The organism is Flagellimonas sp. (genome assembly GCF_965215805.1).
In the GTDB taxonomy this organism is placed as follows: domain Bacteria; phylum Bacteroidota; class Bacteroidia; order Flavobacteriales; family Flavobacteriaceae; genus Flagellimonas.
Genome location: NZ_OZ244124.1, coordinates 872,629 through 930,299, shown reverse-complemented (window position 1 = coordinate 930,299; position 57,671 = coordinate 872,629). Strand labels below are relative to the sequence as shown.

The window sequence follows — 57,671 nt, the reverse complement described above, 5'->3', positions numbered from 1 at the left end:
TGATAAAGGCTCCTGTATTGGCATCATACCAAGCGGCTACTTGGAATCCTTTGGAAAAGATGACCACATTTTTTATGTCCTGTCCTTCTTCATTGGTGTACACATTCTCCCAAGCTCCCAATAAACTTTGACAGTGGAGGGCATTAAAAAAGAGACAGCTAACAAATGCAAGCAGAATGGTTTTCATGTGTTAGAATATCTTAAGTGAACCACTAAATCCTTTCCAATAGAAAGTTTAGAAATACCAAACCGAATTCCCAATAATTGGGAACCGTTACCTATATCGATCTTGCGCCTAAAGTGTGCGCAAGTATTCCGCCAAATCCCGAGCCTGTTCCTCGGTCAGGTTTTGGTTGAGCATAATGGCATTGTTATATTCTTTCAACAAAGCCTTTGCAATGGGATCTTCCCGTAGCATAACATCAGGGTTGAGCATCATGTTCATGACCCACTCAGGGCTTCTGCGCTCGTAAACACCTTTCATGGCCGGGCCGATCATGCGCTGATCTACCATATGGCAAGCCACACAGATGGAATTGAAACTAGCCTCTCCACGAGCTGCCATTTCTTGATCAATCTCATCTGGGAAAGTAAGTTCTTTAATGGGGCCCACACCTTTGTTGTCCAAGTCCACGGGAACACCTTCGCTAGTATCCGCCTTTTTGTCCTCGGCTTTGGAACGACTTACTTCAAAACCGTCTTTCTTTTCTTCTTTCTTTCCACCACAGCTTGCTACGAAGGCAGCTAAACATAAAAACAGGAGTATTTTTTTCATTTCAGTAGATTGTGTTGTAGTTAGTTGAATTTGCAGCTACTAAGATATATAAATAGCGGAGAACTTTTTACCCCTTTATTTTGACGTCTATAACAACTATCCAGGTAGTTGCAGTTAGTATGAATTAAAAAACTCCAAGGCTCTGGCTTCGGTATAGGTAGTTCCGTTCTGAGCCCAAAAGCCGACATGTCCTCCATGTTTAGGAATTTCTAAATGGATGTTTTGGTTCTGTTCGGCTTCCGCATAAGGATAACATTTTGGGCCCAAGAAGGAGTCATCGGCAGCATTGATGATCAGGCTGGGAACTTGAATGGAAGTCAAAAATTGCAGGCAACTGCACTGGGTATAATAGTCCAGCGCATCTTTAAAATTATGCGCTTTGCTGGTGTAGATATCATCAAAATCCTTTAACGTCTTTATGGCCTTTATATCCGGATTGGAAATTAAATGGGGAAACATTTTTTGCTTTTGCCTGAGCTTGGCGATCAAATGTTTTTTGAATCTTTTGGCGTATAGAATATTTTCAAACGTCAACAACTTTTCGCAAGAACTTTGCAAACTACAGGGTACAGATACAGCAACGGCAGCGTGGACTTCCTTTGGAATCACATTGCCCTCTCCCAGATATTTGAGGGCTAGATTGCCGCCAAGACTAAAACCTTTTAGATAAATATTCTCATAGTTCTTGGTTGTTAATATATGATCAAGAACTTCCTTCAAATCTTCAGTGGCCCCGCTATGGTATGAGCGATATTTTGAATTGGGCTCCCCACTGCATCCCCGATAATTAACTGCACAAGCATCAAATCCTTTGGTGTTGAACAGCTTGGCGCTCCCCGTGATATAGGGCCGTTGCGCGTCGCCTTCCAAGCCATGCAACAAAACCACCAGTTTTTGGGAAGTATTTGGAGCATAGCTCCAGTCCAAATCCAAAAAATCCCCATCAGAAAGTGTAATTCGCTCCCTTTTTTGGGCAACGCCTTTCACTATTCTAAAAAGACCATTGTAGATAGTGGCCAAGTGCCCATTTCTAAAAAAAAGCGATGGCTTATAAGTGGAGGAAACCTGCGGCATTAATACAGAATATTGTGCATAGGTTGGATTTTTGGAGGCAGGTTTTCTTCATCCAACATATCCCTTAGGTCAATTTCGATAGTCCTGCATAAGGCAGTCATGGGAACATCATTGATACGGCCTTCAAAGGGATCCTCACTGTTACTGCCCACACTCTCCATGGTGGAGAAAATCCAGGAAATTAGAATGGAAAAAAAGATCATCAAAACAATATACCACCAATTGTTGCCTACCTCTAGTTCCCTGAGTTCCGTTGCAAATACGTTTAATAAACCAAAAGGGAGTAGCAGTAAAAATATCCAGGTGAAAACGGTACTGAAATAGGCATATTGTCTGGGAAATGGAGTGTTTTTGATTCGTTCGCACTTGCCCTGAAGGTTATACATTTCCTCCAGATTGCCATGAAAGATTTGTTTGTCGAATTCAGTGATTTTGCCCTCAGCCAACAACTTTTTTAGATGGAGCCCCTGTTTTTTCACAAGATGCGTGGCTACGTTTTTACGATTTTCAATGGAATCCACTTCTTGAGGCCCCAATAAATGATCCATTCCGCTGCAAACAGGATTTCTTTCGCCATGGCGATCAAACAATCGTTCCACAGCTCGATTTTCTTTTTTGGAAAAGCTGGTAGGCTGCCGTAATTGAATCCGCAAAGCGTTGATCCAAGCAATGTGCCTATGGATAAGAACAATTTGGGCATCGCGGTCATTTTCCACCAGACTCAAAACGTTGTTGGCCCATGTTCTTGAATAGTTTACGATACCGCCCCATATTTTTCGGGCTTCCCAAAAGCGATCATAGCTCTGGCTATTTTTAAAACCGATGTAAAACGCAACAGCAATACCTATTACTGAAATGGGCTCAAATGGAATATCGATATGGGTCCAGTTCAAAAAATAATAGAGATAAAATACAATGGAGGCGTAGACGGTAAAGAAAATCAACTTTCTCCAGGCAAACCTTAAGATAAGCGCCCAGCTTATGTTTCTTTTAATGTACATGTTTCTTCAGATGGTTTTAGGTCTACCCAAAATACAAAAGAAAAGTAAGAAATGCGCTTAGTACTTGGGGTAGCGCTCCAGCAATTGGGCCTGTTCCTCAATAGCGGTTTTAAACTCTGATTTTAAAGTTGATACAAGTTCCGAAACGGGGAGCACATTGTCTATGGTGGTAACCCCCTGCCCGGCAGACCAGATGGTCTTCCAAGCTTTGGCTTCGGTATCCAGTTCTTTCCCGAAATCAATTTTGTGGTCTTTTTTCAAATCTTCCTCAGAAATACCCGCGGCTTTTAAACTGGCTGCCAAAAAGTTGGCGTGTACGCCTGATATAGCTGCTGTGTAAACCACATCGCTTGCCCCCGCTTCAATGATCATCTTGCGGTATTCTTCCGGAGCCTTGCTTTCTTCCGTATTGATAAAACGCGTACCCATATAGGCCAAATCGGCCCCCATTTGCATGGCCGTGGCAATATCCTTGCCTGTACTGATGCAGCCAGAAAGGATGATGGTTTTATCGAACATTTTTTTCACTTCTGCCACCAGACTCATAGGGTTGATGTTTCCAGCATGTCCTCCAGCTCCTGCTGAGACCAAAATAAGACCGTCCACACCTGCTTCAGCTGCTTTTTCGGCATGCCGTTTTTTAATGATGTCATGAAATACCAGACCACCGTAGCTGTGAATGGCGTTGACTACCATGCTTACCGCACCAAGGGAGGTAATGACCAAGGGAACCTTGTGTTTCATGCAGAGTTTCACATCGGCCTCCAATCTAGGGTTGGTGGGATGCACAATTAGATTGACCCCAAAAGGAGCGGGCTTTTTACCCGTTTCCTCTTCAAATTTTTTGAGTTCCGATTTAATTTCGATGAGCCATTCCTCAAAACCTTCACTGGTTCTTTGGTTAAGAGCAGGGAAGGTACCCACAATCCCATTTTTACAACACTCGATTACCAAGCGAGGCCCGGAAATTAGAAACATGGGTGCCGCAATGGCAGGCAAACTTAAATCTTGGATAAATTCAGCTTTCTGACTCATGATAACTTTCTTGGAGTTTTAAATTTAAGGTTAATTGTGCCTTCAGATGGGACCCATTTCTGAAAAGTATGGTAATTTTACAAATATTATGCATGCATAACAAATAATCAGCTTATGTTTTTTAAGGAGTTCGAGGTACGATGGAACGATTTGGATGCCAACAGGCATTTGGCCAATTCGGCTTATATCAATTTTATGAGTCACACCCGAATGTCCTACATGACCAAAATTGGCTTTGGGCACAAGGAGTTTGTAAAATACAGCATTGGTCCAGTGGTGTTTTATGAGCATATCTACTATTTTAAGGAAGTCTTTCCCGGAAAACCCATTAAGGTTTCTTTGGAACTCAAGGGTATGAGCGAGGATGGCATGTTTGTGGAATTCCATCACAATTTCTACGACAGCAATGGAAAACACCTCTCGCATTGTGAGATGCTTTTTTCTTGGATCAATATGGAAACCCGAAAACTAACAGCACTCCCCAATGAAGTTTTGGAAGTTTTCAAAAGTCAGGAAAAAGCATCGGATTTTAGGGTATTGACCAAGGAGGATACCCGAAAGTATGCCAAAGTTCCTAAGGACTTGCCTTAGGTTTTCTACTGGCCAAATATACTCCCAAAAGCACCAAGACCGTCGCAAGAATTTTGACGGTTGTTAATTGATCCTTGCCAGAAAACAGCGCAAACAGGATACCGATAAGCGGCTGTAAATATACAAAGGCACCTACCGTTGAGGCTCTCAATTGAGTTAGGGCAAACACATTAAATAGATAGGTCATAAAGGTGGTACCGATAACCACAAAGGCTATTACCCCATATACCCACAGTGGTAAAGTAGCCCATTCAATTGCGGAATATTCTGGGTAGGTCACTGGAAAGGCAATTACAAACCCGATTGTGAAAAGCCATTTCATCAAGGTAAAGGGATGGTACTTTTCAAGCAGCTTTTTTACCAAGATCAAATAAGAACCATATACCGTTGCGTTCAGTACAAAAAGGATATTGCCCAAGGGAATATTGGGTGCATCTTGTCGGATTTCAGCCCCAAATAAAATCAGCCCCAAAGCCCCAACAAAACCAAGGAAGATTCCCAATCCCTTGTTCAAAGTCACTTTTTCCTTAATGAACAAGGCCGATAGCACCACCACAATAATGGGGGTGATGGTCACCAGCACCGAGCTGTTGATGGGAGTGGACAATTGTAATCCTTTGAAAAAGGCCAGCATATTAATGGCCATCCCTAAAAGGGAGCAAGCCAGAATGCGCAACCAGTCCTTTTTTTCAATACGCTGTTTGGGTCCCAAAAATGAAATGGCCCAAAAAAGGATGGAAGCACCCCCCAAGCGCAACATGATAAACCCATATGGGCCCACGTAGTCGGGCATGGCTCCCTTGGCTATGGTATGGTTAAGACCATAGATGGTGGTAGCCCCCAAGGCGGCCAATAAAGCTAGGGTACGTTTGTTCATGAATGTAGCGCTGCTTTGGCGGCTTCTACCACCTTTTTGGAATTTCCAACAAAAATTTGATCCTCCAAGAGCAATACCGGTCTTTTTAGAAAGGTGTAATGTTCCAAAATCAGATTTTTATAGTCTTCTTCCGTGAGTTTTTGTTCATGAAGCCCTCTTTGCCTGAACAACATGGCCCGTCTGCTGAAAAGCGCTTCGTAACTCCCAGCCAATTGTGCCATCTGTTCCACTTGCTCAGCGGTCATGGGTTCCGATTTTATCTCTTGCAGTACAACACCATCCAATGGTTCCAAATCTTTAAGGATACGTTGGCAGGTAGAGCAGCTTCCTAGGTGGTATATTTTTTTCATTTTTCAGAGTTGTGATTCCCAAGAACATAGGAATCTATAATTATCCAATAATTCAATCAAAGGTCGTGCATTTGAAATTAAGACAGCGCAAAATCCACTGCTTTCTGGGCGTGTATTTTAGTGGTATCAAAAGATGGAACCGCTATTTCTTCCGACGGGATAAGAATGGGCAATTCTGTGCAACCCAAAATTATGCCTTCCGCCCCTTGGCCAATTAATTTTGCAATGATTTCCAAGCACTGCTTTTTGGACGCTTCCGTAAAGACTCCCTTGACCAGTTCGTTATAAATAATGGATTGAAGGGTGTCCATTTCGGCATTGGTCGGAACCAGAATCTCCAAACCATATTTTTCCTTAAGGATTTTGGTATAGAAGTCTTTTTCCATGGTGAACCTAGTACCTAGGAGAGCCACTTTTTTCAAACCTTTTTTTTGGATTACCTCTCCAGTGGCGTCCGCAATGTGCAGAAAAGGAATGGAAACTGAATTGGTGATATGGTCACTCACCAAATGGATGGTGTTGGTGCAAAGTACCACCATATCGGCGCCGGCTCTTTCCAATTTTGCGGCCTCGTTTGCCATGGATTCGCCAATTTTATCCCAATCCCCTGAGAAGGAAAACTGCTCTATTTCATCAAAATCCACGGAAGTAAGGACGGTTTTGGCCGAATGGGAACCACCCAAGCCTTTCCTGACCATTTGATTGACATGCTGGTAATAAATTTTGGAGGATTCCCAACTCATTCCCCCAATCATCCCAATTGTTTTCATGCTAAATCTGCTTTATTTGATTTTTGACCTGTCCTCTGCACCATCCAGGGTAAAGGACGTAAGAAATTTTGTGATACGTTCATTTAATACTTGTCGGAACGATATCTTGACGGGTTGCTCTATGCAAGTACAGCTTAAACAGTTTTCCATACATTTCACATTTAGATATTCATAAATATCGATTTATAAAACAAAAAAATAATACCTTGCTATAAGTATTGTTTAACAAAGCTATGAAACATTTACATATTTATATTTATAGATATGTTAAAAATGAAACATTTCCCTTAAATGGAAAAACAATTTGACATCCTCCTTAAAAACCGGATCATCTTCAAACGCTTTTTGGACCAGACCCCGAAAGAAGATTTGTTTCGAATTCCAAATGGTTTTAAGAACAATATCTGGTGGAACATTGCCCATGCCATGGTTACACAACAATTGTTGATTTATAAGCTCAGTGGGGTGGGATTTGGTATTGAAGAAGAACTGATAGACAAGTACAGGAAGGGAACTGTACCTGAAGCTTTACCATCCGAATCGGAATTCAGTAAAGTCTCGGAATACCTTATTAGTACCGTGGAGCAGTTACAGAAAGACTATTCGGAAGGTTTGTTTACCAATTTTGAGCCCTATATGACCACTCCAAAAGTTGGTCTTGAAACCGTAGAGGATGCCATTTCATTTTTGACTTTTCACGATGGGATACATCTCGGGGCTATCTTGGCCCTTCAAAAGGCCTTAAGAGCATAAGCTCTATTTTTTTACCGGGCGTTTCAGGTATTTATTGGCTTCAGCGAAGGGTATGGTCAGGATTTTTGGGCCATCCGCATAAGAGGCAATCTCATACTGATTGTATATTAACTGTATGCCATCCTGGGTATAGCCCAGATTTTCAGAGAGATGAAAATGGTCGCCCTCAAACATAAATCCCGTGCCATTTATGTTTGTGTCTTGAGGGACATCTTCCTGGATTCGAAATTTGGTTTCCGCATAGTTCACAAAACCTTCTTCATCATCAAAAAGTTCCCACTGTTCCGTTTCTTGTCCCTTGATTTTATCAAAATTAAGGAAGGTTACGGCGCTATATCCGTGTGCACCTCCGGTAAAAGTGTATGCATTCATTACCAAAGTCAGAATAGACTTGTTCTCAAAAGCCACATCGCAATTGATCTTGGCTTCCCATCCCACAGTTTCATCAGGAAATTTGTTCTTAAGCTCCTTGAAACTCCCTGAAAAAGAATTGATGGCATCTTCCATTGTTTCAATTTCTTTATCCTCGTCCCAAGCGAGTATGGCTATAACTTCTTCCTCCAAGGCAGTATTAATGGCCTCTGCCAAAATGGTTTCATCCAAGGCCTTTGGCAAGGATATCTGAACCTCTGGGCAATCATCGCAGGATTCGCCTTCCAGCTGCTGGGTTTCAAAAGTAAGTTTATGGTCATTTTCGCAACCAAGGGAAAGCAATAAAAGCAGGAGTAGATAAATGGACTTGTTCATTATAAGGGGTTTATGGACTTCAAAAATAAGACTTCATTGATTACTCCAAAAGATAACAATACATTTGCAGCAGACTAATATACAATGAGCAAAAGAGAACTTAATTTCAATAGCAAAACGATTCACGGGGGACAGCAACCTGATAAGGCCTATGGGGCCGTAATGCCCCCAATTTACCAAACATCTACCTATGCCCAATCCACACCTGGTGGGCATATGGGGTATGAATATTCCAGAAGTGCAAACCCTACGAGAACAGCCTTGGAAAATGCACTGGCCAGTATTGAAAACGGCAACTATGGTTTGGCATTTGCAAGTGGACTTTCGGCCATGGATGCGGTGATCAAATTACTCAACCCAGGTGACGAGGTGGTATCCACCAATGATTTGTATGGAGGAAGTTATCGCTTGTTCAAGCAGGTGTTTGAGAAGTACGGGATTACCTTCCACTTTATAGGAATGCAAGACCCAGCGGCCATTGAGGCCAAAATCAATGAAAAGACCAAGTTGATTTGGGTAGAGACCCCTACCAACCCCATGATGAACGTCATAGACATTAAAGCAGTTTCCGAGTTGGCCAAAAAGCACAATTTGCTTTTGGCAGTGGACAACACTTTTGCCACTCCGTATTTGCAAAGACCATTGGATTTGGGAGCGGATATTGTAATGCACTCGGCCACCAAATACTTGGGAGGGCATAGCGACGTGGTTGTTGGGGCCTTGGTGGTTAAGGACAAAGCCTTGGCGGATCAGCTTTATTTTATTCAGAATGCAAGCGGAGCGGTATGTGGACCCATGGACAGTTTTTTGACTCTTCGTGGGATAAAGACCCTTCATGTGCGTATGCAGCGCCATTGCGAAAACGGACAGGCCATTGCTGAATTTTTGGTCAATCATCCAAAAATTGAAAAGGTGTACTGGCCTGGTTTTGAGAACCATCCCAATCATGACATTGCCAAATCACAAATGGACGGTTTTGGTGGCATGATATCCTTTATCACCAAAGGAAGCAGTTATGAGGATGCCATTAAAATTGTGGAAAAATTGGAAGTATTTACGCTGGCAGAATCTTTGGGTGGGGTTGAGAGTTTGGCGGGCCATCCGGCAAGCATGACCCATGCCAGTATTCCCAAAGAGGAACGCGAAAAAAGTGGAGTGGTGGATGCCCTGATCAGATTGAGCGTGGGTATTGAGGATGTAAACGATCTTATAGCGGACCTGGAACAGGCGATAGGATAGCCAATTTTGAAAAATTTTCAGAAAAAGGCTATTTGAATTATGTAAATAGTATAATTTTGCCCTCTAATTCCTAATTTGTTAAAATTCTCCGAAATCGAAATCGGGGAAATTAAACTTGAAATCCGTTATATGGAAGCAAAAATCAAAGCATTTATGGATGAGGTGATTGCCCGAAATGGACATGAACCTGAGTTTATCCAAGCGGTACAAGAGGTGGCCGAAACGGTTATCCCTTACATTGTCAAACACGATATTTACCATGGCAAAAATATCCTTTTGCGAATGGTGGAACCAGAGCGTTTGATATCCTTTCGAGTAGCCTGGGTTGACGATAGTGGAGAAATTCACGTAAACCGGGGATACCGAATTCAAATGAACTCGGCCATTGGCCCTTATAAGGGAGGACTTCGTTTCCACCCAACGGTGAATGCCAGTGTCCTAAAGTTCCTTGCTTTTGAACAAGTATTCAAGAACAGTTTGACCACACTTCCCATGGGAGGTGGTAAAGGAGGTTCGGATTTTGATCCGAAGGGGAAATCGGATGATGAGGTCATGCGTTTTTGCCATGCCTTTATGCTGGAATTGAACAGACATATTGGCCCCAACACAGATGTTCCCGCAGGGGATATTGGAGTGGGCGCCCGTGAAATTGGATTCCTATTTGGAATGTACAAAAAGATACGAAACGAGTTTACCGGGGTGTTGACCGGGAAAGGTCGTTCTTGGGGTGGATCCCTGATCAGACCGGAAGCAACCGGATATGGAACCGTATACTTTGCGGATAGCATGCTCAAGACCCAAAACCAGTCTTTTGAAGGAAAAAAGGTGGTGATTTCCGGCTCAGGGAACGTGGCCCAGTTTGCCGCTGAAAAAGTGATGCACTTGGGCGGAACGGTATTGACACTTTCAGATTCAGGAGGATATATCTACGATAAGGATGGTATTGATGAAGACAAATTGGCCTTCGTCATGGATTTGAAGAATAACCGAAGGGGAAGAATCTCTGAATATGTGGATAAGTACCCATCAGCAGAATACCACAAGGGCAAAACACCTTGGGAAGTAAGCTGCGATGTAGCTCTACCTTGTGCCACTCAAAATGAGCTGAATGGGGATGATGCGGCCACCTTGATCAAAAATGGTTGTATTGCTGTTGCCGAGGGGGCAAACATGCCTTCCACTCCAGAAGCTATTCATGCGTTTCATGATGCCAAAATCCTGTTTGCACCGGGTAAGGCGTCCAATGCCGGGGGTGTGGCCACCTCAGGTTTGGAAATGTCACAGAATTCTTTGCGAATCAGCTGGACTAGGGCAGAAGTGGACGAGCGTTTGAAGGGGATCATGGGCGACATTCACGATTCCTGTATTGAATTCGGAAAAGAAGAGGATGGCTATTGCAACTATGTAAAAGGAGCCAATATTGCTGGATTTGTGAAGGTAGCCGATGCCATGTTGGCCCAGGGGGTTATCTAAACACAGATTCCAATTCCATAAAATCAGAGTGGGCGGTTGTTGGTCAATCGCCCACTTTTTTTATATTGGACCAATCCCGTTGTTCAGATGCAGGTAACCACCAAGGCCATTGTACTTTCTTCCATAAAATATGGCGATACCAGTCTTATCGTTAAGGCCTTTACCGTGTCCGATGGTTTAAAATCCTATCTGCTCAAAGGAGTGCTCAGCTCGAAAAGGGGAAAATTGAAAGCCGCTTATTTCTTACCCTTGATGCAGTTGGAGATTGTGGCCAACCACAAAAACAAGGGCACTTTGGAAAGCATCAAAGAGGTAAAAGTAGCGGTGCCTTATAAGACACTTCATACCGATATCATCAAGAATAGTTTGGTGCTTTTTTTGGCTGAAATGTTGGGAAATAGCATTCAAGAACAAGAAGAGGACAAGGCGCTTTTCAATTACTTGGAGTACACCTTGCATTGGTTGGATGAAAATGCTCCCCCACCCAGTTTTCATCTTTTGTTTTTATTGAACCTCACTAAGTTTTTAGGGTTCTATCCCGATACTTCCTTTTTAAAGGCTTCCTACTTTGACTTATTGGAAGGGAGTTTTGTCAAAGCTCCTTCCCTTAACCCCACGATTCAGGGAGATGAAATTGTCCATTTCAAAACGCTCTTGGGCATAAATTTTGATGCACTTCAAGCGATACAAATGAACCGGCACCAAAGACAGGAATTGCTAAAAAAAGTTATTCTGTATTTTGAATTACATTTGCACGGATTTAGAAAACCGAAGTCTCTGGCCGTTTTAAATGCAGTTTTTGAGTAGTATGCGCAACATTGGTTTTGTCCTCCTTTTCCTTATGGCCTCCCTTTCTGGTTTTTCGCAAGAAATCACTGTTTTGGATGCTGATACAGGAAATCCCGTGGCCAATATTGCCATCTTTAATAAGGATAAATCCAAAACCTCCGTTTCCAATTTAAACGGGAAGGCCAACCTGGATATTTTCGATGCCAAGGAACGCATCACCTTTCGACATATCAGTTATGAGGAGCTGGTGACCACCCGTGCAAAAATTGGGAAAAAGGGGAATCGTGTGTATTTGGGTTTGAAACCTGAAGAATTGCAGGAAGTGGTCATGTCCGTATCCAAATGGGAGCAACAAAAAAAGGATATTCCCCAAAAGATTGAATCCATTGATGCCAGAACCATAGCTTTTACCAATCCGCAGACCTCTGCCGATTTGCTACAAAACAGTGGAAAGGTTTTTGTGCAGAAAAGTCAATTGGGTGGAGGGAGCCCCATGATAAGAGGTTTTGCCACCAACAGATTATTGCTTTCCGTGGATGGCGTACGGATGAATAACGCCATTTTTCGAGGCGGGAACGTACAGAATGTTATTTCGGTAGACCCTTTTACCATCAGAAATACGGAAGTGATTTTTGGTCCTGGATCGGTAATTTATGGAAGTGACGCCATGGGAGGGGTCATGAACTTTTTTACCAGAAATCCCAGATTTTCGTTTACGGACAGTCTTACCGTATCGGGCAACGCCACATATCGCTTTGCAACAGCCAATAACGAGAACACGGCACATGTGGATTTGAATCTTGGGCAACAACATTGGGCATCTTTCACCAGTATCACCTACAACAATTTTGATGACTTGGTTATGGGAGAAAGCGGGCCAGATTCCTATTTAAGGAACCAATTTGTGGTTCGGGAAAACGGGATGGACGTGCTTCGGGAAAATAACGATCCAAGAAAACAGGTGACATCAGGATATGATCAAATCAATTTACTGCAAAAATTCACCTATAAGCCCAATGCCACTTGGAACTACGATTTGGGACTTCATTACTCGGAAACCTCGGAGTTTTCCAGATATGACAGATTGATTAGACCCAATGATGCAGGTGATGGACTGCGTTCAGCTGAATGGCAATATGGCCCGCAAAAGTGGTTTATGGGCAATTTTCAAGTCACCAAACAGGGAAAGAACAAATTTTATGATGGGGTAAAGCTCACTACCGCCTACCAGTTTTTTGAAGAAAGCAGGATCAATCGGAATTTTCAAGCTGTAGACCGCTTTACCACCACGGAAAAGGTGGATGCCCTTACCGTTAGCCTGGACTTTGAAAACAAAAAAATTGGAGACCTCAGACTGTATTATGGGGCAGAATATATTTTCAACAAAGTACATTCCGAAGGACGCCAGACCAATATTACAACCGATGTGGTTTCGGCTGCGGCCTCCCGATATCCTGATGGGGCCACTTGGCAGACCTTTGCTGGCTACATTAACGGGGAGTATAAATTGATGCCCAATTTTACCCTGCTTTCCGGGGCACGGTATAGCCAAGTTTGGGTGGATGCCCAGTTTGATAAAACCTTTTATCCTTTTCCATTTGATGAGGCTGATTTGATTACGGGAGCGCTTACTGGCAGCGTGGGATTTAGCTGGTTTCCAAAGGCCGATTTACAGATTACCTTAAACGGCTCTACAGGATTTAGAGCGCCCAACATTGATGATATTGGAAAAGTCTTTGATTCTGAACCGGGGGCTGTAGTGGTTCCCAACCCTGAATTGGAACCCGAATATGCCTACAATATGGAATTGGGGATTCGGAAAAATGTCCAAGATAAAATAGTATTCAAAGGGGCCGCCTTTTACACCTATTTGGTTGATGCCTTGGTAAGACGGGATTTTACCTTCAACGGAGAAAGCGAGATTATCTACAATGGGGAATTAAGTACCGTGCAGGCCATTCAAAATGCTGCGAAAGCGTATGTGTATGGTGTGGAAGTGGGACTTGAGGCATTTTTAAATGAGAACTGGGCCATTGCCAGCAATTTGACCATTACGGAGGGGACAGAGGAAGACGATACTGGGGAGGAAAGTGCCGCTCGGCATGCCGCTCCCACCTTTGGCGATGTCCATTTGATTTGGCAAAACCAGAAATTGAAAGCCGACTTTTTCCTCAACTATAACGGCGAAATTGGGTATAACGATTTAGCCTTATCCGAACGGAGCAAGTCCTATATTTATGCTGTGGATGAAAATGGAAACCCGTATAGCCCATCCTGGTACACATTAAATTTTAGGTCACAGTATCAAATAACCAATGCCTTAAAAGCTACACTGAGCTTGGAGAATATGACCAACCAACGCTACCGAACCTATTCCTCAGGAATTGTTGCCCCAGGCACAAATTTTATCATGGGGTTGGGCTATAACTTCTAAAATAAAAAGCCCCGAATAATCGGGGCTGAGTATTTGGTTGGAGCTTGATTTTTTAATGATCCAAAGCCTCTTTGGTATCTTCCGCCGCCTTTTTCAGGTCATCGCCCATTTCTTTTGCTTTGTCCATGGTTTCCTCACCGGCTTTTTTAATGCTGTCCAAGGCTTGCTCACCAGCTTCCTTCACATCTTCACCAGCCTCCTTCACGGCATCCATGGCGTCATTGGCGGCATCTTTTAAGTTGTCACCAGCTTCTTCCAAGCTTTGTTCCGTTTCTTCAGCCGCTTCCTTAGCCTTGTCTGCGGCCTCTTTGCATGATACCAAAACGGACATGGACAGGGTCAAGGCCATGACCCCAATTACTACTTTTGTCATATTATAATGGTTTAGTGTTAAAGCTGTCAAGATATAAATTTTAAAAGAACTGGATCAGAGCAACATATCATATTTAGGTTAAGCAACTTAAAGCATTTAAAACCCTCATTTAAGCAACAGTTATTCCATCTAAATTTTTAATTTTGCAAACTTGGAATTCTAGAAGAAGTAGCAGTACATATGAAGTTTGCGGAATATAAGGGATTGGATTTACCTAAGGTGTCCGAAGAGGTTTTGGATTTTTGGAAAGCCAACGAAATATTTGAGAAAAGTGTTTCCACACGGGAAGGCAAGGAAAGCTACGTTTTTTACGAAGGCCCACCCTCTGCCAATGGGATGCCAGGAATCCACCATGTAATGGCCAGGACCATAAAGGATATTTTTCCCAGGTACAAGACCATGAAAGGTTACCAAGTGAAGCGTAAAGCCGGTTGGGATACCCATGGACTGCCCATTGAGATTGGCGTTGAAAAGGAATTGGGCATTACCAAAGAGGATATAGGCAAAAAAATCTCAGTTGAAGAGTATAATGCTGCTTGCAAGAAAGCGGTGATGCGCTATACCGACGTGTGGAATGAAATGACCGAGAAGGTAGGTTATTGGGTAGATATGGATGACCCCTATATCACCTATAAGTCCAAGTATATGGAATCCGTTTGGTGGTTGTTGAAGCAGATATATGACAAAGGCCTCCTTTATAAAGGGTACACCATACAGCCCTATTCGCCCAAGGCAGGTACCGGATTAAGTTCCCACGAGCTTAACCAACCGGGCACCTATCAAGATGTTACGGATACCACGGTTACGGCACAGTTCAAGGCCAAAAAAGAATCGCTTCCAGATTTCCTGAAAAATGTAGAGGGAGACATCCATTTCTTGGCTTGGACCACTACCCCATGGACCTTGCCATCCAATACGGCCTTGTCCGTTGGGCCAAAGATTGAGTATGTTCTGGTAAAGAGTTTTAACCAATACACTTTTGAGCCCATCAACGTAGTGCTTGCAAAAGCTTTGGTTGGAAAACAATTTGCAGGAAAGTTTTTTGAAGCCGAAAGCGAAGATGACTTTGCCAATTATAACCCAAGAGACAAAAAGATACCATATCAAGTAGGTCAAAGTTTTGTAGGGAAGGATTTAGTGGGAATTCAGTACGAGCAGTTGTTGGATTACACCCTACCTTATGAAAATCCTGAAAATGCCTTTAGGGTAATTAGCGGGGATTTTGTTACTACGGAAGATGGTACAGGAATAGTGCATACGGCTCCCACCTTTGGTGCGGACGATGCCCTGGTTGCCAAACAAGCTACCCCGCCTGTGCCGCCCATGTTGGTCTTGGATGAAAATAACAACCCGGTTCCATTGGTAGACCTTCAAGGAAGGTTTAGACCCGAGATGAAGGAATTGGGAGGCAAATACGTCAAGAACGAATACTATGACGATGGTGAGGCACCTGAAAAATCAGTGGATGTTGAGATTGCCATCAAACTAAAAGAAGAGAACAAGGCCTTTAAGGTTGAAAAATATCTGCACAGTTATCCCAATTGCTGGAGGACTGATAAACCGGTACTTTATTATCCTTTGGATTCGTGGTTTGTTAAGGTAACGGACATTAAAGACCGTATGTTTGAGCTGAACCAATCCATTAATTGGAAACCCAAGGCAACAGGTGAAGGTCGTTTTGGGAACTGGTTGGCCAATGCCAACGATTGGAACCTTTCCCGATCCCGATATTGGGGGATTCCGTTACCCATATGGCGAACAGACGATGGCCAAGAGGAAATGATTATTGGCTCTGTTGAAGAGCTAAAACAAGAAATGGCCAAGGCCATGGAAGCCGGGGTTTTGGAGAAAGACCTTTTTGAGGATTTTGTGGTAGGCGATATGAGTGAAGCCAACTACGAAAAGATAGACCTACACAAAAACATTGTAGATCAGATTACATTGGTGTCTCCTTCTGGGAAACCCATGAAACGGGAATCCGATTTGATTGATGTTTGGTTTGATAGTGGTTCCATGCCTTACGCACAATGGCACTATCCTTTCGAGAACAAGGAACTGGTGGATGACGGAGTCGCTTTTCCAGCTAATTTTATTGCAGAAGGAGTAGACCAGACTCGAGGATGGTTCTATACATTGCATGCCATAGCGACCATGGTTTTTGATACCGTTTCCTATAAAAATGTGGTATCCAACGGGCTTGTGCTGGACAAAGAGGGCAAAAAAATGTCCAAACGATTGGGCAATGCAGTGGACCCCTTTGAGGTATTGCCCAAGCATGGAGCAGATGCTACACGATGGTATATGATTTCCAATGCCAACCCTTGGGACAATCTTAAATTTGATATTGAGGGAATAGTTGAGGTGAAACGAAAATTCTTCGGAACACTTTACAACACCTATTCCTTTATGGCACTGTATGCCAATATAGACGGGTTTACCTATTCTGAAGCTGACATTCCGTTGGAAGAGCGGCCAGAAATCGATCAATGGATCCTGTCAGAGCTGCATTCGTTGATTGAAAAAGTGGATGAAGCTTATGCTGACTATGAGGCCACAAAGGCTACCCGAATGATTTCTGACTTTGTACAGGAGAACCTGAGTAACTGGTACGTACGTTTGAGCAGAAGACGTTTCTGGAAAGGGGATTACCAACAGGATAAAATTTCTGCTTATCAGACCTTGTATACCTGTTTGACCACTGTAGCAAAACTTTCTGCTCCTGTGGCCCCGTTTTATATGGAGCGTTTGTACAAGGATTTGGACAATAGTACCCAAAAAGAAGAGGTTGAAAGTGTGCATTTGGCAGATTTTCCTGTTTTTGACCCCAATATGGTCAACAAGAAACTGGAGCGGAAAATGCAATTGGCACAAAAGATATCTTCCTTGGTGCTGTCCATACGTCAGAAAGAGAAGATTAAGGTGCGTCAACCTTTGCAAAAGGTGATGATACCCGTTTTGGATGCTGACCAAAAAGAAAGTATTGAAGCGGTCTCTGACTTGATCAAGTCCGAAGTGAATGTCAAGGAGATTGAATTGTTGGATGATGCTTCGGGGATTTTGGTAAAGCAAATAAAGCCTAACTTTAAAGTTTTGGGCCCTCGGTTTGGCAAGGACATGAAGGCGATTGCGGCAGCTGTAAACCAGTTGGGACAGGAAGAAATCCAAAAAATTGAGCGAGAAGGCGAATTAATGCTTGCATTGGAAAATAAAAATATTATTTTACAGTTAACCGATGTAGAGATCAGTTCGCAAGATATTGAAGGTTGGTTGGTGGCAAGCTCAGGTGCTTTGACGGTTGCCTTGGACATTACCATAGACGAAAACCTTAAAAAAGAAGGTATTGCGAGGGAATTGGTCAATAGAATTCAGAATCTTAGAAAAGAATCTGGCTTTGAAGTGACCGATAAGATTGACATCAAAATATTAAAAGACGGTTTGGTGGAACAGGCGGTTTCCAGTAATGAGGAATACATCAAGACAGAAACGCTGACCGCCCAACTGAATTTTGAAGAGAATTTAGAGGAAGGCATAGCAATTGCCTTTGACGAAGTGAATACAAAATTGTTTATCCAAAAACACTAGAAATGGCGCAAGATTTAAAAGTAAGATATTCTGATAAAGACCTTGAGGAATTCAGAGCGTTGATCGAGGAAAAAATTGAAAAGGCGAAAAAGCATTTGGAGTTGCTGAAAAGCTCTTATATGAATGATGGCAATAATGGTACGGATGATACTTCCCCCACTTTCAAAGCCTTTGAAGAAGGCTCCGAGACCATGAGCAAGGAAGCCAATACCCAATTGGCCATTCGTCAAGAGAAGTTTATCCGCGATTTAAAAAACGCTTTGTTGCGTATAGAAAATAAAACCTATGGAATTTGCCGGGTCACTGGCAAATTGATCAATAAGGAACGACTAAAGCTTGTTCCACATGCCACGCTGAGCATAGAGGCCAAGAACATGCAGAAATAGAAAAACGCCTTAGGGCGTTTTTTGTTTATGAGATTCCTGTTTATTTTATTGGGCTTGTTTGGATTGTCCAATCTCCATGGGCAAAAGGAAATCAAGAAAGCGCTGTTGGATTCGGATATTGAATTTATCCAGATCAATGCTGATTTCTGCTATCAGGTTACCCTTCAAACAGCCAAAACGGATGAAGTTTATGTTGCGGCCCAAATGGAAGGTGAATATGCCAAGGATTTGCTGCTAACCTTGGAAGAAAAAGGGGCAACCATGCTAATTGGCACCGGATTTCATCCCAACTTTACCAACCCCAACGATAAATTGAGTGCCCATAAGGTAATCTCTATTGCTTTAGAGATTATTGTCCCAGAATATAGGAATGTGTCCCTTTACGGCACCAGCAGCAATGTTGATGTCCTTGGGAGCTATGAAAAATTGGAAGTGAAATTGGCGAACGGAACATGTAGGTTGGACAATGTGAGGGAATATGTGGATGTCAAAACCCAAAAAGGAGATATTCTGGTAAGGGCATCCCAAGGAGATTTTCAGGCAGCATCTACCTATGGACAGGTCATAAAAGAGGAAATCCCAATAGGGAGTAACAAGTACATTTTAAGCTCAGTGGAAGGCACCATACAACTTAAGAAAACAAAATAATATCCCTACTTTTGCGCAATCTCTTTTTGAAGGCATGAATCTAAAGAAGTCCCTAATAATCATTGTGTTGGTCTTGATCGTAGATCAAATCAGCAAAATATATATCAAGACCAATTTCCTGTATGAACAATCGCACGAGATTTTTTCGTGGTTCAAGATTTATTTCATTGAAAACTCAGGAGCGGCCTGGGGAACCAAACTCAGCGATTTTCTTCCAATATCGGAATCTACAGGAAAATTGATTTTGACCATTTTTAGACTTTTTGCCATATCTGGAATTGGATACTGGCTTTGGGATATTATAAGAAAGCAATCGCCCAAAACCTTGATTTTGGCCGTGTCACTGATTTTTGCCGGGGCGGTAGGGAATATTATAGATTCGGTTTTTTACGGTGTTATATTCAACGACAGCCATGGCCAAGTGGCCACCCTTTTCTCAGATGATCCCTATGGCAGGATATTTCATGGAAAGGTTGTGGACATGCTATACTTTCCTTTGATCGATAGTACCTGGCCCGATTGGGTTCCATGGGTTGGTGGCAACCGATTCCGTTTTTTTGAGCCCGTTTTCAATATTGCCGATACCGCTATAAGTACGGGTGTAGGTGTCCTGATTGTTTTCAACAAAAAAGCTTTCCCTAAAAAGCAGAAGGACGAAACTTCAGACTAGAATTTATAGATTTTCTCTGGCGTGATGCAGTAATCCAGAGCCACATCATTTTCGTGGGCATCTTGGATGGAATCTTCGGCCTCAAATAAAGACAGGCCAATTTTAACGGTTTTAGCGTAGCACTTGCGGAGGAAGTTATCATAGAACCCCTTACCGTAGCCCACTCGGTTTCCCTTAAGGTCAAAGGCCATCAGTGGCACAAACACCACTTCTATTTTATTTTCTGGGACGGGGATTCCGTCTATAGGTTCTGGAATGTTCCATTTGCTCAGTTTAAGCGCGGTACTGTCGGTAAGGAGATAATTTTCCATGGAATTGTTGGAAACTACTTTGGGGACAACCACGTTCTTGTCCCGGCCTTGGAGCAGGGTGATTAGTGGAACAGTATCAACTTCTTGGTTGGACTCAATGCTTAGGAAAGTATGGAAATAAAAAAAATCCCAAATTGGGATTTCTAGTACATGATTTGCTAGAATGATACTCGACGCTGAGATTTGTTCCGGACTCATGTCCAATCTCAGGTTTTTATACTTTTTTCTTAGTTCATGTTTCAACATCGAATGTTGAAAATTTTGGGGTTGGGGGTTTTGGGGGATTTGGTCTATTCTCTAGTCGAAACCGAGAAAAAGATTTTGAAAAATAACATCAAAATCAAATACATTCCCAAAACGATAACATAGTTCTCCATTGAATTGTATTTATACGGTTAAATGTAGGTAAAAGAATTGGAAAAATCACCATGAAATGCACTTTTTATCGATGAACAGCATCATTTTTAGCAACAGTTTAACATGTAGCCCCTATTTTGGATGCCTTTTCCCACAAAGTTTAAACATATTGTTATGAAAAAGTTTTGTGCTCCTGCTTTCAATTTCATTCTTAGGAATTTAGCCTGAATCATTGAGCATTAAAATACTAAATTAGGAGTCATGCACGGTGTTCAATTTTGCATCCATGAATTCCCTGCTGCCAACCATCAATTCCTAACAGGATTTGATCAATTTTAACAAAAAACCAGTAGTATTAAAACCTACTTTTGTTAGAGCGTGGATTTTTGAGAAGTTTATGTCCGACTTACCCTCTATTAGTGTTCAAATAAGTGTTTTACCCAGCAATCCGGGCGTATACCAGTTTTACGATTCGGAAGGAAAAATTCTGTATGTGGGGAAAGCCAAAAATCTGAAGAAAAGGGTGTCCTCCTACTTTAACAAGAAACAGGAGTACGGCAAAACAAGGGTCTTGGTAAAGAAAATCCACTCTGTCAAGCACATTGTGGTGTCCTCCGAATCCGATGCGCTCCTGCTGGAGAACAACCTGATCAAGAAACTGCTGCCCCGCTATAACGTATTGCTTAAGGACGACAAGTCCTATCCTTGGATTTGTATCAAAAAAGAGCGTTTTCCAAGGGTGTTCTCCACGCGTAAATTCATTAAGGACGGTTCTGAATATTTTGGGCCGTACACCAGCATGAAGACCGTACGGACCTTACTGGATTTGGTCAGAAGTTTATATCCCCTTAGAACCTGCAATTATGACTTGTCAGAGGAAAAAATCAATGCAGGGAAGTACAAAGTTTGTTTGGAGTACCATCTTGGAAATTGCCTGGGCCCATGTGCGGGCTTGCAATCCGAAGCAGACTACCACGGACAGATTGAAAACATCCGACAAATAATCAAGGGAAATTTCAAGGGGTCCATCCAGCATTTTAAGCAGCAGATGAAAACCTTGGCAGAGCAAATGGAGTTTGAAAAAGCCCAGTTGATCAAGGATAAAATTGAAATCCTGGAGAATTATCAGGCACGTTCCACGGTGGTCAACCCCAAGATCAACAATGTGGATGTGTTCTCCATTATTTCTGATGAGACCCATGGCTATGTAAACTTTTTGCAACTGTCCCATGGCTCCATAGTTCGTTCGCATACCCTGGAAATAAAAAAGAAACTGGATGAGACCGATGAGGAACTGCTTCAGTTGGCCATAACCGAAATTAGACAGCGCTTCCAATCCCAATCCAAGGAAATTTATCTGCCATTTCCAGTCCTGGTTGAGGACAATATCAAGATTACCCTTCCCAAATTGGGGGAAAAGCGGAGAATTTTGGAACTGTCGGAACGCAATGCACGTTTTTTCAGGCAGGATAGGTTCAAACAGATCAAGATTACAGACCCAGACCGTCATGTAAAGCGAATTATGGCCCAGATGAAAGCCGATTTAAGGCTTGGTGAAGAGCCAACCCATATAGAGTGTTTCGACAACTCCAACATCCAAGGGAGTAATCCTGTGGCTGCCTGTGTGGTATTTAGAAATGGCAAGCCTTCCAAAAAGGAGTACAGGCATTTCAACATTAAAACCGTTGAAGGGCCAGATGATTTTGCGAGTATGGAAGAAGTGGTTTTTCGCAGATACAAGCGATTGTTGGGAGAAGATGAAGCCCTGCCGCAGCTTATTGTGATTGATGGCGGAAAGGGCCAATTATCTTCCGCCTTAAAAAGTTTGGAAATTTTGGGATTGAGGGGCAAAATTGCCATCATTGGCATTGCCAAACGTTTGGAGGAGATCTACTTTCCTGACGACCCCATTCCGCTTTATCTGGATAAAAAATCAGAAAGCCTTAAAATTATCCAACAGCTAAGAAACGAAGCCCACAGATTTGGCATTACCCACCATAGAAACCGAAGAAGCAAGGAAGCCATAGACTCCGAGTTGGAAAACATAGAGGGAATTGGAAAGAAAACGGCAGAACAATTGCTGAAAGAATTTAAATCGGTAAAAAGGGTCAAGGAAGCAACCATTGAGAGTCTTGCGGAATCTGTAGGTATGGCCAAGGCCAAAAAAATTTATAAATCCTTCCATTAAAAACCCATGAGATTGAAGAGCGTATTGTTAGTGATTTTTGTTTTGATGGGGATTATGGGCATGGCCCAAGACGAATCTCCCAAGGTAGGATTGGTGCTCAGTGGCGGTGGCGCCAAGGGCATGGCCCATATTGGGGCGCTCAAGGTAATTGATGAGGCAGGGATCAAAATCGACTACATAGGCGGAACCAGTATGGGCGCGATTGTAGGGGCCTTGTATGCCTCGGGCTATTCCGCCCAGGAGTTGGATTCCATTTTTAGGGTGACCGATTTTACCGAGCTTATTCAGGACAACGTACCAAGGGGAGCCAAGACTTTTTACGAAAAAGAAGATTCTGAACGATACGCTTTGGGATTGCCTTTTACCAATTTCAATGTTTCATTTCCGCAGGCCATCTCAGGAGGCCAGAACATTTACAATGAGCTGGTTCGATTGTTATTTCACGTAAAGGATGTTCAGGATTTTGGCAGTTTGCCCATCCCATTTTTATGTGTGGCCACCAACGTGGAGACTGGGGAAGAAGTTCTGTTGGATAGAGGCTATTTGCCCGAAGCCATTATGGCAAGTGGAACCTTTCCCTCGCTATTTGAGCCATCAGAGATTGAAGGAGAGGTACTGATTGATGGTGGTGTTGTAAACAATTATCCAATAGATGAGATCAAGGCCTTGGGAGCGGGCATCATCATAGGTGTGGATGTACAGCATGGATTGGCAACTAGGGAATCCTTGGAATCTGCTACAGAGATTCTATTGCAGATCAACAACTATAGAACGGTCAAGGACATGAAAAAGAAGGCCCAACAGACAGACATCTATATAAGGCCTGATATTGATGATTTTTCCGTGATTGACTTTGATAGGAGCTTGGAAATTGTGGAGAGTGGTGAAATTGCCGCCTATACCCAAATGAAAGCGTTGAAGGAGATTGCCGCTAAGCAGCAAACAACCCCAGCTCCCAAAAAGAGGATTGCTGTAAAAGATAGTCTGGTCATCAACCGTCTGATTTTGGAGGGGAACGACCGCTATACCCGAGGTTACATTAAGGGTAAGTTACGGCTCAATCTTGCTGAAAAAGTAGCCTTCGAAAAACTAAAACAGGGGATAAACAACTTATCCGCAACAGGAAACTTTAAGGCCATTAGATATGAATTGGTATCCAATGGTTTGGGCACCGATCTCATTCTCAAACTCAAGGAGAATCCTACAAAGATGTTTATTAAAATGTCTGCCCATTATGACGATCTCTATAAAAGTTCCGCTCTGATCAATCTGACCAAAAAGAACTTTTTGCTCAAGGACGATGTGGCTTCCTTTGATTTTATTGTAGGAGACAATATCCGTTACAATATGCAGTACTACTTGGATAAAGGGTACTACTGGAGTTTTGGGATAAACTCCAAATTCACAAATTTTAATGAGGAAATTGACTATAACCTGATCAGAACCAACTTTGATGCTCCCAATGACCCCAACATTAGGGAGATCAATTTGGATGTTACGGATTTGACCAACCAAATATATCTGCAGACGGTGTTACGGGAAGAGTTTGCATTTACGCTGGGGTTGGAACACAAGTTGCTCCGTTACAGTACCAGAACTTTGAATCAATTTACCGATGAAACAGCGGAAGCCTTTTTGCCCGAACCTTCGGAGCGCACCTTTTTTGATGATTCAAGCTATTTTAGTGCCTATGGTAAAATAACCTTGGACACCTATGATGATAAATACTTTCCTTCCAAAGGACTTTTCTTTGATAGCGATTTTCATTTGTATCTTTTCTCCTCTGATTTCAACGATAACTTTAGGGAATTTTCTGTAGGAAAAGCAAGAATGGGGACAGCGTTTACATTATTTCCAAATTTGAGCCTTAATTTGGAAACCGAAGGGGGTGTAAAATTGGGAACATCAGGCGTAACTTCCTTCGATTTTGTGCTAGGGGGCTATGGCAACGATTTTGTAAACAACTTTACCTCCTTCATGGGCTATGATTTTCTTAGCCTTCCCGGCAATAGTTTTGTGAAGGCCTATGGCCGTTTGGATTATGAAGTAGCTCCCAAGAACCATATCTTGTTCACCGCCAACTTTGCCAATGTGGCCGATGATCTTTTTAGGACTGGCGACTGGTTTTCAGAACCCACCTATTCAGGATTTGGCTTGGGTTACGGACTGGAATCTTTTTTGGGGCCGGTCCAAATCTTCTATTCCTGGAGCCCGGAAGTTTCGGAAAGCAACTTTTTCTTTAGTGTAGGCTACTGGTTTTAGTTTGGGAATCCCTTATTTATTGGCAAAACCTCTTAAAAAACTGTCAATTTTTTCCCTCTTCCATATCAAAATTGATAAAAGATAGTTAAAGTCGCCTTAAAACTTATTTTCCTACAAAACCTTGGCTTATCTTTGTTGGCATAAGGGGTGGTTCCCTTATAACTTTAAGTATTGGTTTTTCATAATTTAAAGTTTGGTTGGTTATTTAGGAAAAGCCCAGTTTTTACACTGGGCTTTTTTTATACATACTATTTTGGAACAAGATTTGTTTATGTAATAGTAAGTTAACCTGCTAAACATGTGATTTTAGTAATTTTATGACGACAAAATAGTTATGAAAAAGTTTTTTGCCCTTATTATCTTATTGCTCTTGACCCCTATTGCAATACTTGGCCAATCTCCTGCATACAAGAGTGGGGAATGGTTAAAATTTCGAATTCACTATGGTATTCTCAATGCAAGCTATGCCACCTTGCACCTAACTTCTGATACTATAGAAAAAGTACCCGTTTATCACGTTGTGGGATTGGGAAAAACCACTGGCTTTGCCAGCATTTTCTTTAAGGTGGATGATAGATATGAGAGTTACTTTGGAAAAAATGACGGGAAGCCCTACCGTTTCATCCGTAAGATCAGTGAAGGCGGATATACCCGAGATGTGGAAATAGACTTTAAATATGACCAGGACAAAGCCATTTTAACGGACAACAAAAATGGCAAGGTCATGGACATTCCGGTGCACACGGATGTACAGGATTTATTATCAGCCTCCTATTATTTGAGAAACCGATATGGGCTGGATGATTTTGAAGTGGGCAAGTCCATTGATCTTGATATGCTGTTTGATGATGAAGGAATTTACAAGTTCAAACTAAAATATTTGGGAAAAGAAGTGATTCGCACCAAGTTTGGCAAGGTAGAATGTCTTAAATTTAGGCCCATTGTACAATCTGGCCGTGTTTTTAAGGAAAAAGAGAGCCTTACCCTATGGGTTTCCAATGATCTCAACAAAATTCCTATACGTATCAAGGCCGATTTGGCCGTTGGTTCCCTAAAAGCGGATTTGGATGGTTACAACGGATTGCGAAACCAGTTTAAAATAATAATGAGATAGTAGTTAATGAGGAATGATGAGCGAATTGAGTCCCAAATCAATAAGCTTGAAGAGAAGTATAAAAACTCTGGACAAGACCTAAGTTCCTACCTAGACGGGCTCCTTTACCAAAAATATCTTACCTACTGGGATTATATCCATTTAGACACCTTGTTGAGTATTCAGGTGCCCCGCACCCATTTTCCCGATGAGGAGATATTCATCATGTATCACCAGATTACGGAGCTTTATTTTAAGCTCATTTTGCACGAGCAAAAGCAAATTGTGGAGGATAGGTCCCAAGATGTGCAATATTTCATTGAAAAGGTCAATAGGATAAACAGCTATTTCAAGGCACTTATATCCTCTTTTGGAATCATGATCAAGGGGATGGAACGTGAACAGTTTCTCCGATACCGAATGGCATTGCTTCCGGCCAGTGGGTTTCAATCCGCTCAATATCGGATGATTGAGATCTATGCAACACCTTTGGAGAATCTCATCCACCATACCGAACGGGACTCTTTTTCAAACAAAAACAGTATTGAAGAGCTTTTTGAGCATATTTACTGGAAAAAGGGCGCTACCGATTTAACCACTGGAGAAAAAACACTAACCCTTAAACAGTTTGAGTTTAGGTATACCCCACGCTTGTTACGGATATCCAATCAGGTTAAAGAAAGTACCATTTATCACAAGTACCTGCAGCTGCCCGAAGAGCATAGAAAAAATGGGCAATTGATCAAATCCCTTAAAGAGATGGATGTCAATGCCAATGTCAATTGGCCCTTAATGCACATGGGCTCTGCCTATAGATATTTGGCCAAGGAAAACAAGGAGGTTGATGCTACTGGAGGAACCAATTGGAAAGACTTTTTACCCCCAAGTTTTCAGAAAATAATATTTTTCCCAACTTTGTACTCGGAAAATGAGCTGGACACATGGGGAAAACAGTGGGTTGACCACATTTTTAACCCAGCAAATAAAAGATAGAAATGCAGAAATTTTTTGGGGCAATTCTCGCATTGATGGTACTGATATCCTGTAAGGAGAAACAGGAATTGGTACAGCAACTGGAGCCGGCGGAACCGGTTCAAAAGCCAATTGTAAAACGCTTTGGCTTCAATTTGGAGGAGTTCAACGTGGTTTATGATACCATACAAAAGGGGGAGACCTTTGGCGAACTTATGCTCAAGAACAAGGTGGATTACCCCAAGATCATTCATATTGCGGAAGAGTTTAAGGATACCTTCGACATTAGAAGAATAGACAGGAAGCCCTACGTGCTTTTAAAATCCAAGGACACTTCTGAATCAGCTCAAGTCTTCATTTATCAGAATGACAAGATCAATTACACGGTTTTTGATTTTAGGGACAGCACGGCCAATGCCTATAAGGGAAGAAGAAAGGTAAATTCAGTGGAGCGTGAAGTTGGTGGGGTAATTGAGAACAATCTTTCCGAAACTTTGGATAACCTGGGCGTTGACTACAATGTGACCATTGATCTGTCCGAAATTTATGCGTGGACCATAGATTTCTTCAGATTGGAAAAAGGGGATAAGTTCAAGGTCATTTATGACGAACATTTCATCAATGATTCCGTATATGCAGGCCGTGGACCTATAAAAGCGGCTTTGTTTGAACACAAGGGCAGGCCCATATATGCATTTCCGTATGTAACGGATTCGCTGAAAAACATTTTGGATTACTATGATCAGGAAGCCAATAACCTGCGAAGTACCTTCCTGCGTGCTCCAATCAAATTTGGATATCGTTTGTCCTCCCGCTACAACCTAAAGCGAAGAATTGCCTATTATGGATACAAGGTAAGACCACATAAAGGAACGGACTATGCCGCTCCAATTGGAACGCCGATCATTGCTACGGCAGATGGTACGGTCACGGAATCCACAAGAAGAGGAGGCAATGGCAAATATGTAAAGATTAGGCACAATGGAACGTACAGTACCCAATACCTGCACATGAAAAAGCAGAAGGTGAAGCGTGGGGAATTTGTCCGCCAAGGCGATGTAATTGGATGGGTTGGGATGACCGGAAATACGGGAGGCCCACATGTTTGCTATAGGTTTTGGAAAAACGGAAGACAGGTGGATCCCCTTCGGGAAAAGTTACCTGCCGCAGAGCCCATTGCTGACTCCTTGCGAACCGGCTATCTAGCGCACATTGATCCTTTAAAAACCCAGTTGGACTGCATTGAATATATCCTCCTACCCAAAGAAACCGAGGATTTACTTGACTCTGAGCTTGAAGAAAACCAACTAACCCTTAACCCTTAAAATGGCATTACCCAAAATAAACCCTACTACCACCCAAGCCTGGAAAAAACTTCAAAATCATTTTACCCAAACCCATAAAACCCATTTAAGGGAGCTTTTTGCAAATGACCCACAGCGTGGTACAAAGTTTAGCTTGCAGTGGGAAGATTTTCTGGTTGATTTTTCCAAGAATAGAATAACCCAAGAGACGGTTGATTTGCTTTTGGAATTGGCCGAAGAAGTAGGCTTGAAAAACTCCATTGACAGTTACTTCAAGGGGGATTTGATCAATCAGACAGAAGGAAGAGCTGTTTTACATACTGCTCTGAGGGCTCAAAAAGGAGATGAGGTTTTGGTTGATGGGCAAAATGTGGTTCCAGAGGTTTTTGAGGTAAAGGAGAAAATCAAGACCTTTTCCCATGCTGTAATATCGGGAGAAAAAAAAGGGTTCACAGGCAAGGCATTTACCGATGTGGTCAATATTGGTATTGGAGGATCGGATTTGGGTCCAGTAATGGTCACCGAAGCGTTGAAGTTTTATAAAAACCGTCTGAACACCCACTTTGTTAGCAATGTGGATGGTGATCATGTGCACGAGGTTCTAAAAAACTTGGATCCAGAAACCACCCTTTTTGTAGTGGTGTCCAAAACATTTACCACCCAAGAAACTTTGAGCAATGCGCTAACCATAAAAAAATGGTTCTTGGAGCACGCTTCCCAAGCGGATATTGCCAAGCATTTTGTCGCGGTTTCCACCAATCAGGATAAGATTGATGAATTTGGGATAGCCCAGGAAAATGTTTTCCCCATGTGGGATTGGGTAGGAGGCCGTTTCTCACTTTGGAGTGCGGTTGGACTTTCCATCGCATTGGCAGTGGGTTATGATAATTTTGACGCACTACTTTCAGGGGCCAATCAAATGGATTCCCATTTTCGGGAAGCTCCGTTTGCAGAAAACGTTCCGGTTCTTTTAGCCATGTTGAGTGTTTGGTACAACAATTTCTATGGAGCCGAGACCGAGGCAATAATTCCCTATACCCAATACCTAAATCGTTTCTCGGCCTATCTACAGCAGGGAATTATGGAGAGTAATGGCAAGAGTGTGGATCGAGCAGGCCAAAGAGCCAATTATGAGACGGGAACCATTATTTGGGGCGAACCGGGGACAAACTCGCAGCACGCTTTTTTCCAACTTATTCACCAAGGAACCAAATTGATCCCCACAGATTTTATTGGATACAAGAAATCTTTACATGGGGATGTGGATCATCACAATAAATTGATGGCAAATTTCTTCGCACAGACAGAAGCCTTGATGAACGGTAAAACCGCCGAGGAAGTCAAAGTTGAATTGCAGGCACAGGGATTGTCCCAAGAACAATTGGAAACCCTGCTTCCCTTTAAGGTTTTTGAAGGCAACAAGCCCACCAATACCATTCTAATTGACAAACTCACCCCAACCAGTTTGGGAGCTTTGATAGCCCTTTATGAGCACAAAATTTTTGTTCAGGGCATTGTTTGGAACATCTTCAGTTACGACCAGTGGGGCGTGGAGTTGGGCAAGCAATTGGCCAAGAATATTTTGGCCGATATTGAGAATTCAGGAATTGGCAAGCACGACAGCTCAACGCTTCATCTTCTGCAACATTTTAAGAAGTAAATTAGTGGGTTAGCATTCTTCGGGAAAAAAGCTAAATACTTCTTTGTCAGCTCATTTTAAATGTTAATTTTATATTAATATTTTAGCTTTTTCTTAACTTTCCCTTAATCGGGATAACTCAGAAATACAGCACTTTTGCAGGGCTATTTAAACTATTTAAACACTAGAAAATGAAAACAATTTACTTGGCATTTGTGGCTATGCTTACTTCGACTATGGCATTTTCACAAGGGACCATCACTGGTACAGTGGTGGATGGAGAACTGGGAACCGGGCTTCCCGGGGCAAGTGTGGTGCTTCAAGGCACAGACAATGGAACATCAACCGATTTTGACGGTAATTTTACACTGGAAGTATCAGGTGACTCTGGTACATTAGTAATCTCTTACATTGGATTTGTTTCCAAAACTGTTTCTTTCAACTCAACAGGAAGCGTAGGAAGCATCTCATTACTTCCGGATGCGGAAGAACTGGAAGGCGTTGTGGTTGTAGGAACAGGGATTATTGACTTGGCTAGCGATAGACAAACCCCTATTGCTGTTTCGTCAGTGCCAATTAAGATTATTCAAGAAAAAATTGGAACACAGGATGTGACCATGACCTTGGTGAATACTCCTTCCGTTTATGTATCTGGTCAAGCAGGTGGTTTTGGAGATACCAACATGAGGGTAAGAGGATTTGATCAAGACAATACTGCCTTCCTTTTAAACGGGCAACCCATCAACGGTATGGAAGACGGATTGATGTACTGGTCCAACTGGTCTGGTCTTAACGACATCGCTTCTGGGGTACAGATTCAAAGAGGTCTAGGTTCTTCCAAGCTTGCGATTTCATCGGTTGGGGGTACAGTGAACTTTGTGACCAAGGCCACTGAAATGAACGAAGGTGGATTTGGTTACACTACGGTGGCCAACAACAATTACCTAAAGACTTCTGCTGGATATAACACTGGAATCTCAGAAAAAGGATGGGGTGTTAGTGCTATGTTCTCCCACTGGCAAGGTGATGGTTTCAACGAAGGAAACTATGGAGAAGGTCAAACGTATTTCTTGTCCATTGGATACAGACCCAATGATAAGCACAATTTCAACTTCTTGATTACCGGTGCTCCGCAGTTCCACGATCAAAACTTTACCAAACCCATCGCCGATTATTTGGAGTACGGTTTGAACTACAACAACAACTGGGGTACGTACAACGGGGAGTACATGACCGAAAGAAGAAACTTCTACCACAAACCTGTATCGAACCTAAACTGGGACTGGAACATCAACTCCACAACCAATTTGTCTACCGTTCTTTATGCCTCTTGGGGTAACGGGGGTGGAACAGGTAACCGTGGTAACCGAATCAGAACAGATGAAGGTAGAATAGATTATAATGCTATTTACGCCCAAAATGCGTTGGTGCCAAATGGAGCTGGGGTATACTTTGGTGCTGATGATGCTTACATTACAAGAGCTTCCATGAACCTGCACAGTTGGTATGGGTTAATTTCAAACTTGGAAAAACAACTTTCCGATAACCTTACTTGGAACGTAGGTTTTGACCTTAGGACTTACTATGGAAAGCACTTTAGGGTAGTTTCCAACTTCCATGGATTGGAATCTTGGAGAGAAAACATTCGACTAAGAGACCAAAACAACAACCACGATACTTTTGGGGGCTTTGGAACCTACAAGTTTGTGAATGCTACGGAAAGCTTTAGACCTTCAGGATGGTCCGCAGCCTTCAACAGTTATGACGAAACTGAAAAAATTGCATACAACAATGAGGAGCGTATTTCTTACGGAGGTTTGTTCACACAGTTGGAATATGCTACCGATCAGTTCTCTACCTTTTTCCAAGGATCTATTTCCAATCAGTACCACCAAAGATTTGATTTGTACCAGTACGCAGATCAGGCCTTGATCAACGGAACATCTCCACAAGGAACGGATGAGCCATTGCCAGCTGGAATCACTGATGGGGTGGATTCTGAAAAAGTAAACAACTTTGGATATAATGCCAAAGCAGGCTTTAGCTATAAGCCAACTACCCAGCACAGCTTCTATGCCAATGTTGGATACTATAACCGTCAGCCATACCATGACAACATCTACCTAAACTTTACCAATCAAGTAAATCCATTGACCGAGAACGAAAAGATTTTTGGTTTGGAAGGTGGATATGGTTTTAGAACCAATGTTTTCTCCGCTAACGTTAATGTGTACAGAACTTCTTGGAAAGATAGGGTTGTAACTAGCTCTGATGTTGTGGATGATGTGGTACAGTATACCACAAACTTTGGTACAGAACAGTTGCACACAGGAGTTGAATTTGATGCCAAAGTCAGACCTAACGATGTAATTTCCTTTAATGCTTTTGCATCCATTGGTGATTGGCAATACAAAGGGGAGGCAGTTACCCAGGTTACTGATGAAGAGCGTAACGTGATCAGCACTGAAAACAACGACTTTGATGGTGGTAAAGTGGGTGGTGCCGCTCAACTTTCAGGTGGACTTGGCGTAAACGTTAGGTTTAATGACATGTTCTCTTTTGATTCCGATTTTAGACACTACGACAACCTATATGCAGATGTGGGCGCTATCAAGGAAAACTTGAAATTGCCATCCTATAGCATTGTGGATGCGGGATTGACTTTCACCATTCCTGTAGGGGCTGAAAAAGCCAACAGATTGAAGGTGAGAACCAATATGAACAATGTTTTCGATACAGAATACATTTCAAGATTGACAACTGCCAATATGGTGGAGGCTGGAGACGAAACCTATGATGGTTTAAATGTCTCTAACCGAGGTTATTTTGGATGGGGTAGAACTTGGAACTTGACGCTGAGATACGATTTCTAACAGCTGCTCCTTATAATATCAAACCCTCGCCAAACGCGGGGGTTTTTTATTTGCAAAATCCGTACTTTTAGGATTCACAAACTAAACTCATGGAGATTCTAAAAAACCTGCATTCCTATTTCGCTTATATTGTTTTGGCTATTTTGATTTTGGCCTTCGTAAATGCCCTTATGGGGCTATTGGGCAAAAGAGAGTTTGCCATGCACAAAGATTTAAGAATAAGTCTTTTTGCCCTGATCTTGACCCACATTCAATTGTTAATAGGTCTTATCCTCTACTTTGTGTCCGCAAACGGCCTTCAGGCCATACAGACCTTGGGCATGGGTGGTCTTAACTCCGCAGCCCGCTTATTAGCCGTGGAACACCCTTTTGTCAATATCTTGGCGGTGGCTTTGATCACTATCGGATGGTCCAAGCATAAGAAAAAGGAAACCAGCAACGCTAAGTTCAAGAGCATTACGATCTTTTATGGATTGGGATTGCTGTTTATCTTAAGCCGTATTCCTTGGGGACAGTGGTTTAGCTAGACTCCCTTCCTAGCTGGCATAATGAATAGATAGGCCTTATTGATTTTGCCGGCCTATTCTGTTTTCGTATCTTGGGTTCAACAAAAAAAGCATAGCCCTTTGCGCCTAGCGCAGAGGGTTTTTGTGTTCTAATGGGAATCATATTCCTGTGTCCAGCCTCTATTCAACCTCACGGTAGCGTATCTATTAATTAAATATAAAACCATGAGAATCTTAACCTATTTATCCAGTTGTATAGCGGTCATTTTTTTAATTGCCTGTTCAGGAGGGTCTTCAATAAAAGACATTACCCAATCCCCCTATTATTGGTCACCCATGGAAATTGACACCACTAAGCTATTGAGTCAAAAATTCTTTAGCAAAATCCATAAAAACAACTTGGGAAGCTATGTTTTTGCCAATGAAACTATAGAGAGGGAGTGGGAGGACGAAGGCAAATTTGTTACCACCTATGATATGTCCAAAATGGATGAGGAACCCTTGTTCTGCAGATTGTTTGTAAACTACAACACAGGTCCGGCGGAAATTTTTAAAAGGTTCTCCGTGAACCCTGGGATACCAAGAAATGCCCATTTGAGGTACGACTATTTTGTGGACAGCCTACAGGCAGAGTATTACTACAACTACAAAACCTCCAAAGAAGAAAGGGGTTGGGAATCTGTTCGCTATCCCATTTTTGAGCCAGGAGTTCTGGAAGAATCGGATGAGGAAGAAACCGAAATTAGCATACAACAAGCTCGGATTTGTGAAGCCCTACTCAAGCACCAAGGCTATATAAAAGCCAAAAAGGATAACTCTGTGCTGCTGGGATTAAAATATTCCTTGGCCGATGGAAGTTCTGGTGGTGGATGGGCTTACAAAGATACTTTGGAAATGGCCTATGGTCAAGTACGCCTGACCAATGTGAAAGAAGGATTGGAATGGATCAGCAAGATTCCCAAATTTAAGGTTCCAGAGGCATTCGAACCAGATAAAAAGTTGGAAAAAGAAGCCTTGGAACTAATGAAAAACTATGCCAGGAACAGCGGTTGGAAGGAAAAGTTTAAGAAGGCGATAAAAACAAGCGATTATCGCATCAAACGAAATAAATTCTCAGGTGTAATTGAAGGCAGGACCATTACTTTTGCCCTTATTGCCGAGTGGCCCGATGGTTCATGGACCAGCCAATATTTCAACACCTATCAGGTTCATGAGGGAGGAAATGATTTTGGAAGCCTTAGTTACCATGGCACTGGAGATCAACATTTAATTTGGGGTGATGCAGTTGATCTTTAGGGTCCTATCCTAGTTAACCTCTTTTATCAAAAACAAATACACCGGAAAATGGTCACTGTACCCTCCGGTGTAGTTTTTTCCAGAATAAGTGCGTTTGGGATACCCCTTATATTTTCCATTTTGGGTTTTAATAAACGGGGGAGCAAAGATTTGGGCTTGCCAAAAGAAAAACCCAGCTTTATTGTCATGGACTAGGTTGGGAGTCATAAAAAATTGGTCAAAAAGATTCCATTGGTCTCTATAAGCCAAAGTTCCCATTCCTCTTTTGTACATTTTTTCCATAGGATTAAAAAGGGAAAGACTGTCCAACTTGGATACCGTTCCTCTGGTTCTTAGTATCCTTTTTAAACTATGGTCCCTAGGATCATCATTAAGGTCTCCCATTGCAATGATCTTTGTATCTGGGTTCAACCTCCTTATGGAATCCATGATTCTTTTGTTAAGCAAGGCAGCCCTAACCCGTTTGGACTGGCTTTTAGTGGCACCTCCTCGTCGGGAAGGCCAGTGGTTCACAATAAAATGTAGTTCTTCCAGATCCATTATACCGCCAACTACAAGCTGGTCCCGGGTATAATCCCGTTCTCCCATTTCATCAAACAAAAGCAGCCTATGGCTTTTAAAGGAGGTAGGGATAAAAACGGATTTTTTATAGAGCAAGGCCACATCAATGCCACGGGCATCCGGAGAGTCAAAATGGACAATACCGTAATCTTTTGCCTGTAAATTGGGATGATTCACCAAATCTTCCAGTACCCCTTTATTTTCCACTTCGCAAAGTCCTAGAATGTCAGGTGATGTCCCGGTTTTTTCCTTGCCCAATTGGGCCAAGACCTGCGATATGTTCTGGATTTTTGCCTCGTAGCGATTTTCTGTCCAGCGGTAGGCACCTTCAGGAGTACGGTCATCATCAAAGATCAAGGTGTCGTTGGTGGTGTCAAATAGATTTTCAACATTATAAAAAGCAACAGTTCTGATTTTGTAGCTCGCTTCATTTTGTCCCCATAGACAAAACGGCAATAGTAGGAATGAGTAGGTTAAAATTTTCATTTGGGTTTTGTTTTCTGTACTAAAATTACTAAGATTGTTCGCTTTTCTTACAAAACATCTAGTAATAACCCCAAATTTTATTCTGATTAACCTACAAAGGCTAACATATGAGAACAACTATGTTCTTTGTGCTGCTATGCTATACCAACCTCCTATTTGGACAGCACAGTATAGAAATTTCAGGGACCATAAAAGATGGATCAAACCAAATTCCTGTTTCGGGGGCTTCTATAAAAATAGAAGGATTTCAACAAGAATATCATACCGGGGTTGATGGTAGTTTTACCATTGCCCTGAATTTTGAGGGGGATTTTATAATTCATATATCGGCACCGGACTACTTGCCCAAAACATTTGAGCTTTTTCTGGAAGGTGAACCTATTGATTTGGGAGACATTTTTTTGGAAAAGGATATTACCCTGGAAAAAAGTGACAATCTCATAACCTTGACAGATAACGAACTTTCGGATGAGGATGGTTTGCTTTCAGGATCTATGGGAATGTTACAGTCCACTAGGGATATCTTCCTTACTCGAGCAGCATTTGATTTTGGACAGGCATTTTTTAGGATTCGTGGATATGATTCCCAAGAGGGGGAGGTATTGATCAACGGAATCCCTTTAAACAAAATCTGGGATGGAAGACCACAATGGAACAATTGGGGCGGACTCAATGATGTAATCCGAAATCAGACGTATACCCATGCGCTGGAAACGAACCCAAATACGTTTGGTGGAATCTTGGGAAACACCAATATAGATATAAGACCTTCTGGATTTAGATCAGGTCTGCGGGTTTCCAGTTCTATGTCCAACAGAACGTATAGGAGCAGGCTAATGGCGACCTACAGTTCAGGCCTACTGGAAAGTGGTTGGGCCTACTCCCTTTCTGCCTCTAAAAGATGGGCTAATTCAGGCTATGTTGAAGGTACTTTGTATGATGCCCACTCCCTTTTTGGCGCTCTGGAACATAAATGGAACAACAAAAACAGTTTGGTCATAAGTACAGTTATGGCAAACAATAGAAGAGGTAGGTCAGCGGCACTGACCGAGGAAGTATTTGACTTGATGGGAAATCGCTACAATCCATATTGGGGGACTCAGAATGGGGAAACTAGAAACTCAAGGGAACGCAAGATTTTTGAACCTATGTTCATGGTCAATCACTTTCTTCAATCCAATAAAATGAACTGGACTACAGGAATTATGTATCAGAATGGTAGTGTGGCAAAAGATAGACTGGCTTACTTTAACGCACAGAATCCTGACCCTACCTATTACAAATATGTCCCCAGTTATCATGTCAATGGTTCTTTTGGAGCCGATTTTGCCAATGCAAACTTGGCCAAGGAAGCTTTATTGGATCATCCGCAATTGGATTGGGAACAGATTTATGCGGTGAACAGCAATTCTACAGATGAGCCTGCCTCCTATGTGCTTTCTGAAGATGTACAGAACGAAGAACGGTTCATGCTTGCAAGCAATATGCAATTAGACCTTGCGGAGAGTTTGGAATTGGGTCTAGGAGCAAACATGGAAGTTTCCAGTATCCAGAATTATGCTAGCATCAAGGATTTACTTGGAGCCGAATTTCTAGATGACAGCGATTCCTTTTCATCTACTCGGAACGATGTTTTTGGGAATCCAAACAAAACCGTAGGGGATAGAATAAGCTACAACTTTGAATTGGATTCCAAAAGGCTCAAGGGGTTTGCACAAATGCAGATTAAAAGAAAAAAATGGAATGCATTTGTTTCAGGAACACTGTTTCAATGGAACGCACAGCGGAATGGATTGTATCAAAATGAACGATATCCCGATCACTCATTTGGAAATGGGGAGGAAATTTCATTCACAGGGCTAAGCGTAAAATCAGGAATGACCTACTTTTTAAACGGGAGGCACTGGATAATGATCAATGGCGCAAAAATCAACCGAGCTCCAGTACTTCAAAACCTATTTATTAACCCAAGAGAAAACAACCTAATTGTTCCTGATATTCAGAATGTAGCAATATCCGCAATTGATGTTGGTTACTATATCCGGTTACCGGATTTAAAAGGCCGCATTAGCGCTTTCTATACCAGATTTCAGCACGCACCGGATGTCAATTTCTTTTTTGTGGATTCAGGCCTGGGCTCGGATTTTGTTCAGGAAGTGATTACGGGTTTGGACAAGTTACACAAAGGCTTGGAACTGGGTTTGGAGTACAAGGCCTCCAACGAGCTTAAACTTTCCATTGCGGGTAATTTGGGCAGCTATGTGTATGCCAGCGACCCAGAGATTCAGCTCTATTTTGACACTGCTGGCAACGAGGAAGACCTAATCAATAATGAAGGGAGTGTGCAATTGGGAACAGCGACAATCAAGGGGTTAAAGTTGGCTCAAGGGCCACAAACAGCGCTATCACTTGGAGTGGAATACAGAAGTCCAAAATATTGGTGGCTGGGGACAACGGCGAACTATATGGATCAAAGCTATGCAAACCTAAGTACCATAAAACGCACCCAGAGTTTCTTGTTGGATCCTGATACACAAGAACCACTTCCAAATGTTACCCATGCCGATGTTGGCAGATTACTAAAACAACAAAAGTTGGATGAAATTTATCTATTGAACCTTGTTGGCGGAAAGTCCTGGTTGGTGAATAAGAAATACATAAGTGCCTTTTTGAGCGTGAACAATGTATTCGATTCCGTATTCAAGACTGGGGGATATGAACAGAGTAGGAACGGAAATTATCGGCAAATGCTACAAGATAATTTAAGTGGAACCCCATCTTTTGGCCCCAAATATTGGCACAGTTACGGCAGGACCTACTTTTTAAATCTTGCTATAAACTTTTAAAGATGAGCAAATGAAAATGAAAGTGAGGATTCTTTTAAAAGGGTTGGTCATGTCAACAATAATTTCAGCCTGTGTTCCGAATTCCGATTTCAACGCACCTCAGCCGAACTGTGATAATATTTTAGCTGCCAACACAACGTTTCAGGAATTGGAAGAGATGTATTCTGGTGACGCATTTCGGATACAAGAGGATTTGATAATTGAGGGTTATGTCATCTCTTCAGATGAAGCAGGTAACTTTTTCAATGAGGTTTATCTCCAAGATAAGACCGAAGGTCCAACAAAGGGGCTTCTTTTGGAAGTGGAACTAAGTCCTGCATACCTACATTACCCACTTGACACAAAGGTATTTGTCAAGCTAAAAGGATTGTTTTTGGGAATGAGTGGTGAAACCTTGAAGCTAGGAAGCTCGTTTACTTCCTTTGGCAATGTTTCCGTAGGGCGATTACCCGCTTTAAAGGTACAAGACCATCTTATAGCTGCATGTGATGAATCGGGGTCGGTGGTACCGATACCCACGACTATTGCGCAGTTAGATCAGGTGGGATCAAATACCCTGATCAAATTGAAGGATGTAGAATTTGGCGAAGATGAACTTGGCCTAAACTATGCTGAACCCCAGGAGGAGACTATTCGTATCCTCCAAGATTGTGAGGAAAATAAAATAGAGTTATTGACCAGTGGTTATGCCGATTTTCAGAAAGAACTGCTGCCGGGAGGCAAAGGAAGTATCACCGGGATCTTAAAAAGGGATGGTGAAAAATATCAATTAGTGATTAGGGATATTACAGATTTGGATTTTGCCAACGAGCGGTGTCCAGAGATTATAACTGAGTTTACTTCCAAAGACATTTTCATTTCGGAATTGGCAGATCCGGATAACAATACTGGAGCCCGTTTTGTGGAGTTGTACAATTCATCCAATCAAGCCTTGGATTTAAATCTTTGGACCTTGCGCAGATACACCAATGAAAAAACGGAAGTAAGCTCCTCTATAGACTTATCGGGCCGAGTGATAGCCGCAAAAAGCACCTTCGTTATTTCTCCCAATGCGGAAGAATTCGAACTGGTTTATGGTTTCCCTCCTGACATGAGCGTTTCCACCAACAGCCCTGCTGATTCCAATGGGGACGACAATCTTGAGCTTGTGGATCCCTTTGGAACCATAATTGACGTCTTTGGTGTGGTGGGAGAAGATGGTTCTGGAACCAACCATGAGTTTGAGGATGGGCGCGCACTTCGGAACTCGGAGGTAACCCAAGGAAACCCAACCTACACTTTTGGGGAGTGGATCATTTACAATGATTCAGGAGATGCAGGGACAATCAACCAACCCCAAAATGCCCCAGGAGATTTTACCCCAGGCCATTTTGATTAAAAGGGTTTGTATCCAAACTTTTGTCCCCCCACGGAGGCATCGGCCATAAGGCCAGCTTTGGGCAGGGCAAATACGGCAACACCATCCTTGTATTTGGCATTAAAGGCAATCCCGGATTTCAGGGCAACCGCACTAGTTTCCGCAGCAAACTGGAATTTTCCTTCCTTAAAGCGCTCCAAGTCTACCTCGGTTTCAAAAAAGATAATCTCAATAATGGCCTGTCCACCAGCTTGCAATCCCACGTTCAATTTTTTCAGATTGGCCATGCCTACTACCTCTCCATTTTCATAAACCGCCCCATTTCCAGAAGCACCTCCTATTATAAATCCACCTTTGCCCACATTGGGGAAAAGCACGTAGCCGGCAGAATTGTCAAAGAATCGTTGTAGGCCCCTATCGGCTTTCAAAAGGGTTTTTTTGGCCCGTTTGGCATCATTGATGATCTTACGGTCTTTTTTATTTTGGGCTGTGGCGGTAAATGCGAAGAGCATAAGAGCCACCAAGGCAAAGGATTTAAATAGTTTCATGTTCCTGTTCTTTTTTATCCCATCAAAATTAAAAAATAAACCCCGTCCAAACAGGAAGGGGTTTGCCAATAATTGTTAAACAATGAATCAATCCACATTGGATGGAAACAACTTGTGATTCATTACTTCCTTCATTTGGTTGACATGTCGTTCCGTATGGCCGGACATAAACAGGATCAGCTGCACCCCGTCTATGGTTCCAAAGGGTAAATCGCTACTGTAAAGATTTCGTAGGTCATCCTCTGTGCTTTGCATATAGGAGATGTGCTCTTCCCGCTTGTCCATGAAAGCTTTCACGGTGTCGTCATGTGATCCAAATTTTCCTGAAGGTTCAAACGGTTCGGCGGTTTTTACCTTGTTGGAACGATCCAAGATGATTCCCATAAGCTGTTCGTCATTCATTTTTACGGAGTCTTTCAAAGCAGGATTGGGCCCAGCAGCCACCGCTTTTTGGATCAGCCCCCCAAAAGCATTTTCTGAAATGGTCAAGTGCTCTACGCAGTCTGCAATGGACCAAGCGTCTTCTTCCGGTTTAAAGGTCAATTGGGCCTGGCTCAATCCTCTCAAAACTTTGGACATCTGGTCCCTAGTTTCCTTAAGATGTTTCACTACCTTCTTCCGATCATCGTTGGAAAGTTTATTGGTATCTGCACTAAAGCTGAATAACAAGAGTGCAACTAATGGCAAAATCAATTTTTTCATGTGTGATGGATTTTAGATTACTGTAGGTACCTTATTATATGGACGTTTAAAGATAATCCAATTGGACATCTTTAGGAACTTATTTCATCTGGAGCTAATAGGGTCAATTCAAAAATAAAGCAATTTTCCGCTACTAAGGGGGTCATATCCGCCAAAATATGGTTGAAATTGGGCAATTGGGGAGAGGTGTGAACAGCAATGTTGAATAGATAATATTTATGTTTTAATAGTATTTTAATATGAATTGTCTATTCTTCGGAAAGGGGATTTCCTATCTTTATAAAGGTTAAAAAATCACATTAAAACAACATACTATCATGAGCAAAGAATTAGCAAGTTCAGCAGGGAATGGAATGGATGAGGGCATGTGTCCATTTCTCAACGGAACGCTGAAACAAGGAGCGGGAGGGGGAACCTCCAACCGGGATTGGTGGCCCAACCAACTCAATTTGAACATCCTTCGCCAGCACTCCAATCTGGCAGACCCTATGGATGCGGATTTTGACTATGCCACCGAGTTCAAATCCTTGGATTTGGATGCTGTAAAAAAAGACCTTACCGATTTAATGACGGATAGCCAAGACTGGTGGCCAGCAGATTATGGCCATTATGGACCCTTCTTTATTCGCATGGCTTGGCACGCAGCCGGGACCTATCGTATTGCAGATGGTCGCGGTGGTGGTGGAACAGGCTCTCAAAGATTTGCACCCTTGAACAGCTGGCCGGACAATGCCAATTTGGATAAAGCTAGATTGTTATTGTGGCCTGTTAAGCAGAAATATGGCAAGAAAATTTCTTGGGCCGATCTGTTGATTTTGGCTGGAAATATTGCCCATGAATCCATGGGACTGAAAATGTTTGGGTTTGCGGGAGGCCGAGAAGATATTTGGCAACCAGAAGAGGATATTTATTGGGGTTCTGAAGCTGAATGGTTGGGGAACAAAGCAAGGTATAATGAGGATGGAGAATTGGAAAAGCAACTGGGAGCGGCCCATATGGGATTGATTTATGTAAATCCGGAAGGACCCAACGGTAACCCTGACCCTATAGCTGCTGCCCATGACATAAGGGAAACCTTTGGCAGAATGGCAATGAACGATTATGAAACCGTGGCTTTGATTGCTGGGGGACATACGTTTGGTAAGACGCACGGAGCGGCCAGCGATGCCGAATATGTGGAAGCTGAACCGGCTGGGGCCTCTATTGAAATGCAGAGTATGGGCTGGAAGAACAACTTTGGTTCTGGTAAGGGAAGCGATACCATTACGAGTGGTATTGAAGGAGCCTGGACAGATACCCCTGCTCAATGGAGCCATAAGTTTTTGGAAAATCTTTACGCCTATGAATGGGAATTGACCAAGAGCCCTGCTGGAGCCCATCAATGGAAACCTAAAGATGGAGCTGGAGCCGGAACTATTCCAGATGCGCATGACCCTGAGAAAAAACATGCACCTTTTATGCTGACCACGGATTTGTCCCTGCGTATGGATCCAGAATATGGGAAAATCTCCAAACACTTTTTGGAAAATCCAGAGGAATTTGCTGATGCTTATGCTCGCGCTTGGTTTAAACTGACACATCGTGATATGGGACCGGTAAGTCGTTATTTGGGCTCGGATGTACCCAGCGAGGAATTGATTTGGCAAGATCCTGTTCCTGCCGTTGATCACGATTTGGTGAATGATGGAGATATCTCTGAGTTGAAATCCAAGATCCTTGACTCTGGGTTGTCTATTTCGCAATTGGTATCAACAGCATGGGCATCTGCGTCCACTTTCAGAGGTTCAGATTACCGGGGAGGGGCCAATGGGGCACGAATTCGTTTAGCGCCGCAAAAGGACTGGGCGGTAAACAACCCGGCCCAATTATCCAAAGTTTTGGAGACATTGGAAAATATCAAGAATGACTTTGGAAAAAAGGTTTCCCTGGCTGACTTGATCGTTCTTGGAGGTTGTGCGGCTGTTGAAAAAGCGGCCAAGAATGCAGGCCATGACATAACCGTACCTTTTACACCGGGTAGAACCGACGCTTCTGCAGAGCAGACAGATGCAGAATCTTTTGAGGTCCTGGAGCCGGTAGCAGATGGTTTTAGAAACTATTTAAAACGAAAGTACTCCGTGAAATCAGAAGAGTTATTGGTGGATAAAGCCCAATTGCTTACCCTAACCGTTCCTGAAATGACAGTATTGGTCGGTGGAATGCGGGTCTTGGATACCAATGCTGATAAATCCCATCATGGGGTGTTCAGCAATCGTACAGAAACCCTGACGAACGATTTCTTTGTTAATCTTTTGGACTTGAATACCACATGGTCTGCAACTTCTGATGATGATGAGGTGTTTGAAGGACATGACCGTAAGACTGGGAATTTGAAGTGGACCGGGACCAGGGTGGATCTTATTTTTGGATCCAATACGGAGCTGAGAGCCATTGCTGAAGTTTATGGAAGTAGCGATGCCCAAGGGAAATTTGTGGGCGATTTTGTTTCCGCTTGGAACAAAGTCATGAACTTGGACCGATTTGACCTTGCGTAAGAAAGGTCTTCAATAGAAAAGGAAAATTAAACACAAAAGACTGTCACACCCACCAAGGTTGTGGCAGTTTTTTTTATAATTTTAATTGATCAAATGAGCAAGACAGAAGAGCTTTTCAATGCGGTAAGAAATGGTGATAAGGTTGCCGTTTCCGCATTGTTGGAAAATGACCTAGCCCTCTTGGAAACCAAAGATGAAAGAGGGTCTACCCCATTAATTTTGGCCACATACTACAATCACAAGGAAATTACGGAATTACTTTTGGCCCAAGGCGCCAGTATAGATGCCACGGATGGATCGGGCAATACTGCCTTGTTGGGCGTTTGTTTTAAAGGATATACGGATTTAGCTGAACTGCTGATCAAATCGGGCGCCAATGTGGACCATGTAAATAGCATGGGAGCCACGGGCCTAATATATGCCGTTACCTTTAATAGATTGGATATGGCACAATTACTTATCCAATATGGAGCCAATATTGACGTTAAAGATGGAAGGGGAAACACTGCATTGGATCAAGCCAAAATGCAGGAAAATGAAGATTTGATAAAATTATTGGAATCAAAAACTTAGCCAATACCATATGGATTCAAAGGAACAGCTTAACCTCATCAAACGAATAAAGGCCTTGGCAGAAGCTGGCCTGGTGTTCACCCAGGACGACTACGATAAGGAACGTTATGAGGAACTCAAGAACATCAGTTTAAAATTGATGGCATTTGTGGCTGATGAACCCATGGAAGTAATACAGGACTTTTTTATGCCCCAACAGGATTATCCCACACCCAAGGTGGATGTTAGGGGTTTTGTCTTGAATGAAAAGGACGAAATTTTGATGGCCAAGGAAAGTGTGGATGGCAAATGGGCCGTTCCCGGAGGTTGGGCCGATATTGGTATAACCCCATCTGAAATTGCCGTCAAGGAGATTGAGGAGGAGACTGGACTAAAGACAGAGGTTGTTCGCTTTTTAGGTGTTTACGACAAACAGGTTCACCCGCACCCGCCAGAGCCTTACTACATCTATAAACTATTTTTTCTGTGCAGGATAACAGGGGGAGAATTAAAGGCAGGATTTGATATGCTCGATGCTGAGTTTTTTCCTCTGGATCAACTCCCAGAACTTTCCCAAGAGCGCATTTTGGAAAGCCAGTTAAAACATCTCTTCCAACTGGCAAAATCTTCGCAAACCGATGTTTATTTTGATTGACGCTTATGTCTGAAAAGCTAAAAGTAGCCCTGGTCCAGACGGCGTTGCATTGGGAAAACCCAGAGGCCAATAGGACCATGTTTAGTCATAAAATCGAAACAATCCAGGATGATTTGGACCTCATTGTGCTACCAGAGATGTTTACATCGGGCTTTACCATGTCTCCCCAAAACATCGACCCCACAGAAGGAACTAAAACGATAAGTTGGATGCAGGATTTGGCAAAAAAATCCAGTGCTGCCATAGTGGGAAGCGTGGTTATCCAGGAAAACAATCAAAACTACAATCGGTTGATTTTTGCGCACCCTGACGGGCACGTAGATAAATACGACAAAAAACACACCTTTACTTTGGCAGGAGAGGACAAAGTGTACACCGCAGGAACTGAGCGGTTGGTGATAGACTTTAAGGGATTCCGTATTTGTCCTTTGATATGTTACGATCTTCGTTTTCCAGTTTGGGCACGAAATACAGAAGCCTATGACGTTTTGATCTATGTGGCCAATTGGCCCAAGCCAAGAATTGGAGCATGGGATGCTCTTTTAAAGGCACGTGCCATAGAGAATATGTCCTATTGTATTGGGGTTAATCGAATTGGAGTGGATGATCTAGCTTACGAATATTCTGGACACTCTGGGGTGTATGATGTGCTTGGTAATACTTTGGCGTTTTCCGAAAAGGAAGAAATCCTCTATGTGGAGTTGGAGAGAGAACACATTACAACCTATAGAAACAAACTTAAATTCTTGGAAGACCGAGATGATTTTAGTTTGAAACAATAAAAGTCTGTTCCAATTCCCAATTGGCACGAACGTCAATGGGATCTGGATAGTAACTGACTCTTTCGGGCTGAATTTTCTTTAGATAACTGCCGGTATCCCATTTACCATTTCCGTTGTCATCAAAAATTACTCTAATATTGTATTGCCCGGGTTCCAAGTTTTTGAATTCGAAAGTCTTGGGTTGCTCTGCAAAAAGTTCCCGTAGCATATTGCCACGGTCGTCCGTTAATTGGGCAATCATGGGGTAACGAACGGCCCCGCCAACATTCAAACGCAGGTTTCCGTAATCAGCGTAGCTTCCTGTTGAAAATCGGTAATTGAGGGTATCGTTCTGTATACCAAAAAAGTCCGTGATGGCGCCAGGCATGATTTCAAAGGAATAGCTTTGGTTGGGTTCCAAGGCAAAATCAAAATCCACCTTGTTCTTGATGGAGTCCAAGGAATAAGTAAATGGCGTATTGATGGAATCGCTTATAAAAAGTGCGATCTGATTGGAATCCAAAGCGGCAATGGGTGTGCTGGCCAATATGCTAAAGGTATCCTCAAAATTGAATTGGCGGCCAATGGAAGTGCTAAGTTTGAGCGAATCCAAGGGCAAATTTCTGGTTTTCACCGTAAAAGTGTCCACCTTTTGCATCTTTTCATTGCTTACGGTAAATATGATGGAGTCCAAATCCGTGGGGGTGATCCAAAAATCCAAAGTGTCTTTTTCGCGATCTTTCAGAATCAGTGTTTGGACCGAATCAGCAAGCTCCGTTATACTTTCAATTCTGATATCCCTGTGATCTCCTTGATAGCCAAACAGGATATGGTTTTTGGCGACATAACTCGGCACGGAAGCACTGTAATCAGGTTCTTCCAAAAACATGTTCAACAGATAAACGGAATCTGTGGGTACAGTAATGGTATCATATAAAAAGCCAATTTTATCCTGCCGTTGGTTAAACATGTTGTTCTTGTTTACATCTTTAACGGCCACAAGAGCATATTTTCCAGCCTTTAGATTTTTTAGTTCAAAAAAGGGAAGACTGTCCAACGTATTGGTGATGTAATTTGGTACGGTCTTATAAATGGTGGAATCGGTATAAGCGGTGTCAATCTCATACAACATAACACTTACAAACTGATCTGCCCTTCGGTTAAAGGCGTCCTTTACGGCCCCAGAAAGAGAAAGGGAATCAATATAAGTGCCTGTGGAAAACACATAGGTAAGAAAGCTGTTGGGATTTCCTTCATTGTTGTCCACTATACTTTGACCAAAATTCAAGGTATAGGTGGTATTTTCCTGAAGGGTATCCTTTATAGTCACCTCAATGTATTTGTTTGCCCCTCCCAAAGGTGTGATTTCTGGAGAGTATTTAAGAGGCGGGGATACGATCAATTGGTTTTGTACGTCTTCCAATTTGATCAGCTCATCAAAGTACAAACGGATTTTCTCAGCCTTGAATTCCGTGGTAAAATTCTCCGGTTCGGTTCGTATCAATTGGGGTGGGGTCAAATCCTTTGGGCCACCCGATGGATTGCCTCGTTTTGCACATTGCCAAAGGGCCAGAGCCATCAGCAACAAAAAAGAAAGACTCAATAGTTTTTTAAGGTACTGCATGTAAAACTAGTGTGGGACAAAGAAACAACTAATTTAAAAAAGGAAAACATGCCTTAATAAATTTTAACCTCTAGGGAACCACGGCCATGCTCAGCACCGATATTTTAATTGGCCCCATTTTGGCTAGGGTTTGGGCACAGGCTTCCAAAGTGGCTCCCGTGGTGATCACATCGTCAACCAGAAGCACATGTTTTATGGAATCATGGGCTTGGGGCGTCAACTGAAAAACATCTTTGGTGTTCTCCCACCGGAGCTGCCTGTCCTTTTTTGTTTGGGTTTTGGTGTTGATGCTTCTGATCAAGATGTCATCCCTGTATTTGGCATTGATGGAAACAGCTATTTTCTCTGCAAAGAGTGCTACTTGGTTGTACCCCCTTTTCTTTTGTTTTTTAACATGCAAAGGAACGGGAACCACGGTATCAACATCCTTCAAAGAAGATTCATGTTGAACGATAGAGCCATACCACTCGCCTAAAAAACCACCAATTTGCTCTTGATTTTTGTACTTTAAGTGGTGCAAGATGTTCTTGACAATACCATTTTTCTGGAAAAACATAAAGGAAGCTGCTTTATTTATGGGGATTCGTCCATAAAAAATGCGGTCTACTGGGTTTTCATCCCCAAAGTTGTAATCGGTGAGTGGCACCTCATGTCGACAAACGGTACACAACACGCTTTCTCCTCTGGATAAATGCGCATTACATCCAAAACATACCATTGGCAATAGTATGTTGTGAATCTCGTTTAGTATCTTAGCCAACCTTTTAGGGATCAAATCTTATACGCGTTATAGTAGCCAATTAACCTCATGGATGCCCAAGATAACAATTTCAACTACAAGATTATCTTTGCTGCACTGCTTGCAGTAATAGTGGGTATTCTCATAGCTTTTTACTATAGCTATGCACAATCCAAGAACCAGATGAACTTTTTGGAACAGGAAAAGTCACTTTTGGTCAAAGATCTTACTTTGATGAAAGCGGAAGTGGACCGTTTATCAGGATTGAACGAAGTGAGCGAAATTGAACTGCAAACATCCCGTTTCCGAGTACAACAATTATTGGATTCCGTAGGTCGGTTGAATTTTAGCATTATGAAGCTGAAAGAAACCCGAAAGGAACTGCGGATGTTGGAAATCAAATTTGATAGCCTAAAACTCAAGAACAATTTCCTTCGTTATAACAATAGTTTATTGGCCAATAGGTACGAAGAGACCCAAAAACAATTGGACGAACTTCGTGGAAGGGCCAGTAACATGGAAAAAGCGGAATCGCTTTTGCGGGAGACCAATAGGGAGCTAGCACGGGAACTTAAAATCAAAAGCTACCTAAAACTTCAGGATGCCGAAGGCAGTGGATTCCGACTTAGGGCCGGGAGACCCTTAAAGACCAATAAGGCCTCTACCATAGAAAAATTAAGGGGTTGTGTCACCGTAACCGCTGATCCCAATGAAACAGGGAACGTTAGGGTATTGTACCTTCAGTTCCTTGATCCCAATATGTCCATTATTGAGGATAATGCCAATACCATTTCAGTAAGTGGTAACACCTACAGCAAAAAAGTAGAGATTCCGTATACGGGAAAAGAGATCAGCATTTGCGATGCAATTACCGTTCCTGAAGGTTCACTTTCCGAAGGAATTTATACCCTTAACGTGTTTGAGGACGAAAGACTTCTGGCCTCTGCCGAATTTCAGTTGAAATAACCCTCGTTTTTTAGGTAAAGTTCTATTTTTGCCGCATGGCAAAACAAGAAGACGTTTTTAAGAAGGTAATCTCCCATGCCAAGGAGTATGGGTATGTGTTCCAATCCAGTGAGATTTATGATGGCCTGAGTGCGGTATATGACTATGCACAAAATGGGGTTGAATTAAAAAAGAACATTAGGGAGTACTGGTGGAAAGCCATGGTACAGCTCAATGATAACATTGTGGGTATCGATGCTGCCATTTTTATGCATCCCACTACCTGGAAAGCTTCGGGTCACGTAGACGCCTTCAACGATCCCTTGATTGACAACAAAGATTCCAAAAAGAGATACCGTGCCGATGTTTTGGTAGAGGAGCATAGGGAGAAGATAAATGACAAGATTCTTAAGGATGTCAACAAAGCCAAAAAACGCTTTGGGGATGCCTTTGATGAGGAACAATTCAGGGAAACCAACCCCAATGTGTTGCGTCGTCAAAAAGAAATAGATGAGATAAGTTCCCGACTGGCCGAGGTTCAGGAAAAGGGAGATCTAGAGGGGTTTAAACAACTGATCTTGGATTTGGGCATTGTCTGCCCTGTTTCCGGTTCCAAAAATTGGACGGATGTAAAGCAGTTCAACTTAATGTTCGGTACCAAATTGGGAGCATCTGCAGATTCCGCTATGGATCTTTACCTAAGACCTGAGACCGCCCAGGGAATTTTTGTGAACTTCCTCAATGTGCAAAAAACCGGACGGATGAAAATTCCCTTCGGGATTGCCCAAACAGGAAAGGCCTTTAGAAACGAGATTGTCGCTCGCCAGTTCATTTTCCGCATGCGGGAGTTTGAACAAATGGAAATGCAGTATTTTATCAAGCCGGGAACCCAACAGGAGTGGTATGACAAATGGAAGGAAAAAAGATTGAGATGGCATCTTTCCTTAGGGATGGGCGAAGAGAACTATCGTTTCCATGATCATGACAAACTGGCCCACTATGCGGATGCTGCCGCAGATATCGAATTCAAATTCCCATTTGGTTTCAAGGAATTGGAAGGAATCCATTCCCGTACCGATTTTGATTTGAGCCAGCACGAGGAATACTCAGGTAAAAAATTACAGTACTTCGACCCTGAGGAAAACAAAAGTTATGTCCCCTATGTGCTGGAAACCTCGATTGGACTAGATCGCATGTTCTTGGCCGTGTTCTCCAACTCGCTCCAGGAAGAGGAACTGGAAAACGGAACCATACGAACCGTGTTGAAAATCCCAGCGGTTTTGGCCCCGACAAAAGCAGCTGTTTTGCCACTGTTGAAGCGAGACGGATTACCAGAAGTTGCCCACAAGTTGATCGATGAACTTAAGTGGGATTTCAATGTGATATATGATGAAAAGGATGCTGTAGGCCGTCGTTACCGAAGGCAGGATGCTGCTGGAACACCTTTCTGCGTTACCGTAGACCACCAAACTTTGGAAGACGATACGGTGACCATCCGCCATAGGGATACCATGGAGCAACAACGGGTAAAGTTGTCCGAAGTCAAAGAGATCATCTCCAAGGAAGTGGACATGCGCTACTGGTTGCAGAAAATCTAGAACAACCCAGTAATCTCTCCATCGTCGTTCACGTCAATTCCCTCGGAAGAAGGAGTTGCAGGTAATCCGGGCATACGCATAATGTCGCCTGTTATGGGAACCAAAAAGCCTGCGCCGACCGCAATTTCAATCTCTCTTACGGTGATAATAAAATCTTTGGGCCTACCCAAAAGTTTTGGATTGTCCGATAAGGATTTTTGGGTCTTGGCAATGCACACAGGTAGGTGGTCCAAGCCCAGATTGGAAATTTTCCTGAGATGCGCTTTGGCTCTGGAGGTATAGTCCACATGCTCTGCTCCGTAAATTTCAGTGGCAATGGTGGCTATTTTGTCCATGACTGGGGAACTCCAATCGTAAAGAGGTTTAAAGTCGGACGCTTTGGATTCCACCACGTCAATAACATGTTGCGCCAGTGCTTCAGCACCTTCCCCTCCTTTGGCCCATACCTCGGCGAGCGCCACTCGTATTCCCTTGGATTCGGCCAACTCCTTGATCACGGCAATCTCTTTGTCTGTATCGGTCACAAATTTGTTGATGGCAATCACTGGCACCACATTGAATTTGGCTATGTTTTCCAAATGCTTTTCCAAATTGGGGAGTCCTTTTTTCAAGGCTTCCACATTGGGTTCCGTTAACGATTTTAGGTCGGCACCGCCATGATATTTTAAAGCTCTAATGGTCGCCGTGAGCACCACGGCCTTGGGTTTCAACCCTGCACTTTGGCACTTAATGTCGAAGAATTTTTCCGCACCAAGGTCAAAACCAAATCCAGCTTCGGTCACGGTATATTCCGAGTGCGACATACCCATTCGTGTTGCAATGACCGAATTGGTGCCTTGAGCGATATTGGCAAAAGGCCCACCGTGGATAATGGCGGGATTCCCTTCCATGGTCTGGACCAAATTGGGTTTGATGGCATCTTTAAGCAAAGCCGTCATGGCACCTTCGGCTTTCAAATCCTTGGCATAAATGGGCTCTTTATCAAAAGTATATCCCACAAAAATGTTTCCCAATCGCTTTTTGAGGTCGCTGAGGTTTTCCGCCAGACAAAGAATGGCCATGATTTCGGAAGCAGCGGTAATATCAAATCCCGTTTCACGGGGTACCCCAGAGGTGGTTCCCCCCAGACCTACAATGATGTCCCGTAACGCACGATCGTTCATGTCCATTACCCGTTTCCAGCCAATGGTTCTGGGATCAATGCGCAGAGATCTGGTTTTGCTTTGGATGTTGTTGTCAATGACGGCTGCCAAGAGGTTATGTGCTTTTTCAATAGCGGCAAAATCCCCTGTAAAGTGAAGATTGATGTCCTCCATGGGCAAAACTTGGGAATATCCGCCTCCCGTGGCCCCTCCTTTGATGCCAAATACCGGCCCCAAAGACGGTTCCCTAAGCACAACGGTAGTCTTTTTGCCCAAACGATTTAGTCCCTCGGTAAGACCAATGGACATGGTGGTTTTTCCTTCTCCTGCCGGAGTTGGGGAAATGGCAGAGACCAAGATGAGGTTGCTCTGTTCCGCTTTTGTTTTATCAATGGCTTGTAGGGGGAGTTTGGCCTTGTATTTCCCATACATTTCTATGGATTCTGGATCCACTCCGAATTTTTCGGCAATACTGGAAATAGGTTGTAGGGTAACGCCTTTGGCGATTTCCAAATCGGTCATAGGTAGCTGTTTTGAATTAGTCAGGCAAACGGAAAGGTGTTCCTATTTGCGCCATACAAGATACTATAAACATAGAAGAAAATAGGAAGCTTCAATGGCTTAAAAGAAAGATTAATTCTCAGCTTGAAAACAGAGTTTTATGATTTCGATATCTGAAAAAGATGAGGTGCCCGTCAGTAAATACATCGATTTTGATAATTCCATAAATTCCTTATTTTTAAATAGTTAGATTGATAGCTTTGATTCGAACTTTACTCGTTCTTCTTTTGTTGTGTTCATATGGCGTTCAGGGCCAACTTTCGTTTGAGGAAAGTGCGGCGGCTTTGGGCGTGGATCGCACCTATGGTTTCAGTTTTTATGGCGGTGGACTTTCTTTCCATGATTTTGATGGGGATGGATGGGATGATGTCACCTATTCTTCCACCTTGGACCAACAGTTGTACTTTTTCAAAAACAATGGCGGAACTTTTTCCGAAGTTGACCTTGGTATAGATAACACCTACGAGACCAAGCAAGTGCTATGGGTGGACTATGACAATGATGGCGACAAGGATTTCTTGGCTACCAGCATAACAGGCCTGAACAAGTTTTATGTGAACGACGGAAACATGAACTTTACGGATGTTTCCGAAACTTGTGGTCTTTTCACGGACAATCTCTACACCTACGGGGCTACATTTGGTGATATTGACAACGATGGAGACCTGGATGTCTTTATTTCCAACAGGGATGAGACCACCTTTGACCAGCACAACTACCTTTACATCAATGAGAATGGGGTATTCATTGATATAACCGAATCGGCAGGGATTGTTTTGGACAATGAACTTTCATTCTGTGCCTCCTTTTTTGATTACGACAATGACGGTTTGCAGGACATTTATGTGGCCAATGATAAGATCAACAACATCAACCGCTTGTACCGCAACCGGGGAGACCTCACCTTTGAGGATGTTTCCATTTCCAGTGGAGCGGGAATTGCCATAGATGCTATGTCCACCACTATTGAGGACTACAACTATGATGGTTGGTTGGATATTTATGTCACAAATACCTCTGCTGGGAACTACCATTTGCGCAACAATGGCGATGGCACCTTTACCAATGTGGCCACGGAATTGGGAACCGTTTTTTTCAGCATTGCCTGGGGCGCTGTTTTCTTGGATGCCGATAATGATACCGACCTTGATCTATACGTAAGCGGTATGCGGGTAGGCGAAAATGAACAACTGCCCTCGGCCTTTTATGAAAATATAGGGGAGAGTTTTGAGATCCCCGAAGGTATCGGTTTTGAGAACGACAACCGTATTAGTTTTGCCAATGCCAAAGGCGATGTGGACAATGATGGCTACCCGGATATTATTGTGCTCAACGATACGGAGGACAACTTCCTTTGGAAGAATACCACTACCAACAATAACAACTGGCTCAAGGTAAAGTTGGAAGGTACTACCAGCAATAAGGAGGGGATTGGCAGTACCATTGAGGTCTTTGCCAATGGGATGCCCCAGTACCGATATACGGTTTGTGGTGAAGGCTATTTGGGGCAAAACTCCAGTTATGAATTCTTTGGTTTGGGAGATGCCACTGCCATAGACTACGTTCAAGTAAAATGGTTGAGCGGCATAGTGGATCGGATTGAAAATGTGGACATCAACCAGGCCATGACCGTGGTGGAGGGTAGCAATGCCATTGAACAGGAGGAAGAAGAAGAGGAGGAGGAAGAGGAAGAGCTTCCACAAGATGATCCCGTAGAAGAAGAAGAAAACGAGGAATTGGCCTTTGAAGAACTGTCCGAAGAACCCCCTTGCAAGGGCTGGCCCTTGTTAATTTTACCCAACCCTTCCACAGACAGATTGGTAGACCTCTGTGCCGATTTTGGTGGATCCTTTGCCGTTGCCCATGTGTTCAGCATGAGTGGGATTAAGCTGAAAAGCCAGACCATTGCTGCCACCGCACCCATGTTGGATTTGGCAGGACTCCCCAGCGGACTCTATTTGATTAAACTGGAAGTGGGGGATAAAGTGGTGGAGACCAAGCACATTAAGCTTTAACCTTTTGGGCTCGTTTTTCCTGTTTTTGTTTAAAGTAGGCCTTATTGGCTATGTAGATTAACTTCTTAACCTCGCAGAACACTTGGGATTTATCCGCATTGGTCAAATGCGTGGTCTTTACAATTTCAAGCTCATTTTCTTGGGCCACTTTGGTTTTGATATCCTCCAATTCTTCAAGGGAATATTGAAACTCTGCATACAAATGTTCCTTGGCAGGGCGCTTAAAACGGATCTCGGCCGATTTGTCCCAGACCACATAGTCCGGACCCAACAGATGGATTAACTGCACCATGGGAATGGGATCCACGGCAGAAAACATGCTTCCCCCAAAAATGGAATTGACATAATTCCTGTTTTTATAGGTAAGCCGCAATTGCATTTGCACCAGCAATAAATCTTCCGAAACATGGGTGATCCTGCCCGTGCTACGCCTGTACATGGGCGAGAAATTAAAACCGTGTTTAAGCAGCTGGTGTTTTTTAAAGAACCGTTCTCCAAATCCCATTAAGTTTTGATAGAGTGACATGTTGTATTCATAAGCCTGAACCATTTTGTTGACCTCAACAAAATGGTCCTAGATTGGTTTAGCCACGGGCCCATACAAGATAGCAAAAGAAGGAGGCCTAATCAAAACCTTCGCTGAAAATTAAAAAGCTACTAATTAGTAGTGGTGAGGGAATTTTCACATTAGTACATTGGCCCCATGCTAAAAGAGTCCCAAATTGAACAATTGAATAATTTGATAAAAGATGGTTACGGCTCACCTGAGCGGATGGCACAATGTTTAAGCCAAGTGATTTTTATGCTGCACTACTTAGAAGAGGAGGTCTTTACCCAAAGAGAAGTGCAAAGTTCCGTAGATTTGCTACAGGCGTTGGGGGAGGTTTTGAGGTGAGGATTAGAATTACCTCTCCGTGGTTTTTTGTGGTTATACATTGTGGCAATAGTTTTTATTCTATTCGTTCAATTTTGTATTCTTCTTTTTTTAAATCTATGATTATTTTATATTCAGGATGCCATAATTTATTTGGATATTTCTCTCTATTCAAACTATAGATATTCCAGTAATATAAGTTTTCGTCTAATTTTCCTTGTAAACTTATTGATGAGGCTTCGTTTTCTCTTTTTATTATTCGTAACACCTTTTTAATATCTCGCTTATCTTTTATAATGTCCGAAGCTTTTTGAATTTGCTCCAATTCAAAATCAACACTTTTTTCATAACGTTCTTTAGCTCCGATACCATAAATGCTATCCATTCTTTTCCAAAGCCCGATATGAACAGTTTTAACGCTATCAACAAGTTTGCGAGAAACCATACAGCCAGCAACTCCTTTTACTTCAATTTCATATTTTTCGGCTGCAAATTCCATTGCTTTAATTCTATGGAAGGTCATTAATCCATAAAATAAGACTTGATTTTGATTGTCAGGTAGGGCAGACTTTTGCGAGAATCCGCTATATGAAATCAATAATATCAATATGTAGATTATCTTTTTCAATTTATTTCCAACCTGTTTATATAGCTATAATATATACCCATATACCCTAATATAGCGTATAAACGCAATAAAACGTAAGGGATATCTGCAACAGAATTTGCTAACAAATTTAAGCTGGCACCTTGAGTTAAAAAGACACTTGAAACTGTACCACCTCACTCGCCTTAAACCCAATCCTGTGGGCTACGATTTCCAATTGGGTGCCGTTTTCAACGGTAAAAGGAGCACAATAAACGTGCCATGCGGAGGGGAGACTATCTTGGAGGGTTCGGTAGCCAATACTGGCCCCTTGGGTAGGGCATTCCATGCTAATTTCACTGTCCACTTGCAGTACCACAGGCTTTTGGGTCACGGGTTGTTGTTCAGCGCCTTGCCAGAGTTGGGCGATCAATTCCCGTTCGGGTAGGTTAGGTTGGTCGCCAATCTCAGTAAGCCAACGGTCCATTTCTGTACTTAGCTCTTGGAGTTTTTCGGCATGCTCAGGTTGGCCCGCCAAATTGTTGATCTCGTGGGGGTCGTTTATGCAATCGTAGAGTTCTTCTTTGGGTTTACTTTCCCTAAACCAGATAGACTGTACCTCGTTAAGTGTTCCCTTGTCGCGCATGCGCAAGAGTTCCTGCATGGTGGGGATGCGCTCACGGTATTGGTTTGGCAGATAATTGCCTTGTTCGGGTCTATAGTTTCGTACATATTTGTAGCGATAGTCGCGTACCGCTCGGATGGCATCGGTTACGCCATCAAATCGGTCTGCAGCTCCGTGGATGTATTGTCTTTGTTCCTCATCTCCCAAAAATGTTTGGCCTTGTAAATAATCGGGTGGGGTTTGTCCGGCCAAGGTAAGCACCGTTGGCACAAAATCTATAAAGCTTATCAGCTGGTCATCTATGGTTCCAGCATTCTTTTTATCAGGGAAGCGCACGATCATGGGTACGTTGAGCCCAGAATCGTACACCAATCTCTTTTGTCTGGGCAAAGGTCCGCCATGATCGGCATAGAAAAAGATGATGGTGTTGTCCATAAGCCCATCTTCTTCCAGTTGATTTAGAATTTCGCCGACCTGACGATCCATCAGGGCAATGTTGTTGTACATTTTCCAAAGGTCACGGCGCACTACTTCGGTGTTTGGCAAATATGGTGGAATGGGAAATGGAGTATCCTTGGGGATGACTTCTTCCCTTTCGTAAGGTTCAAAAAGCCCAGATTCATGGGTGACCCCAAAATTAAAAATGGAATAAAAAGGCTGTCCTGGAGCTCGGTTTCTCCAATGGCCATCTTTGCCATTTTGGTCCCATGCGGTCACGGGCGCTTTAAACTGATAATCATTTTTGGCATTGTTGGTACAGAAGTAGCCCACCTTTCGCAATTGTTCGCTCAACATCTTTACCTCCGCAGGAGGAATGGCCTCGTAAGCGGGTAATCCAGTTACTTCGGTATAGGAATGGGTGCGCATATGGCTGGCCCCAATGCTTGTGGGGTACATACCTGTAGCTATGGCCGCCCGACTGGGAGCACAAACCCCGGATGGTGAAAAGAGGCGGGTGTAGCGAATCCCTTCAGAAGCCAATTTGCTGAGGTTGGGGGTTACCACGGTAGAGTCCCCAAAAGGAGGGATATAAGGCCCCATATCTTCTACCACCAACCACAAAATGTTGGGCGGAGGGGCAGTTGCCTCGGTTGCTGTAGTGTTGTCCTTGGGTTTGGTGTTGCAGGCCCATATCAAGATCAAAATACATAGGGTCAGCGAACTTTTTAATCTTAACATCATGATGCAACGGGAATTGTCTATCCAAATATAACTTTTAGAAGCAACAATGTAAGATTTTATCTGCTGAGGTGTGGAAAGCCAATATTGGAACCCTTTGCCAAGAACATTTTAGTATCTTGTTGGAGGTCAATACTACTTTCAAACCCATCAAACCCAACAATCATGAAAGCCAAACTATTTTGCTCCCTTGTTTTTCTATTGATTCAGTTTCAATTTAGCAATGCCCAAGCAGAGGTATACGAATTCCGAACTTACGAGTTGGAATTTTTTAAATCTGCGGATGTGTTGCACAACTATTTTAAGGATGCGCTCATTCCTGCCCTAAACCGACAGGGAATCCAAAATGTTGGGGCTTTTGAAGAAGCTGGGGATGCTTTGCCCAAGAAGATCTATTTGTTGGTGGCCTATGC

49 protein-coding genes (2 of these 49 only partly in view) are annotated in these 57,671 nt (G+C 42.8%); 29 read left to right on the top strand and 20 right to left on the bottom strand.

The window, feature by feature from the left end:
- The 5 genes from ACOOE0_RS04130 to ACOOE0_RS04110 form a co-directional block, all read right to left on the bottom strand.
- Nucleotides 1-187: the start of a membrane or secreted protein gene (locus ACOOE0_RS04130; protein WP_420401210.1), read on the bottom strand. The gene continues 527 nt to the left of window position 1, outside the view; the window shows 187 of its 714 coding nt (coding positions 1-187); the start codon lies at nt 185-187; its stop codon lies beyond the left edge, outside the window.
- A gap of 108 nt (nt 188-295) precedes the next feature.
- Nucleotides 296-775, bottom strand: a complete 480-nt coding sequence (locus ACOOE0_RS04125; RefSeq protein WP_420401209.1) for a c-type cytochrome — start codon at nt 773-775, stop codon at nt 296-298.
- A 114-nt stretch (nt 776-889) separates the two neighbouring features.
- On the bottom strand, nt 890-1,849 hold the full coding sequence (locus ACOOE0_RS04120) for a YheT family hydrolase (protein WP_420401208.1): 960 nt from the start codon (nt 1,847-1,849) through the stop codon (nt 890-892).
- Nucleotides 1,849-2,850 (bottom strand): bestrophin family protein, encoded by a 1,002-nt coding sequence (locus ACOOE0_RS04115; protein WP_420401207.1) that lies wholly within the window; start codon nt 2,848-2,850, stop codon nt 1,849-1,851. The genes ACOOE0_RS04120 and ACOOE0_RS04115 overlap by 1 nt, the downstream gene beginning before the upstream one ends.
- A 57-nt stretch (nt 2,851-2,907) precedes the next feature.
- Entirely contained in the window at nt 2,908-3,885 is a 978-nt protein-coding gene (locus ACOOE0_RS04110; protein WP_420401206.1) for an NAD(P)H-dependent flavin oxidoreductase, read from the bottom strand.
- 114 nt (nt 3,886-3,999) lie between these two features.
- On the opposite strand from ACOOE0_RS04110, the gene ACOOE0_RS04105 reads away from it, so the two are divergent.
- Nucleotides 4,000-4,476 (top strand): acyl-CoA thioesterase, encoded by a 477-nt coding sequence (locus ACOOE0_RS04105; RefSeq protein WP_420401205.1) that lies wholly within the window; start codon nt 4,000-4,002, stop codon nt 4,474-4,476.
- Here ACOOE0_RS04105 and ACOOE0_RS04100 read toward each other — a convergent pair.
- The 3 genes from ACOOE0_RS04100 to ACOOE0_RS04090 all read right to left on the bottom strand — a co-directional run bounded on the left by ACOOE0_RS04100 (nt 4,460) and on the right by ACOOE0_RS04090 (nt 6,473).
- The gene (locus ACOOE0_RS04100) at nt 4,460-5,353 is read right to left on the bottom strand and encodes a DMT family transporter (protein WP_420401204.1); all 894 of its coding nucleotides are present in this window, start codon (nt 5,351-5,353) and stop codon (nt 4,460-4,462) included. The two genes, ACOOE0_RS04105 and ACOOE0_RS04100, sit on opposite strands and share 17 nt — an antisense overlap.
- Entirely contained in the window at nt 5,350-5,703 is a 354-nt protein-coding gene (locus ACOOE0_RS04095; RefSeq protein WP_420401203.1) for an arsenate reductase family protein, read from the bottom strand. Before ACOOE0_RS04095 ends, ACOOE0_RS04100 begins: the two co-directional genes overlap by 4 nt.
- A 77-nt stretch (nt 5,704-5,780) precedes the next feature.
- On the bottom strand, nt 5,781-6,473 hold the full coding sequence (locus ACOOE0_RS04090) for an aspartate/glutamate racemase family protein (RefSeq protein WP_420401202.1): 693 nt from the start codon (nt 6,471-6,473) through the stop codon (nt 5,781-5,783).
- A gap of 291 nt (nt 6,474-6,764) precedes the next feature.
- Between ACOOE0_RS04090 and ACOOE0_RS04085 the strand changes: the two genes are divergently transcribed.
- Nucleotides 6,765-7,226 (top strand): DinB family protein, encoded by a 462-nt coding sequence (locus tag ACOOE0_RS04085; protein ID WP_420401201.1) that lies wholly within the window; start codon nt 6,765-6,767, stop codon nt 7,224-7,226.
- 3 nt (nt 7,227-7,229) lie between these two features.
- Here the strand turns inward: ACOOE0_RS04085 and ACOOE0_RS04080 are convergent, their stop codons facing one another.
- Nucleotides 7,230-7,973 carry a PdaC/SigV domain-containing protein gene (locus ACOOE0_RS04080; RefSeq protein ID WP_420401200.1) on the bottom strand — a complete coding sequence of 248 codons (744 nt, stop codon included), beginning with the start codon at nt 7,971-7,973 and terminating at the stop codon, nt 7,230-7,232.
- Between the two features lie 84 nt (nt 7,974-8,057).
- Here ACOOE0_RS04080 and ACOOE0_RS04075 point away from each other — a divergent pair, with 84 nt between their 5' ends.
- The 4 genes from ACOOE0_RS04075 (at nt 8,058) to ACOOE0_RS04060 (ending at nt 13,908) form a co-directional block, all read left to right on the top strand.
- Nucleotides 8,058-9,212 (top strand): cystathionine gamma-synthase, encoded by a 1,155-nt coding sequence (locus ACOOE0_RS04075; protein WP_420401199.1) that lies wholly within the window; start codon nt 8,058-8,060, stop codon nt 9,210-9,212.
- A 129-nt stretch (nt 9,213-9,341) separates the two neighbouring features.
- Nucleotides 9,342-10,685, top strand: coding sequence for an NADP-specific glutamate dehydrogenase (gene gdhA, locus ACOOE0_RS04070; protein ID WP_420401198.1), 1,344 nt, complete (start codon nt 9,342-9,344; stop codon nt 10,683-10,685).
- An 87-nt stretch (nt 10,686-10,772) separates the two neighbouring features.
- The gene (gene recO, locus ACOOE0_RS04065) at nt 10,773-11,492 is read left to right on the top strand and encodes a DNA repair protein RecO (protein WP_420401197.1); all 720 of its coding nucleotides are present in this window, start codon (nt 10,773-10,775) and stop codon (nt 11,490-11,492) included.
- A complete protein-coding gene (locus ACOOE0_RS04060) occupies nt 11,476-13,908 on the top strand; it encodes a TonB-dependent receptor (protein ID WP_420401196.1) in 2,433 nt (810 codons plus the stop codon). Before recO ends, ACOOE0_RS04060 begins: the two co-directional genes overlap by 17 nt.
- Before the next feature lie 52 nt (nt 13,909-13,960).
- On the opposite strand, the gene ACOOE0_RS04055 is transcribed toward ACOOE0_RS04060, so the two are convergent.
- Nucleotides 13,961-14,281: a hypothetical protein gene (locus ACOOE0_RS04055; protein WP_420401195.1), complete on the bottom strand. Its 321-nt coding sequence runs from the start codon at nt 14,279-14,281 to the stop codon at nt 13,961-13,963.
- 180 nt (nt 14,282-14,461) lie between these two features.
- On the opposite strand from ACOOE0_RS04055, the gene ileS reads away from it, so the two are divergent.
- Genes ileS through ACOOE0_RS04035 form a run of 4 tightly spaced genes read left to right on the top strand, consistent with a single transcriptional unit; the run spans nt 14,462 to nt 19,567 of the window.
- Entirely contained in the window at nt 14,462-17,863 is a 3,402-nt protein-coding gene (gene ileS, locus ACOOE0_RS04050) for an isoleucine--tRNA ligase (protein WP_420401194.1), read from the top strand.
- Between the two features lie 2 nt (nt 17,864-17,865).
- Entirely contained in the window at nt 17,866-18,249 is a 384-nt protein-coding gene (locus ACOOE0_RS04045) for a TraR/DksA family transcriptional regulator (RefSeq protein WP_138837316.1), read from the top strand.
- A gap of 27 nt (nt 18,250-18,276) precedes the next feature.
- Nucleotides 18,277-18,897, top strand: coding sequence for a hypothetical protein (locus ACOOE0_RS04040; RefSeq protein ID WP_420401193.1), 621 nt, complete (start codon nt 18,277-18,279; stop codon nt 18,895-18,897).
- A 34-nt stretch (nt 18,898-18,931) separates the two neighbouring features.
- Entirely contained in the window at nt 18,932-19,567 is a 636-nt protein-coding gene (locus tag ACOOE0_RS04035; RefSeq protein ID WP_420401192.1) for a lipoprotein signal peptidase, read from the top strand.
- Here the strand turns inward: ACOOE0_RS04035 and ACOOE0_RS04030 are convergent.
- Nucleotides 19,564-20,124 (bottom strand): 5-formyltetrahydrofolate cyclo-ligase, encoded by a 561-nt coding sequence (locus ACOOE0_RS04030; RefSeq protein ID WP_420401191.1) that lies wholly within the window; start codon nt 20,122-20,124, stop codon nt 19,564-19,566. The genes ACOOE0_RS04035 and ACOOE0_RS04030 overlap by 4 nt on opposite strands.
- Before the next feature lie 508 nt (nt 20,125-20,632).
- Between ACOOE0_RS04030 and uvrC the strand changes: the two genes are divergently transcribed.
- From uvrC to ACOOE0_RS03985, 9 genes are all read left to right on the top strand, one after another.
- The gene (uvrC, locus tag ACOOE0_RS04025) at nt 20,633-22,423 is read left to right on the top strand and encodes an excinuclease ABC subunit UvrC (protein ID WP_420401190.1); all 1,791 of its coding nucleotides are present in this window, start codon (nt 20,633-20,635) and stop codon (nt 22,421-22,423) included.
- Nucleotides 22,424-22,429: 6 nt separating this feature from the next.
- Nucleotides 22,430-24,685, top strand: a complete 2,256-nt coding sequence (locus ACOOE0_RS04020; protein WP_420401189.1) for a patatin-like phospholipase family protein — start codon at nt 22,430-22,432, stop codon at nt 24,683-24,685.
- Between the two features lie 334 nt (nt 24,686-25,019).
- Nucleotides 25,020-25,799 carry a DUF3108 domain-containing protein gene (locus ACOOE0_RS04015; protein WP_420401188.1) on the top strand — a complete coding sequence of 260 codons (780 nt, stop codon included), beginning with the start codon at nt 25,020-25,022 and terminating at the stop codon, nt 25,797-25,799.
- A gap of 6 nt (nt 25,800-25,805) precedes the next feature.
- On the top strand, nt 25,806-26,771 hold the full coding sequence (locus tag ACOOE0_RS04010) for a tryptophan 2,3-dioxygenase family protein (protein WP_420401187.1): 966 nt from the start codon (nt 25,806-25,808) through the stop codon (nt 26,769-26,771).
- A 2-nt stretch (nt 26,772-26,773) separates the two neighbouring features.
- Complete coding sequence (locus ACOOE0_RS04005) at nt 26,774-28,075, top strand: M23 family metallopeptidase (protein ID WP_420401186.1); 1,302 nt, start codon at nt 26,774-26,776, stop codon at nt 28,073-28,075.
- A gap of 1 nt (nt 28,076) precedes the next feature.
- Complete coding sequence (gene pgi, locus ACOOE0_RS04000; RefSeq protein WP_420401185.1) at nt 28,077-29,714, top strand: glucose-6-phosphate isomerase; 1,638 nt, start codon at nt 28,077-28,079, stop codon at nt 29,712-29,714.
- Between the two features lie 170 nt (nt 29,715-29,884).
- On the top strand, nt 29,885-32,566 hold the full coding sequence (locus ACOOE0_RS03995; protein WP_420401184.1) for a TonB-dependent receptor: 2,682 nt from the start codon (nt 29,885-29,887) through the stop codon (nt 32,564-32,566).
- An 89-nt stretch (nt 32,567-32,655) separates the two neighbouring features.
- Nucleotides 32,656-33,093 carry a hypothetical protein gene (locus ACOOE0_RS03990; RefSeq protein WP_420401183.1) on the top strand — a complete coding sequence of 146 codons (438 nt, stop codon included), beginning with the start codon at nt 32,656-32,658 and terminating at the stop codon, nt 33,091-33,093.
- Nucleotides 33,094-33,297: 204 nt separating this feature from the next.
- Nucleotides 33,298-34,368: a hypothetical protein gene (locus ACOOE0_RS03985; protein WP_420401182.1), complete on the top strand. Its 1,071-nt coding sequence runs from the start codon at nt 33,298-33,300 to the stop codon at nt 34,366-34,368.
- 9 nt (nt 34,369-34,377) lie between these two features.
- On the opposite strand, the gene ACOOE0_RS03980 is transcribed toward ACOOE0_RS03985, so the two are convergent.
- Nucleotides 34,378-35,415: an endonuclease/exonuclease/phosphatase family protein gene (locus tag ACOOE0_RS03980; protein WP_420401181.1), complete on the bottom strand. Its 1,038-nt coding sequence runs from the start codon at nt 35,413-35,415 to the stop codon at nt 34,378-34,380.
- Nucleotides 35,416-35,522: 107 nt separating this feature from the next.
- On the opposite strand from ACOOE0_RS03980, the gene ACOOE0_RS03975 reads away from it, so the two are divergent.
- Nucleotides 35,523-38,261, top strand: a complete 2,739-nt coding sequence (locus ACOOE0_RS03975; protein ID WP_420401180.1) for a TonB-dependent receptor — start codon at nt 35,523-35,525, stop codon at nt 38,259-38,261.
- 49 nt (nt 38,262-38,310) lie between these two features.
- Nucleotides 38,311-39,639 carry a DUF5689 domain-containing protein gene (locus ACOOE0_RS03970; protein WP_420401179.1) on the top strand — a complete coding sequence of 443 codons (1,329 nt, stop codon included), beginning with the start codon at nt 38,311-38,313 and terminating at the stop codon, nt 39,637-39,639.
- Here ACOOE0_RS03970 and ACOOE0_RS03965 read toward each other — a convergent pair.
- Both ACOOE0_RS03965 and ACOOE0_RS03960 read right to left on the bottom strand, forming a co-directional pair.
- Complete coding sequence (locus ACOOE0_RS03965) at nt 39,636-40,166, bottom strand: hypothetical protein (RefSeq protein WP_420401178.1); 531 nt, start codon at nt 40,164-40,166, stop codon at nt 39,636-39,638. The genes ACOOE0_RS03970 and ACOOE0_RS03965 overlap by 4 nt on opposite strands.
- Before the next feature lie 87 nt (nt 40,167-40,253).
- The gene (locus ACOOE0_RS03960; protein ID WP_420401177.1) at nt 40,254-40,868 is read right to left on the bottom strand and encodes a DinB family protein; all 615 of its coding nucleotides are present in this window, start codon (nt 40,866-40,868) and stop codon (nt 40,254-40,256) included.
- 317 nt (nt 40,869-41,185) lie between these two features.
- Between ACOOE0_RS03960 and katG the strand changes: the two genes are divergently transcribed.
- From katG to ACOOE0_RS03940, 4 genes are all read left to right on the top strand, one after another.
- A complete protein-coding gene (katG, locus tag ACOOE0_RS03955) occupies nt 41,186-43,402 on the top strand; it encodes a catalase/peroxidase HPI (RefSeq protein ID WP_420401176.1) in 2,217 nt (738 codons plus the stop codon).
- A 93-nt stretch (nt 43,403-43,495) separates the two neighbouring features.
- Complete coding sequence (locus ACOOE0_RS03950; RefSeq protein WP_420401175.1) at nt 43,496-43,975, top strand: ankyrin repeat domain-containing protein; 480 nt, start codon at nt 43,496-43,498, stop codon at nt 43,973-43,975.
- 10 nt (nt 43,976-43,985) lie between these two features.
- Nucleotides 43,986-44,609, top strand: coding sequence for an NUDIX hydrolase (locus ACOOE0_RS03945; protein ID WP_420401174.1), 624 nt, complete (start codon nt 43,986-43,988; stop codon nt 44,607-44,609).
- A gap of 5 nt (nt 44,610-44,614) precedes the next feature.
- Complete coding sequence (locus ACOOE0_RS03940) at nt 44,615-45,391, top strand: amidohydrolase (protein WP_420401173.1); 777 nt, start codon at nt 44,615-44,617, stop codon at nt 45,389-45,391.
- Here the strand turns inward: ACOOE0_RS03940 and ACOOE0_RS03935 are convergent.
- On the bottom strand, nt 45,375-46,994 hold the full coding sequence (locus tag ACOOE0_RS03935; protein ID WP_420401172.1) for an Ig-like domain-containing protein: 1,620 nt from the start codon (nt 46,992-46,994) through the stop codon (nt 45,375-45,377). The two genes, ACOOE0_RS03940 and ACOOE0_RS03935, sit on opposite strands and share 17 nt — an antisense overlap.
- A 70-nt stretch (nt 46,995-47,064) precedes the next feature.
- Nucleotides 47,065-47,754 (bottom strand): ComF family protein, encoded by a 690-nt coding sequence (locus ACOOE0_RS03930; protein ID WP_420401171.1) that lies wholly within the window; start codon nt 47,752-47,754, stop codon nt 47,065-47,067.
- Between the two features lie 48 nt (nt 47,755-47,802).
- On the opposite strand from ACOOE0_RS03930, the gene ACOOE0_RS03925 reads away from it, so the two are divergent.
- Complete coding sequence (locus ACOOE0_RS03925) at nt 47,803-48,699, top strand: hypothetical protein (protein ID WP_420401170.1); 897 nt, start codon at nt 47,803-47,805, stop codon at nt 48,697-48,699.
- A gap of 35 nt (nt 48,700-48,734) precedes the next feature.
- Nucleotides 48,735-50,276, top strand: coding sequence for a glycine--tRNA ligase (locus ACOOE0_RS03920; protein ID WP_420401169.1), 1,542 nt, complete (start codon nt 48,735-48,737; stop codon nt 50,274-50,276).
- Here the strand turns inward: ACOOE0_RS03920 and ACOOE0_RS03915 are convergent.
- Nucleotides 50,273-51,940 carry a formate--tetrahydrofolate ligase gene (locus ACOOE0_RS03915; RefSeq protein WP_420401168.1) on the bottom strand — a complete coding sequence of 556 codons (1,668 nt, stop codon included), beginning with the start codon at nt 51,938-51,940 and terminating at the stop codon, nt 50,273-50,275. The genes ACOOE0_RS03920 and ACOOE0_RS03915 overlap by 4 nt on opposite strands.
- Nucleotides 51,941-52,179: 239 nt before the next feature.
- On the opposite strand from ACOOE0_RS03915, the gene ACOOE0_RS03910 reads away from it, so the two are divergent.
- Nucleotides 52,180-53,994 (top strand): FG-GAP-like repeat-containing protein, encoded by a 1,815-nt coding sequence (locus ACOOE0_RS03910; protein ID WP_420401167.1) that lies wholly within the window; start codon nt 52,180-52,182, stop codon nt 53,992-53,994.
- On the opposite strand, the gene ACOOE0_RS03905 is transcribed toward ACOOE0_RS03910, so the two are convergent.
- The 3 genes from ACOOE0_RS03905 to ACOOE0_RS03895 form a co-directional block, all read right to left on the bottom strand.
- Nucleotides 53,984-54,544: a DUF4442 domain-containing protein gene (locus ACOOE0_RS03905; RefSeq protein ID WP_420401166.1), complete on the bottom strand. Its 561-nt coding sequence runs from the start codon at nt 54,542-54,544 to the stop codon at nt 53,984-53,986. The genes ACOOE0_RS03910 and ACOOE0_RS03905 overlap by 11 nt on opposite strands.
- A 400-nt stretch (nt 54,545-54,944) precedes the next feature.
- Nucleotides 54,945-55,496: a hypothetical protein gene (locus tag ACOOE0_RS03900; RefSeq protein WP_420401165.1), complete on the bottom strand. Its 552-nt coding sequence runs from the start codon at nt 55,494-55,496 to the stop codon at nt 54,945-54,947.
- A 127-nt stretch (nt 55,497-55,623) separates the two neighbouring features.
- Nucleotides 55,624-57,261, bottom strand: coding sequence for a sulfatase (locus ACOOE0_RS03895; protein WP_420401164.1), 1,638 nt, complete (start codon nt 57,259-57,261; stop codon nt 55,624-55,626).
- Nucleotides 57,262-57,423: 162 nt separating this feature from the next.
- On the opposite strand from ACOOE0_RS03895, the gene ACOOE0_RS03890 reads away from it, so the two are divergent.
- Nucleotides 57,424-57,671, top strand: partial view of an NIPSNAP family protein gene (locus ACOOE0_RS03890; RefSeq protein WP_420401163.1) — the 5' end (the start) only. Its footprint extends 499 nt past the window's final position; the window shows 248 of its 747 coding nt (coding positions 1-248); it begins with the start codon at nt 57,424-57,426; its stop codon lies beyond the right edge, outside the window.

Bases quoted from the DNA above. Each gene is read 5' to 3' on its own strand.
- ACOOE0_RS04115 (WP_420401207.1), bottom strand. From the start codon at position 2,850: ATGTACATTAAAAGAAACATAAGCTGGGCGCTTATCTTAAGGTTTGCC.
- ACOOE0_RS03995 (WP_420401184.1), top strand. From the start codon at position 29,885: ATGAAAACAATTTACTTGGCATTTGTGGCTATGCTTACTTCGACTATG.
- gdhA (WP_420401198.1), top strand. From the start codon at position 9,342: ATGGAAGCAAAAATCAAAGCATTTATGGATGAGGTGATTGCCCGAAAT.
- recO (WP_420401197.1), top strand. From the start codon at position 10,773: ATGCAGGTAACCACCAAGGCCATTGTACTTTCTTCCATAAAATATGGC.
- ACOOE0_RS03990 (WP_420401183.1), top strand. From the start codon at position 32,656: ATGGAGATTCTAAAAAACCTGCATTCCTATTTCGCTTATATTGTTTTG.
- ACOOE0_RS03915 (WP_420401168.1), bottom strand. From the start codon at position 51,940: ATGACCGATTTGGAAATCGCCAAAGGCGTTACCCTACAACCTATTTCC.
- ACOOE0_RS04060 (WP_420401196.1), top strand. From the start codon at position 11,476: ATGCAGTTTTTGAGTAGTATGCGCAACATTGGTTTTGTCCTCCTTTTC.
- ACOOE0_RS03960 (WP_420401177.1), bottom strand. From the start codon at position 40,868: ATGAAAAAATTGATTTTGCCATTAGTTGCACTCTTGTTATTCAGCTTT.
- ACOOE0_RS04075 (WP_420401199.1), top strand. From the start codon at position 8,058: ATGAGCAAAAGAGAACTTAATTTCAATAGCAAAACGATTCACGGGGGA.
- ACOOE0_RS04095 (WP_420401203.1), bottom strand. From the start codon at position 5,703: ATGAAAAAAATATACCACCTAGGAAGCTGCTCTACCTGCCAACGTATC.
- ACOOE0_RS04010 (WP_420401187.1), top strand. From the start codon at position 25,806: ATGAGGAATGATGAGCGAATTGAGTCCCAAATCAATAAGCTTGAAGAG.
- ACOOE0_RS03895 (WP_420401164.1), bottom strand. From the start codon at position 57,261: ATGATGTTAAGATTAAAAAGTTCGCTGACCCTATGTATTTTGATCTTG.
- ACOOE0_RS03945 (WP_420401174.1), top strand. From the start codon at position 43,986: ATGGATTCAAAGGAACAGCTTAACCTCATCAAACGAATAAAGGCCTTG.
- ACOOE0_RS03950 (WP_420401175.1), top strand. From the start codon at position 43,496: ATGAGCAAGACAGAAGAGCTTTTCAATGCGGTAAGAAATGGTGATAAG.
- ACOOE0_RS03980 (WP_420401181.1), bottom strand. From the start codon at position 35,415: ATGAAAATTTTAACCTACTCATTCCTACTATTGCCGTTTTGTCTATGG.
- ACOOE0_RS03935 (WP_420401172.1), bottom strand. From the start codon at position 46,994: ATGCAGTACCTTAAAAAACTATTGAGTCTTTCTTTTTTGTTGCTGATG.
- ACOOE0_RS04080 (WP_420401200.1), bottom strand. From the start codon at position 7,973: ATGAACAAGTCCATTTATCTACTCCTGCTTTTATTGCTTTCCCTTGGT.
- pgi (WP_420401185.1), top strand. From the start codon at position 28,077: ATGGCATTACCCAAAATAAACCCTACTACCACCCAAGCCTGGAAAAAA.
- ACOOE0_RS04085 (WP_420401201.1), top strand. From the start codon at position 6,765: ATGGAAAAACAATTTGACATCCTCCTTAAAAACCGGATCATCTTCAAA.
- ACOOE0_RS04120 (WP_420401208.1), bottom strand. From the start codon at position 1,849: ATGCCGCAGGTTTCCTCCACTTATAAGCCATCGCTTTTTTTTAGAAAT.
- ACOOE0_RS04045 (WP_138837316.1), top strand. From the start codon at position 17,866: ATGGCGCAAGATTTAAAAGTAAGATATTCTGATAAAGACCTTGAGGAA.
- ACOOE0_RS03975 (WP_420401180.1), top strand. From the start codon at position 35,523: ATGAGAACAACTATGTTCTTTGTGCTGCTATGCTATACCAACCTCCTA.
- ACOOE0_RS04100 (WP_420401204.1), bottom strand. From the start codon at position 5,353: ATGAACAAACGTACCCTAGCTTTATTGGCCGCCTTGGGGGCTACCACC.
- ACOOE0_RS03905 (WP_420401166.1), bottom strand. From the start codon at position 54,544: ATGGTTCAGGCTTATGAATACAACATGTCACTCTATCAAAACTTAATG.
- ACOOE0_RS03970 (WP_420401179.1), top strand. From the start codon at position 38,311: ATGTCAACAATAATTTCAGCCTGTGTTCCGAATTCCGATTTCAACGCA.
- ACOOE0_RS04005 (WP_420401186.1), top strand. From the start codon at position 26,774: ATGCAGAAATTTTTTGGGGCAATTCTCGCATTGATGGTACTGATATCC.
- ACOOE0_RS04015 (WP_420401188.1), top strand. From the start codon at position 25,020: ATGAAAAAGTTTTTTGCCCTTATTATCTTATTGCTCTTGACCCCTATT.
- ACOOE0_RS03920 (WP_420401169.1), top strand. From the start codon at position 48,735: ATGGCAAAACAAGAAGACGTTTTTAAGAAGGTAATCTCCCATGCCAAG.
- ACOOE0_RS04055 (WP_420401195.1), bottom strand. From the start codon at position 14,281: ATGACAAAAGTAGTAATTGGGGTCATGGCCTTGACCCTGTCCATGTCC.
- ACOOE0_RS04090 (WP_420401202.1), bottom strand. From the start codon at position 6,473: ATGAAAACAATTGGGATGATTGGGGGAATGAGTTGGGAATCCTCCAAA.
- ACOOE0_RS04020 (WP_420401189.1), top strand. From the start codon at position 22,430: ATGAGATTGAAGAGCGTATTGTTAGTGATTTTTGTTTTGATGGGGATT.
- uvrC (WP_420401190.1), top strand. From the start codon at position 20,633: ATGTCCGACTTACCCTCTATTAGTGTTCAAATAAGTGTTTTACCCAGC.
- ACOOE0_RS03940 (WP_420401173.1), top strand. From the start codon at position 44,615: ATGTCTGAAAAGCTAAAAGTAGCCCTGGTCCAGACGGCGTTGCATTGG.
- ACOOE0_RS04035 (WP_420401192.1), top strand. From the start codon at position 18,932: ATGAATCTAAAGAAGTCCCTAATAATCATTGTGTTGGTCTTGATCGTA.
- ACOOE0_RS03985 (WP_420401182.1), top strand. From the start codon at position 33,298: ATGAGAATCTTAACCTATTTATCCAGTTGTATAGCGGTCATTTTTTTA.
- ACOOE0_RS04105 (WP_420401205.1), top strand. From the start codon at position 4,000: ATGTTTTTTAAGGAGTTCGAGGTACGATGGAACGATTTGGATGCCAAC.
- ACOOE0_RS04040 (WP_420401193.1), top strand. From the start codon at position 18,277: ATGAGATTCCTGTTTATTTTATTGGGCTTGTTTGGATTGTCCAATCTC.
- ileS (WP_420401194.1), top strand. From the start codon at position 14,462: ATGAAGTTTGCGGAATATAAGGGATTGGATTTACCTAAGGTGTCCGAA.
- katG (WP_420401176.1), top strand. From the start codon at position 41,186: ATGAGCAAAGAATTAGCAAGTTCAGCAGGGAATGGAATGGATGAGGGC.
- ACOOE0_RS04030 (WP_420401191.1), bottom strand. From the start codon at position 20,124: ATGTTGAAACATGAACTAAGAAAAAAGTATAAAAACCTGAGATTGGAC.
- ACOOE0_RS03925 (WP_420401170.1), top strand. From the start codon at position 47,803: ATGGATGCCCAAGATAACAATTTCAACTACAAGATTATCTTTGCTGCA.
- ACOOE0_RS03965 (WP_420401178.1), bottom strand. From the start codon at position 40,166: ATGAAACTATTTAAATCCTTTGCCTTGGTGGCTCTTATGCTCTTCGCA.
- ACOOE0_RS04125 (WP_420401209.1), bottom strand. From the start codon at position 775: ATGAAAAAAATACTCCTGTTTTTATGTTTAGCTGCCTTCGTAGCAAGC.
- ACOOE0_RS04110 (WP_420401206.1), bottom strand. From the start codon at position 3,885: ATGAGTCAGAAAGCTGAATTTATCCAAGATTTAAGTTTGCCTGCCATT.